Annotated in this window: 48 protein-coding genes and 4 pseudogenes (2 of these 52 cut by a window edge); 27 read left to right on the top strand and 25 right to left on the bottom strand. The window is 65.1% G+C overall.

Translation table 11 applies throughout. The features are described from left to right. Positions 1-833, top strand: the 3' portion of a protein-coding gene (locus AB3L03_RS09105) for a glycosyltransferase family 39 protein (RefSeq protein WP_018454909.1). The gene continues 676 nt to the left of window position 1, outside the view; the window shows 833 of its 1,509 coding nt (coding positions 677-1,509); the start codon falls outside the window, past its left edge; it ends in the stop codon at positions 831-833. Positions 834-896: 63 nt separating this feature from the next. On the opposite strand, the pseudogene AB3L03_RS09100 reads toward AB3L03_RS09105, so the two are convergent. Then, positions 897-1,705 (bottom strand): annotated as a pseudogene (locus AB3L03_RS09100) (uracil-DNA glycosylase family protein). Between the two features lie 135 nt (positions 1,706-1,840). Here AB3L03_RS09100 and AB3L03_RS09095 point away from each other — a divergent pair. The 3 genes from AB3L03_RS09095 (at position 1,841) to AB3L03_RS09085 (ending at position 6,547) form a co-directional block, all read left to right on the top strand. Continuing rightward, on the top strand, positions 1,841-3,502 hold the full coding sequence (locus tag AB3L03_RS09095; protein ID WP_368508449.1) for an electron transfer flavoprotein-ubiquinone oxidoreductase: 1,662 nt from the start codon (positions 1,841-1,843) through the stop codon (positions 3,500-3,502). Positions 3,503-3,831: 329 nt separating this feature from the next. Then, entirely contained in the window at positions 3,832-5,634 is a 1,803-nt protein-coding gene (locus AB3L03_RS09090) for a tetratricopeptide repeat protein (protein ID WP_368508448.1), read from the top strand. Between the two features lie 28 nt (positions 5,635-5,662). After that, positions 5,663-6,547: a 4-(cytidine 5'-diphospho)-2-C-methyl-D-erythritol kinase gene (locus AB3L03_RS09085; RefSeq protein WP_018454905.1), complete on the top strand. Its 885-nt coding sequence runs from the start codon at positions 5,663-5,665 to the stop codon at positions 6,545-6,547. 27 nt (positions 6,548-6,574) lie between these two features. Here AB3L03_RS09085 and AB3L03_RS09080 read toward each other — a convergent pair whose 3' ends face one another. From AB3L03_RS09080 to AB3L03_RS09060, 5 genes are all read right to left on the bottom strand, one after another. Continuing rightward, positions 6,575-7,450 (bottom strand): alpha/beta fold hydrolase, encoded by an 876-nt coding sequence (locus AB3L03_RS09080; protein ID WP_247299542.1) that lies wholly within the window; start codon positions 7,448-7,450, stop codon positions 6,575-6,577. Positions 7,451-7,457: 7 nt separating this feature from the next. Further along, entirely contained in the window at positions 7,458-8,090 is a 633-nt protein-coding gene (locus AB3L03_RS09075; protein WP_018454903.1) for a LysE family translocator, read from the bottom strand. A 58-nt stretch (positions 8,091-8,148) separates the two neighbouring features. After that, positions 8,149-9,405: a beta-ketoacyl-ACP synthase II gene (gene fabF / locus AB3L03_RS09070; RefSeq protein WP_026232839.1), complete on the bottom strand. Its 1,257-nt coding sequence runs from the start codon at positions 9,403-9,405 to the stop codon at positions 8,149-8,151. A gap of 1 nt (position 9,406) precedes the next feature. Further along, entirely contained in the window at positions 9,407-9,922 is a 516-nt protein-coding gene (locus AB3L03_RS09065) for a helix-turn-helix domain-containing protein (protein ID WP_018454901.1), read from the bottom strand. 411 nt (positions 9,923-10,333) lie between these two features. Next, entirely contained in the window at positions 10,334-11,341 is a 1,008-nt protein-coding gene (locus tag AB3L03_RS09060) for a polyprenyl synthetase family protein (protein ID WP_007594965.1), read from the bottom strand. Between the two features lie 131 nt (positions 11,342-11,472). Here AB3L03_RS09060 and AB3L03_RS09055 point away from each other — a divergent pair, with 131 nt between their 5' ends. From AB3L03_RS09055 to glyS, 6 genes are all read left to right on the top strand, one after another. Beyond that, entirely contained in the window at positions 11,473-11,700 is a 228-nt protein-coding gene (locus tag AB3L03_RS09055; protein ID WP_007607161.1) for a DUF2007 domain-containing protein, read from the top strand. Then, entirely contained in the window at positions 11,693-12,463 is a 771-nt protein-coding gene (locus AB3L03_RS09050; protein ID WP_368508447.1) for a tRNA1(Val) (adenine(37)-N6)-methyltransferase, read from the top strand. Before AB3L03_RS09055 ends, AB3L03_RS09050 begins: the two co-directional genes overlap by 8 nt. A gap of 211 nt (positions 12,464-12,674) precedes the next feature. After that, positions 12,675-13,583: a S49 family peptidase gene (locus AB3L03_RS09045; protein ID WP_317244894.1), complete on the top strand. Its 909-nt coding sequence runs from the start codon at positions 12,675-12,677 to the stop codon at positions 13,581-13,583. 118 nt (positions 13,584-13,701) lie between these two features. Then, positions 13,702-13,893, top strand: a complete 192-nt coding sequence (locus tag AB3L03_RS09040) for a hypothetical protein (protein ID WP_085352613.1) — start codon at positions 13,702-13,704, stop codon at positions 13,891-13,893. Positions 13,894-14,086: 193 nt separating this feature from the next. Further along, positions 14,087-15,022 carry a glycine--tRNA ligase subunit alpha gene (locus AB3L03_RS09035; RefSeq protein WP_317244893.1) on the top strand — a complete coding sequence of 312 codons (936 nt, stop codon included), beginning with the start codon at positions 14,087-14,089 and terminating at the stop codon, positions 15,020-15,022. Continuing rightward, positions 15,022-17,133 (top strand): glycine--tRNA ligase subunit beta, encoded by a 2,112-nt coding sequence (glyS, locus tag AB3L03_RS09030; RefSeq protein ID WP_368508446.1) that lies wholly within the window; start codon positions 15,022-15,024, stop codon positions 17,131-17,133. Before AB3L03_RS09035 ends, glyS begins: the two co-directional genes overlap by 1 nt. Before the next feature lie 268 nt (positions 17,134-17,401). On the opposite strand, the gene AB3L03_RS09025 is transcribed toward glyS, so the two are convergent. After that, positions 17,402-17,755, bottom strand: coding sequence for a DUF1236 domain-containing protein (locus AB3L03_RS09025; RefSeq protein ID WP_018454893.1), 354 nt, complete (start codon positions 17,753-17,755; stop codon positions 17,402-17,404). 220 nt (positions 17,756-17,975) lie between these two features. Here AB3L03_RS09025 and AB3L03_RS09020 point away from each other — a divergent pair, with 220 nt between their 5' ends. The 3 genes from AB3L03_RS09020 (at position 17,976) to AB3L03_RS09010 (ending at position 23,115) form a co-directional block, all read left to right on the top strand. Beyond that, positions 17,976-18,131, top strand: coding sequence for a DUF3096 domain-containing protein (locus AB3L03_RS09020; RefSeq protein WP_007594951.1), 156 nt, complete (start codon positions 17,976-17,978; stop codon positions 18,129-18,131). Positions 18,132-18,227: 96 nt separating this feature from the next. Beyond that, positions 18,228-21,182 (top strand): pyruvate, phosphate dikinase, encoded by a 2,955-nt coding sequence (gene ppdK, locus AB3L03_RS09015; protein WP_247372703.1) that lies wholly within the window; start codon positions 18,228-18,230, stop codon positions 21,180-21,182. 478 nt (positions 21,183-21,660) lie between these two features. After that, entirely contained in the window at positions 21,661-23,115 is a 1,455-nt protein-coding gene (locus tag AB3L03_RS09010; RefSeq protein ID WP_368508445.1) for a cell wall hydrolase, read from the top strand. Between the two features lie 4 nt (positions 23,116-23,119). On the opposite strand, the gene nadC is transcribed toward AB3L03_RS09010, so the two are convergent. The 3 genes and pseudogenes from nadC to nadA all read right to left on the bottom strand — a co-directional run bounded on the left by nadC (position 23,120) and on the right by nadA (position 26,726). Continuing rightward, positions 23,120-23,998 carry a carboxylating nicotinate-nucleotide diphosphorylase gene (nadC, locus tag AB3L03_RS09005; RefSeq protein ID WP_247391679.1) on the bottom strand — a complete coding sequence of 293 codons (879 nt, stop codon included), beginning with the start codon at positions 23,996-23,998 and terminating at the stop codon, positions 23,120-23,122. Positions 23,999-24,009: 11 nt separating this feature from the next. Then, positions 24,010-25,610: pseudogene (locus tag AB3L03_RS09000) on the bottom strand (L-aspartate oxidase). A 9-nt stretch (positions 25,611-25,619) separates the two neighbouring features. Then, positions 25,620-26,726, bottom strand: coding sequence for a quinolinate synthase NadA (gene nadA, locus AB3L03_RS08995; RefSeq protein ID WP_204513858.1), 1,107 nt, complete (start codon positions 26,724-26,726; stop codon positions 25,620-25,622). 328 nt (positions 26,727-27,054) lie between these two features. On the opposite strand from nadA, the gene AB3L03_RS08990 reads away from it, so the two are divergent. From AB3L03_RS08990 to AB3L03_RS08955, 8 genes are all read left to right on the top strand, one after another. After that, complete coding sequence (locus AB3L03_RS08990; protein ID WP_085352605.1) at positions 27,055-28,308, top strand: MFS transporter; 1,254 nt, start codon at positions 27,055-27,057, stop codon at positions 28,306-28,308. 40 nt (positions 28,309-28,348) lie between these two features. Beyond that, positions 28,349-29,335 carry an MDR family oxidoreductase gene (locus tag AB3L03_RS08985; RefSeq protein ID WP_085352604.1) on the top strand — a complete coding sequence of 329 codons (987 nt, stop codon included), beginning with the start codon at positions 28,349-28,351 and terminating at the stop codon, positions 29,333-29,335. A gap of 112 nt (positions 29,336-29,447) precedes the next feature. Then, positions 29,448-30,047, top strand: a complete 600-nt coding sequence (locus tag AB3L03_RS08980) for a hypothetical protein (protein ID WP_026233672.1) — start codon at positions 29,448-29,450, stop codon at positions 30,045-30,047. 158 nt (positions 30,048-30,205) lie between these two features. Continuing rightward, the gene (locus tag AB3L03_RS08975; RefSeq protein WP_007594936.1) at positions 30,206-30,457 is read left to right on the top strand and encodes a hypothetical protein; all 252 of its coding nucleotides are present in this window, start codon (positions 30,206-30,208) and stop codon (positions 30,455-30,457) included. A gap of 207 nt (positions 30,458-30,664) precedes the next feature. Further along, positions 30,665-32,398, top strand: a complete 1,734-nt coding sequence (locus AB3L03_RS08970) for a methyl-accepting chemotaxis protein (RefSeq protein WP_368508444.1) — start codon at positions 30,665-30,667, stop codon at positions 32,396-32,398. Between the two features lie 328 nt (positions 32,399-32,726). Beyond that, the gene (locus tag AB3L03_RS08965; RefSeq protein ID WP_231188785.1) at positions 32,727-34,883 is read left to right on the top strand and encodes a methyl-accepting chemotaxis protein; all 2,157 of its coding nucleotides are present in this window, start codon (positions 32,727-32,729) and stop codon (positions 34,881-34,883) included. 206 nt (positions 34,884-35,089) lie between these two features. Beyond that, positions 35,090-37,060, top strand: a complete 1,971-nt coding sequence (locus tag AB3L03_RS08960) for a methyl-accepting chemotaxis protein (RefSeq protein WP_204513859.1) — start codon at positions 35,090-35,092, stop codon at positions 37,058-37,060. Positions 37,061-37,341: 281 nt separating this feature from the next. Beyond that, a complete protein-coding gene (locus AB3L03_RS08955) occupies positions 37,342-39,030 on the top strand; it encodes a methyl-accepting chemotaxis protein (protein WP_085384908.1) in 1,689 nt (562 codons plus the stop codon). 3 nt (positions 39,031-39,033) lie between these two features. Here the strand turns inward: AB3L03_RS08955 and AB3L03_RS08950 are convergent. From AB3L03_RS08950 to AB3L03_RS08925, 6 genes and pseudogenes are all read right to left on the bottom strand, one after another. Beyond that, positions 39,034-41,743, bottom strand: a pseudogene (locus tag AB3L03_RS08950) (DUF2339 domain-containing protein). Between the two features lie 49 nt (positions 41,744-41,792). Continuing rightward, a complete protein-coding gene (locus AB3L03_RS08945) occupies positions 41,793-42,761 on the bottom strand; it encodes an NAD regulator (protein WP_085352597.1) in 969 nt (322 codons plus the stop codon). Between the two features lie 118 nt (positions 42,762-42,879). Further along, a complete protein-coding gene (locus tag AB3L03_RS08940) occupies positions 42,880-43,386 on the bottom strand; it encodes a tyrosine phosphatase family protein (RefSeq protein ID WP_007607206.1) in 507 nt (168 codons plus the stop codon). 144 nt (positions 43,387-43,530) lie between these two features. Next, a complete protein-coding gene (locus AB3L03_RS08935; protein ID WP_085352596.1) occupies positions 43,531-44,145 on the bottom strand; it encodes a YfbR-like 5'-deoxynucleotidase in 615 nt (204 codons plus the stop codon). Next, positions 44,142-44,768 carry a DNA-3-methyladenine glycosylase I gene (locus AB3L03_RS08930; protein ID WP_085361347.1) on the bottom strand — a complete coding sequence of 209 codons (627 nt, stop codon included), beginning with the start codon at positions 44,766-44,768 and terminating at the stop codon, positions 44,142-44,144. Before AB3L03_RS08930 ends, AB3L03_RS08935 begins: the two co-directional genes overlap by 4 nt. Then, positions 44,765-45,646, bottom strand: coding sequence for a folate-binding protein YgfZ (locus AB3L03_RS08925; protein ID WP_368508443.1), 882 nt, complete (start codon positions 45,644-45,646; stop codon positions 44,765-44,767). The genes AB3L03_RS08930 and AB3L03_RS08925 overlap by 4 nt, the downstream gene beginning before the upstream one ends. Positions 45,647-45,747: 101 nt before the next feature. Here AB3L03_RS08925 and AB3L03_RS08920 point away from each other — a divergent pair, with 101 nt between their 5' ends. The 5 genes from AB3L03_RS08920 to AB3L03_RS08900 all read left to right on the top strand — a co-directional run bounded on the left by AB3L03_RS08920 (position 45,748) and on the right by AB3L03_RS08900 (position 49,717). Further along, positions 45,748-47,085 carry a dihydroorotase gene (locus tag AB3L03_RS08920; RefSeq protein WP_018458826.1) on the top strand — a complete coding sequence of 446 codons (1,338 nt, stop codon included), beginning with the start codon at positions 45,748-45,750 and terminating at the stop codon, positions 47,083-47,085. Next, on the top strand, positions 47,086-47,955 hold the full coding sequence (locus AB3L03_RS08915) for a sulfurtransferase (RefSeq protein WP_204513862.1): 870 nt from the start codon (positions 47,086-47,088) through the stop codon (positions 47,953-47,955). 105 nt (positions 47,956-48,060) lie between these two features. Further along, positions 48,061-48,765: an RNA polymerase sigma factor gene (locus AB3L03_RS08910; RefSeq protein ID WP_247490397.1), complete on the top strand. Its 705-nt coding sequence runs from the start codon at positions 48,061-48,063 to the stop codon at positions 48,763-48,765. A 90-nt stretch (positions 48,766-48,855) separates the two neighbouring features. Continuing rightward, positions 48,856-49,389 (top strand): DUF4142 domain-containing protein, encoded by a 534-nt coding sequence (locus AB3L03_RS08905; RefSeq protein WP_085352592.1) that lies wholly within the window; start codon positions 48,856-48,858, stop codon positions 49,387-49,389. 10 nt (positions 49,390-49,399) lie between these two features. Beyond that, positions 49,400-49,717: a cupredoxin domain-containing protein gene (locus AB3L03_RS08900; protein ID WP_204513864.1), complete on the top strand. Its 318-nt coding sequence runs from the start codon at positions 49,400-49,402 to the stop codon at positions 49,715-49,717. Positions 49,718-49,828: 111 nt separating this feature from the next. Here AB3L03_RS08900 and AB3L03_RS08895 read toward each other — a convergent pair whose 3' ends face one another. The 4 genes from AB3L03_RS08895 to AB3L03_RS08880 form a co-directional block, all read right to left on the bottom strand. Further along, positions 49,829-50,095, bottom strand: a complete 267-nt coding sequence (locus AB3L03_RS08895) for a hypothetical protein (RefSeq protein WP_007594892.1) — start codon at positions 50,093-50,095, stop codon at positions 49,829-49,831. Positions 50,096-50,237: 142 nt separating this feature from the next. Continuing rightward, entirely contained in the window at positions 50,238-50,615 is a 378-nt protein-coding gene (locus AB3L03_RS08890; protein WP_007607220.1) for a TIGR02301 family protein, read from the bottom strand. Between the two features lie 47 nt (positions 50,616-50,662). Next, positions 50,663-51,097, bottom strand: coding sequence for an NUDIX hydrolase (locus AB3L03_RS08885; RefSeq protein ID WP_085352591.1), 435 nt, complete (start codon positions 51,095-51,097; stop codon positions 50,663-50,665). 18 nt (positions 51,098-51,115) lie between these two features. Then, a complete protein-coding gene (locus AB3L03_RS08880; protein WP_247473553.1) occupies positions 51,116-51,616 on the bottom strand; it encodes a hypothetical protein in 501 nt (166 codons plus the stop codon). 63 nt (positions 51,617-51,679) lie between these two features. On the opposite strand from AB3L03_RS08880, the gene AB3L03_RS08875 reads away from it, so the two are divergent. Beyond that, positions 51,680-52,435, top strand: coding sequence for an SOS response-associated peptidase (locus AB3L03_RS08875; protein WP_204513865.1), 756 nt, complete (start codon positions 51,680-51,682; stop codon positions 52,433-52,435). An 11-nt stretch (positions 52,436-52,446) separates the two neighbouring features. On the opposite strand, the gene AB3L03_RS08870 is transcribed toward AB3L03_RS08875, so the two are convergent. From AB3L03_RS08870 to AB3L03_RS08850, 5 genes and pseudogenes are all read right to left on the bottom strand, one after another. Then, a complete protein-coding gene (locus AB3L03_RS08870; protein WP_368508442.1) occupies positions 52,447-53,640 on the bottom strand; it encodes a CaiB/BaiF CoA transferase family protein in 1,194 nt (397 codons plus the stop codon). Positions 53,641-53,676: 36 nt separating this feature from the next. Next, the gene (locus AB3L03_RS08865; RefSeq protein WP_085352587.1) at positions 53,677-54,606 is read right to left on the bottom strand and encodes a glycine reductase; all 930 of its coding nucleotides are present in this window, start codon (positions 54,604-54,606) and stop codon (positions 53,677-53,679) included. 276 nt (positions 54,607-54,882) lie between these two features. Next, positions 54,883-55,463 (bottom strand): annotated as a pseudogene (locus AB3L03_RS08860) (NUDIX domain-containing protein). Positions 55,464-55,472: 9 nt separating this feature from the next. After that, entirely contained in the window at positions 55,473-55,916 is a 444-nt protein-coding gene (locus tag AB3L03_RS08855; protein ID WP_354263448.1) for a GNAT family acetyltransferase, read from the bottom strand. Further along, positions 55,913-57,014, bottom strand: the 3' portion of a protein-coding gene (locus AB3L03_RS08850) for an FAD-binding oxidoreductase (RefSeq protein ID WP_368508441.1). The gene runs 326 nt beyond the window's last position; the window shows 1,102 of its 1,428 coding nt (coding positions 327-1,428); the start codon falls outside the window, past its right edge; it ends in the stop codon at positions 55,913-55,915. The genes AB3L03_RS08855 and AB3L03_RS08850 overlap by 4 nt, the downstream gene beginning before the upstream one ends.

Here is a 57,014-nt window from a genome sequence, read left to right as displayed (position 1 = left end):
AGGCGCTCGTCCTGCCGGCCCTGCCTGAGGTCGCCCAGCTCAATGCCCGTGCGCTGCACGCGGCCTGGCTGCTCGGGGGGCTCCTGCTCGGTGCGGCGGCGATCCCGGCGCTGACCGTCCTCAACACCGGCCTGTTCGTGCCCAAGAGCGAGGAGGCGCCGATCATCTACCGCCCGCCGGTCGAGCCGCTCGCACGTAATTTCGTCTATTTCTTCGCGCTGGCGCCGGCGCTCGGCGCGGTGCTGATCTCCGGCCTGCTGGGCCTCGACGCCGTCGTCGGCGGCGCCGGCGTCGTGCTGGTGTTGTCGGGGCTTGCCGTGGTCGTGGGGGCCGGCGATCTCATCGCGATGCGCCGCGCGAGGATGCTGCGGATGGTCTGGGCGGCTGCCGTCGTGGCGCCCGCAATCGGCGTCGTGCTCGCCGTCCTGCTGCTGCCGTGGACCGGTGCCAACGAGATCGCGACCTCGATGCCGGCCCGCGCGATTTCGGACTTCTTCGACGAGAGCTTTGCCCGCCGCACCAATCATCGCCTGCGCGCGGTCGCCGGCGAGACCCAGCTTGCGAGCTTGATCACGCTGCATTCCGGCCGGCCGCATCTCTTCATCGATGCCGAGCCCGCGCGTACACCCTGGATCAATCAGGCCAAATTCAGCGAGACCGGCGGCGTCGTGGTCTGGCGCGCTTCCGATACCGCCGGCACGCCGCCGCCGGACATCCTCGCGCGCTTTCCCGGCATCGTGCCGGAAGTCCCGCGCGCCTTCGAATGGCTGGTGACCGGACGCCAGCAACTCCTGCGCATCGGCTGGGCCATCGTGCGGCCGAAGGGGACTTAGTTGCTCGCTCTTTCGGTGGTCATTGCGAGGAGCCCTTGCGACGAAGCAATCCACAGCCGCCCCTCACGCCTCCGCCAGCACCTTCGCGATCGCGCGCAGATCCTGCCAGGCCAGCCGCTTGTACGACGGCGAGCGCAACAGATAGGCGGGATGGAAGGTCGGCAGCGCGCGAATGGTGCGCCCGCCCGTCTCGTAGTCGAACCAGCGGCCGCGGGTACGCATGATGCCTTCGCGGGTCGACAGCAGCGTCTGCGTCGAGGGATTGCCGAGTGTCACCAGCACCTCCGGATTCACCAGCTCGATCTGGCGCTGGATGAACGGCAGGCAGATTTGCGTCTCCTGCGGCGTCGGCGTGCGGTTGCCGGGCGGCCGCCAGGAATCACGTTGGCGATGTAGGCCGTGGTGCGGTTGAGGCCTATGGCTCCTATCATCAAATCGAGCAGCTTGCCGCTGCGCCCGACGAAGGGCAGCCCCTCGATGTCCTCGTCGCGGCCCGGTGCCTCGCCGACGAACATGATGCGTGCCTGCGGATTGCCGTCGGCGAAAACCAAACGTGTCGCCGTGTGCTTCAGCGCGCAGCCGTCAAAGCTCTGCATCAGCTCGCGCAGCGCCTCCAAGCTTGGCGCGGTGCGTGCGGCCTCGCGCGCCGAGGCGATCGCGATGTCGGGCGCAGGTGCCGCCTCGCCGCGCATCACCGCGGGCGCGGCGACCGGCCGTGGGGCCTCGACTGGAGGTGGCGCGCGCGGGGCCGGAGGTGGAACATCCAATTCCGCCAGGCGGTCGATCGGTTCCTCCGCGAGCGTGCAATCGACTCCGGCCTCCAGATAGAAGGCGAGCAGCTCTCGGACCGTGGGTGCGGGTTCTGGGATCATCGGAAAGTCTGACTATTAGTCCAGTTTGGGGCGCCTTGCACCCCGGCGAAACGCATTTCCGAGGTTGTCCTACCCGGAAAAATCGGAAACAAGAGGGCGCAATCGACCAAGGACCGTCTCAAGGGCTGAGATCAGATGAGCACCGAAGAACTTCCCCCGCGCGAATCCATGGAATTCGACGTCGTCATCGTCGGCGCCGGTCCCTCGGGCCTGGCTGCGGCGATCCGGCTGAAGCAGATCAATGCCGATCTCAATGTCGTGGTGGTGGAGAAGGGCTCCGAGGTCGGTGCGCATATTCTCTCCGGCGCCGTGATCGATCCGGCCGGGCTCGACAAGCTGATCCCGGACTGGCGCGAGGATCCTGATTGTCCGCTCAAGACGCAGGTCAAGGACGACCGCTTCTTCTGGTTCACCGAGACCAGCGCGATCAAGCTGCCGAACTTCATCATGCCGCCGCTGATGGACAATCATCACTGCTATATCGGCTCGCTCGGCAATGTCTGCCGCTGGCTGGCGCGCAAAGCGGAAGCGCTAGGCGTCGAGATCTATCCCGGTTTTGCCGCGGCCGAAGTGCTCTATGACGACAATGGCGCGGTGCGCGGCATCGCCACCGGCGACATGGGGATCGGCCGGGACGGCAAGCCGAAGGACTCCTTTACCCGTGGCATGGAATTGCTCGGCAAGTACACGCTGTTCGCCGAAGGTGCGCGCGGCAGCCTGACCAAGCAGCTGATCTCGAAATACGCGCTCGACACCAAAAGTGAGCCGCCGAAATTTGGCATCGGGCTCAAGGAAGTCTGGCAGATCGATCCGGCCAAGCATCAGAAGGGCCTCGTGCAGCACGCGGTTGGCTGGCCCTTGAACAACAACACCGGCGGCGGCCTGTTCTTCTACCATTATGACGAGAACCTGGTGTCGATCGGTTTCGTCGTTCATCTCAACTACAACGACCCCTATTTGTCGCCATTCGACGAATTCCAGCGCGTCAAGAACCATCCGGCCGTCCGCGCGACGCTTGAAGGCGGCAAGCGGCTGGCTTACGGCGCGCGCGCCATCACCGAAGGCGGGTACCAGTCGGTGCCGCGGCTGAGCTTCCCGGGCGGTGCGCTAATCGGCTGCGCGGCCGGCTTCGTCAACGTGCCCCGGATCAAGGGCGTGCACAATGCCATGGGCACCGGCATGCTCGCGGCCGAACATGTTAACGTGGCTCTCGCTGCGGGCCGCGCCAATGATGAGCTGGTCGAATACGAGAACGGTTGGCGCGATTCCGTCGTCGGTAAGGACCTCTATCCTGTCCGCAATGCCAAGCCGTTGTTGTCGAAGTTCGGCACCTTCATCGGCGCCGGGCTCGGCATCTTCGACATGTGGTGCAACACGCTGTTCGGCGGCTCGCTATTTGGCACCCAGTCGCACGCGAAGCCCGATCGCGCGACGCTCGATCCGGCCAAGACCCACGCGCCGAGAACCTACCCGAAGCCGGACGGCAAGATTTCCTTCGACAAGCTCTCGTCGGTGTTCCTGTCCAATACCAATCATGAGGAGGACCAGCCGGTCCATCTCAAGGTCACGGACATGAACCTCCAGAAGACCTCCGAGCACGACGTGTTTGCCGGTCCCTCGAATCGCTATTGCCCGGCCGGCGTCTATGAGTGGATCGAGGAAGGTTCGGGCCCGCGCTTCCAGATCAATGCCCAGAACTGCGTTCACTGCAAAACCTGCGACGTGAAGGACCCCAACGGCAACATCACCTGGGTTCCCCCGGAGGGCGGCGGCGGTCCGAACTACGAGGCCATGTAGGCTGGGGTCAGCAAGTCACGATCCATGTGACCGAGGCCAATGTGACCAGAGTTGCGTGATCTTCGCCCTGTGACGCACGTTCGCGTGAGAACCCGGCCGCGGTCCCCGTGGTCACGATAAGGCCATACTGGCGGCGTCTTGGGGCGCTCTTGACGGGTCACTTGGCCGATTTGTGCCGTGCGGAGGGGATCGCCCGGCCCGATCCTTGCGGTGAAGCGCCAAAAGCGGCATTGTCGGCCTGACGGTTCCGGGTCCCATGCCACCGGCCGCGTTCGCTTGCGATACGGCCTTCTGCAAACCCAGGCACTACCAACTCAAGGCGAGCCCCGATGCTTTCAAATCGTTTCAACCGTTGGACTGTTGCCGCCATTGCCCTCATGGGCTCAGCGATGGCGACGGTCCCCGGCGCGGTCCGGGCGCAGACGCCGGACCATCCGTCCGACACGGCGGCGCAGTTTCCGACCCGAAACGATCTGAAGGCGCTGACCACCTCCGGCAGCTATCTCGCCGCCCGCCACGCCAGCGTCGAGCGCGACGCGGCCTCCGCCGCTGCATTCTATCGCTCGGCCCTGCGCACCGACCCCAAGAACAACGAGCTGCTCGACCGCGCCTTCATCTCCTCGGTCGCCGACGGTGACATCGACGAGGCTGTCAAGCTCGCCGAGCGCATCCTGACCATCGACAAGACCAACCGCGTTGCACGGCTCGTCGTTGGCGTGCACGATCTCAAGTTCAAGAAGTACGCGACCGCGCAGACCAACATCAACCAGTCGATCCGCGGTCCGATCACCGATCTCGTCGCCACGCTGCTGTCGGGCTGGGCCGCCTATGGTGCGGGGGATGCCAAGGGCGGCGTCGCCACCATCGACAAGCTGGCCGGTCCTGAATGGTATCCGCTGTTCAAGGATCTCCATGCCGGCATGATCCTCGAACTCGCCGGCAAGGAGAAAGACGCTGGCACCCGGTTCGAGCGTGCCTACAAGCTCGACGATTCCATGTTGCGTGTCACCGAGGCCTATGCGCGCTGGCTATCTCGCAACAAGGACTCGGCCGCCGCGACCACGGTCTACCAGGCTTTCGACAAGAAGCTCGCCCGCCATCCGCTGATCGTGGAAGGGTTGCGCGACACCAAGGCCGGCAAGAAGATGCCGCCGCTGGTCGATAGCGCGCAAGCCGGCGCCGCAGAAGCACTCTACGGCATCGGCGCCACACTGACCCGCCGCGGCGGCGAGGATCTGGCGCTGGTCTACCTCCAGCTCTCGCTCTACCTGCAGCCCACCCATCCCCTGGCGCTGCTCTCGCTCGCCGATCTCTATGAATCGGTGAAGCGGCCGCAGATGGCGATCAAGGTCTACGAGCGGGTGCCGTCGTCCTCTCCACTCAAGCGCAACGCCCAAATCCAGCTCGCCATCGATCTGGATTCCGCCGACCGCACCGACGAGGCGATCAAGATCCTCAAGGGCGTCACCACTGAGGATCCCAAGGATCTCGAAGCCATCATGGCGCTCGGCAACATCGAGCGCGGCCGCAAGAAGTTCGGCGAATGCGGCGCGACCTATTCGCAAGGCGTCGACGTGCTGCCGGCCGGCAACGATAAGGCCAACAGCGTCTGGTATTATTATCGCGGCATCTGCGAGGAGCGCTCCAAGCAGTGGGGCAAGGCCGAAGCCGACATGAAGAAGGCGCTCGAGCTGCAACCCGACCAGCCGCACGTCCTCAACTATCTCGGCTATTCCTGGATTGACCAGGGCATCAATCTCGACGAAGGCATGAAGATGATCAAGCGGGCAGTCGAGCAGCGCCCGGATGACGGCTACATCGTCGACCCCCTTGGCTGGGCCTATTACCGCATCGGCAATTACGAGGACGCGGTGAAGAACCTCGAGCGCGCCATTGATCTCAAGCCCGAGGATCCCACTATCAACGATCACCTTGGCGACGCCTATTGGCGCGTCGGCCGCACGCTGGAAGCCAAGTTCCAGTGGGCCCACGCCCGCGATCTCAAGCCCGAAGCGGATGAGCTTCCGAAGATCGAGGCCAAGATTGCAAACGGTATGACCGACGACAATTCGAACTCCTCGGCTGCGCAGGCGGAGAAGGAGAAGAAGAAGGACGACGGCAAGGGCGGCTGAGTGAGTTGAAGTTGGGGGCGTGTCGTCAATGCCGGCGTTGATTGAAGAAGGGCGCGCGAAGGTCAATCTGAGCCTTCGCGTGGTCGGCCGTCGTGCCGACGGCTATCATGATCTCGAAAGCGTGGTCGCCTTTGCCGACTGCGCCGACCGGCTCACGCTGGAGCCCGGCGGCGAGCTGAAGCTCACCACGACGGGGCCGCTCGCCGCGGCCTGCGGCAATATGGCCGACAACCTCGTGTTCAAGGCGGCCAAGCTCCTGGCCGAAGCCGTCCCGAACCTGAAGCTGGGCGCCTTCGCGCTCGACAAGGTGCTCCCGGTCGCCGCCGGCATCGGCGGCGGCTCGGCCGACGCCGCGGCGGCGCTGCGGTTGCTGGCGCGCCTCAACGATCTGTCGCTCGACGACGCCCGCCTCCAGAAGGTTGCGCTTGCGACCGGCGCCGACGTGCCGGTGTGTCTGTTCTCGCGCGCCTGCGACATGACCGGTGTCGGCGAGCAGCTGCTGCCCTTGATGCTGCCGAGCATGCCCTGCGTGATGGTCAATCCACGCGTGCCGGTCGCGACAAAGGACGTGTTCCAGGAGCTGGGCCTGCGCAACGGCGAACTCCTGGTCGGCGCCACGTCCGTCTTCGACGGCCCGGCCTGGCCAGGCGAGGGCGCCTCCATCGCCGACTGGATCGATACTCTCGAGACCGTCGCCAATGATCTCGAAGCGCCTGCGATGCGCATCAAGCCGGTGATTGGCGACGTGCTGGAAGCCTTGCGTGGCTCCGCCGGCGTCAAGCTCGCCCGCATGTCCGGCTCGGGGGCGACGTGCTTTGCGATCTATGGCGCATCTGCCGAGGCGCATGCCGCCGCCGAGAATATCCGCAGGGATCATTCCGGCTGGTGGGTGCACTCGGGAACGCTGAGCTAGATCTGCAATGACGCGGATGTTGCGGAGCTAGCCCGCAGCGTCCTCGCCAAGCCCGAGAAACCGCCGGATCTCACCCAACACCTCCTGCGGCTTGTCATGCTGCAGCCAGTGTCCGGCCCCTGCAATGGTCTCGACGCGCGCCTGCGGAAAGTAGCGCTCCAGCCCCGCGGCCCTCGCGCCAGCCAGAAAGCTTTCGCCGGCATTCAAGAGCAGCGTCGGACAGGTGATGCGCGACCACAGCGCGATGTGATCGTCCGGCCAGAGCCGGTGCGGCGCAGAGGCGCGCTGGTAGGGATCGAACTTCCAGCTATAGGTGCCGTCCTCGTTCTGCCGCGCGCCGTGGGTGGCGAGGTGCAGCGCGAGCTCGCGAGACAGCCGCTTGTTGTGAAGGACCATCTGCGCCGCCGCGTCTTCGAGGGTCGAATAGCGGCGCGGTGCGCGGTCGTGCAACTTGTCGAGCTGACCGATCCACTTGCCGATCCGCTCATGCACCGGCGGTTTTGGTGTATCCGGCAACATCGTCACGCCGTCGAGCACGACCAGCTTCGAGACCTGTTCGGGGAATGCCCCTGTAAAGATCAGGCTGACCATGCCGCCCATAGAATGGCCGATGAGAGTGACTTGAGGCGCCGCGATGGCACGGACGAGCTGGGCCAGATCGTACACATACTCCGTCAGCGCGTAGCTGCCGCCCCTGGTCCAGTCGGAATCGCCGTGACCGCGCAGGTCCGGTGCGAGCACGTGAAAATGCGGCTGCAGCGACCGGGCGATGACGTCCCAGCTCCGGCAGTGATCGCGGCCGCCGTGAACCAGGATGGCGACCGGCGCGCCGTCGTTGCCCCAGTCGGCATAGTGCAGCCGCAGGCCGTGAGACTCGTAAATGCGGCTTTGCGGGGCGGGCATGGTGGCGCTATCCATTCACGGGCCGCCGCGCCAGTGCGAGCGACAGGCCGAGCCCTGCGATGAAGACGCCGGAGCCCTGGGTGAGACGTCGCATCAAATGCGGGCGTCCGATCAACTGCGTACGTGTCGCGGAGGCCATCAGCACCACCACGATATCGGCGAGCGTGTTCAGCGTCACCGAGAGCGCGCCCAACGTGATGAATTGCAGTGTCGGGTTCGATCCCGCCGGGTCAAGGAACTGCGGAATGAAGGCGAGGAAGAAGGCGGCGGTCTTCGGGTTCAGCGCCTCGACCAGCACGCCGTCGCGAAAGGCGCGCTTGTCGCCGACGGGCTTGCTGTCGAATGACGGCGCGCGGCTGGCGCTGCGAAAAGTCCTGATGCCGAGCCAGACGAGATAAAGTGCGCCGACGAATTTCACGGCGGCAAACAGCTCGGCGCTGGCAAGAATGATCGCGGAGATGCCGAAGCTGCCCGCGACCACATGAACCAGCCCGCCGAGCGCGGTGCCCGCGGTCGATGCAAAACCGCTGCCGCGCCCTTCCGATAGGGTCCGTGCCGCGACGTAGAAAATGCCGGGGCCGGGAACGGCGGCGATGAGACAAGCGGCGGCCAGGAACAGCCAGAAATTCGTGTTGATCATCCTGCTTTGGTAGCGATGCTTGCCGCGATTGCAAGGCCCGTCGACTAAGGCCCGTCGTTCAGCCCATCCGGCGGAAGATCACGCTGGCATTCACCCCGCCGAAGCCGAACCCGTTCGAGATCGCGTGCTGCATCGGCATCGGTCGCGCCACACCGGCGACGATGTCGATGCCGTCAGCGGCGGGATCAGGGTTTTCGAGATTGAGCGTCGGCGGCGCGATCTGGTCGCGCAGGGCGAGCACGGTGAAGACCGCTTCGAGGCCACCGGCGGCGCCGAGCAGATGCCCGGTGGCCGATTTGGTCGCGCTCACCGCGATGCCGCGGTGGCGGCCGAACAGCGCCGCGATCGCGCCAAGCTCGCTCTCGTCGCCGGCCGGCGTCGAGGTCGCATGCGCATTCAGGTGCTGTAAATCCGCGGGCGCAAGCTTGGCCTGCCGGAGCGCGATCTCCATGGCGCGCCGGGCGCCGTCGCCGTCAGGCGGACCCGATGTCATGTGATAGGCGTCCGCGGTCGTACCGTATCCGACGATCTCCGCGATCGGCCTCGCGCCGCGCGCCAATGCATGCTCCAGCTCCTCGATCACCAGGATGCCGGCGCCTTCGCCCATGACAAAACCGTCGCGGTCGCGATCGAACGGGCGCGAGGCGCGGGCGTCATTGAATCCGCTCGACAGTGCGCGGGCCGCGGCAAAGCCGCCGAGGCTGACGATGTCGATGCAGGCTTCCGCGCCGCCGCAGATCGCCACATCAGTCTCGCCCGCGCGGATCATGCGCGCGGCATCGCCGATCGCCTGAACGCCGGCAGCGCAGGCCGTGACCGGTGTGCCCAGCGCTCCCTTGTAGCCGTATTTGATCGAGACGTGGCCGGCGGCGAGATTGGCGAGGAAGGAGGGGATCGTGAACGGCGACAGCCGGCGCGGGCCGCGCTGTTCGGTGATGCGCACCGCCTCCGCCATTGCCGGAAAACCGCCGACGCCGGAGGCGATGATCGTCGCAGTTCGTTCCTGCGCCGCCGCGTCCTGCGGCGTCCAACCGGCCTGCGCAACCGCTTCCGCGGTGGCGAGCAGCGCGAACAGGATGAAGCGGTCCATCTTGCGCTGGTCTTTCGGCGCGGCGGCCTGCGCGGGATCGAAGCCGCCCTCCGCGTCATCGGCCTTGTCGGGCACGAGGCCGGCAATACGTGCGGGCAGCGCCTGCGACCATTCCGGCAGCGGGCGCAGCCCGCTTTGGCCGGCCAGCAGCCGGCGCCACGAAAGTTCGACACCGCAGCCAAGCGGCGACACCGCGCCCATTCCCGTCACGACGATACGACGCATGTCAGTCTCCAGCCGGCGCGACGGCCGGGTTCATGGCTTTGAGCGAGGTCAGCCGTTTACGCATGACACGGCTGGCGCGGGGGCCTGCGACGACGACCGCATTGGTGAGCGTGATCGGCTGCATGTCGGCGGCATCGACCACGACCGGATTGAACGGACGACAATCGTGCCGGTTCGCGAGCAGGATCGCTTCGCCCATCGGTGCGAGATGCTTGTTGCCCCAAGCGAGCAGGGTTGCGACCACGGGGAAGAAGTCCCGGGCCTTGTCCGTCAGCACATATTCGTAGCGCGGCGGTCGTTCATTGTAGCGGCGGCGGACGAACATGCCGCTTTCGGTGAGATGGGCCAACCGCCGCGACAGGATGTTCGGCGCGATCCCGAGGCTTTGCGAAAATTCGTCGAACCTCGTTGCGCCCTGGAATGCATCCCGCAGGATCAAAATGCTCCACCATTCGCCGACCGTCTCCACGGCGCGGCCGACCGGACATTCCTGAATGGAGGGGGATTTGGGCTGCATGAGGGGAAGGTAGGTGAGTAGCTTGCAAAATGCAAGTTAGTAGGCGAACCGTTAGAACACTCCGACGGAGGTGTGCCGCAAGATGGCGCACAGGATTTGAATGCAAGTTGGAAGGCGGCCCTCGCACACCTAGCTCGTCATTGCGAGCGAAGCGAAACAATCTAGAGTCCCTTTGCGGGAAGATTCTGGATTGCTTCGCTGCGCTCGCAATGACGCTGTTAATGCGGTGGTGGCGCGTATCTCAACGATGTCGTCCCGGCGAAGGCCGGGACCCAATAGCCACGACTGTCGTTGTGGTGCACGATGGTTGCTACAGGCGCTAAGACAACGCTGACCGAGGTAATGGGTCCCGGCCTTCGCCGGGACGACACTGAGGGTGTGGCTACCAGCAAGCGCTAAGGATGCAGGTAGCTAATGCGACCGAGCCAGGCAGAACGCCACGACCTGCTCCAGCGCGCTCTTCATCGGCGAGGACGGGAACAGCGCCAGCGCGTCCACGGCCATGGCGCCGTAGTGCTGGGCGCGGCTGCGCGTGTCTTCGAGCGCGCGATGCTTGTTCATCAACCCGATGGCGTGGTCGAGGTCGGTGTCGCCGATCTCACCGCGCTCCAGCGCGCGGATCCAGAAGGCGCGCTCGGTGTCGTTGCCGCGGCGGAAGGCGAGCACGACGGGCAGCGTGATCTTGCCCTCGCGGAAATCGTCGCCGGTGTTCTTGCCGAGCTTGGCGCTCTTGCCGCCATAGTCGAGCACGTCGTCGACGAGCTGGAAGGCGATGCCGAGATTCATGCCGACCGAGCGGCAGGCGGTCTGCTCCGCCTTCGGGCGGTTGGCGATCACGGGCCCGACCTCGCAGGCGGCCGCGAACAGCTCGGCGGTCTTGCCGCGGATTACGGCGAGATATTCGTCTTCGGTGGTCGCGGTGTTCTTGGCGGCGGCAAGCTGCATCACCTCGCCCTCGGCGATGGTGGCGGCGGCCGCGGAGAGAATGTCGAGCGCGCGGAGCGAGCCGACCTCGACCATCATGCGGAAGGCCTGGCCGAGCAGGAAGTCGCCGACCAGCACGCTCGCCTCATTGCCCCAGAGCATGCGCGCCGACAGCTTGCCGCGGCGCATCTCGCTCTCGTCGACGACGTCGTCATGGAGCAGCGTGGCGGTATGCATGAACTCGACGCTGGCGGCGAGTTTGATATGGCCGTCGCCGGTGTAGCCGGCGAGGTTGGCCATGGCCAACGTCAGCATCGGCCGCAGGCGCTTGCCCCCGGAGGAGATCAAATGGTTGGCGACCTCCGGGATCATGGTCACGTCCGAACCGGTCCGCGACAGGATCGTGGCGTTGACGCGCTCCATGTCACCGGCGACAAGGGCAACCAGCTCTTCGATCGACGCGCCGGGAGTTTCGAAAGGTACGATGACGGCCACGCCGGTCTCCAATATTTGCCCCGGAAGGGCTATTCTGATGGAAAGACAATAGAAACTGGACGGGGATGCGGCAAGGGCCGTGGAACCATTGACATTTGGCGCTTAGTCCCCGTCAGGCAGGAGGCTGTGTTTTGCGAGAACTGGTTCGGACCAACGATATGGTGCTGGTGTCGGCGATCGGCGCGCTGCTCGACGGCGCCAACATCCATCATCTGGTGCTGGACCAGAACATGAGCATCATTGAGGGCTCGCTCGGCATTTTGCCGCGGCGGATCCTGGTCCACGAGGACGACGCCATCGAGGCCCGGCAGCTTCTGACCGAGGCCGGCCTCAGCCACGAACTGCGCGGCGATGAGTGAAGCACTGACAGACCTCACCGAGGACGCCTTTCTCGGCGGGCAATTGCGGCTGAAGCAGAAGCGGTCTGGCCATCGCGCCGGGCACGACGCCATTCTGCTCGCGGCGGCGACGGAGGCGAGGGCGGGCGACCATGTCGTCGATCTCGGCGCCGGCATCGGCACGGCGGGCCTTGCGTTGGCTCGGCGCGTCGCCGGGATCAGGCTCGGCCTGCTCGAGATCGATCCGGAGCTGGCGGAGCTTGCGCGCGCCAATGCGGCCGCGAATGCGATTGCCGCCGAGACGATCGTGCTCGACGTCACCGCGGACGCGCAGGCCTTCGCAGCCAGCGGGCTCGCGCCCGACAGCGTCGACGTCGTGCTGATGAACCCGCCCTTCAACGATCCCGCTCGCCATCGCGGTTCGCCCGATCAGGCGCGCCAGATCGCGCATGTGGCGACGGATCAGACGCTGAATGCCTGGGTGCATGCGGCGCGGCGCATCCTCCGATCGCATGGCGCGCTGACATTGATCTGGCGCGCAGATGGGATCGCGGAGGTTTTGGCGGCGCTGTCTCGCGGCTTCGGCAGTCTCGCGATTCTGCCGGTTCACGGTGAAGCCGGGCGGCCCGCGATCCGCGTGCTGGTGCGCGCAATCAAGGGCGGGAGGGCACCGGTACGATTGTTGCCGGGCCTCATGCTCAACGAGGAGTCACGCGTGCCCAAAATAGAGGTGATGGATATTCTGGAGGGAAGGGCGGTTCTACCCCTGGTGGAACCGTGCTGAGCTATTGCGGAAGCGATTCCGACTGCTGCTCTTGCGGAGTCGTCAGGCGGATCGCCATGAACAGCGCACCGATCAGCAGCATCAGCAGATAGATTTTCATGGTGTTCTCCGCTGGCCCATTGCAGCCTCTCAACGGGGTTTCTGCAAAACACGTTCCGGGCCCTTCCAATGACAGTCGCGTGATAAGAAACGGTTAATCAGAGGTAACGGCATGGCCGAAAAATTGAACGATCGTGAGAGTTCCGGCCTGGCCGACAAGCTCATGCAATATCTGCCGGCGCGCTTCCGTCCCGGCACGGCCGTGGTGCCGGTGGTGCGGCTGTCCGGTGTGATCGGCGCAGTGACGCCGCTGCGCCCGGGCATGACGCTCGCGACGGTTTCGCGGGTTCTGGAGCGGGCGTTTTCGACGCGCAACGCCAAGGCGGTGGCGCTGGTGATCAATTCGCCCGGCGGCTCGCCGGTGCAGTCGCGGCAGATCTACCTGCGCATCAAGCAGCTCGCGGCGGAGAAGAAGCTGCCGGTGCTGGTGTTCGTCGAGGACGTCGCGGCCTCCGGCGGCTACATGATCGCGTGCGCCGGCGACGAGATCATCTGCGATCCGTCCTCGATCCTCGGCTCGATCGGCGTGGTCGGCGGCAGTTTTGGTTTCCAGGAGGCGATCAAGCGGCTCGGCATCGAGCGGCGCCTCTACACCGCCGGCGCGCACAAGGCGATGCTCGATCCGTTTCTCCCTGAAAACCCCGACGACGTCGCCAAGCTCAAGGCGCTCCAGCGCGAGATCCACCAGATCTTCATCGCGCTGGTGAAGGAGAGCCGCGGCGCGCGGTTGAAGGGCTCCGACGACACCCTGTTCACGGGCGAATACTGGGCCGGCGAGAGTTCGATCGCGCTGGGGCTCGCCGACAGCATCGGCGATCTCCGCTCAACACTTCGTGCCCGCTATGGCGAGAAGGTTCTCACCCCCGTGATTGCCCAGCCGACCGGTCTGCTCTCCGGCCTTTTGGGCCGGAAATCGCCCGGCGCGGGGCAGCTTTCCGCCATGGAATCAATGGCCAGCCTGCCGGACGACCTGATCTCGGCGGTCGAGACGCGCGCGATCTGGGCGAAATTCGGGTTTTAGACGGAGCCCCTCCGCGCCATTTGGCCCCAAGGAGACTTGAAGCCGTGCCAATTGCGGCGCGGCCCGGTCTGCGCAAGAATGCGCGTGGGGGCTGAGCATTGTGAACAAGGAACGACCGATGCCGCCGTTCGTCGCATTCGCGGGCGTCCTGGGCGGGCTTGCCGTGGTCCGCTGGGCCTACAAGACCGCCGTCAGGATCAACCAGGAGCTGGAGGAGATGCGCCTCTCGCGCGTCGCCGAAGCCGCCCATATGGGGGCCGTCCAGACGCTGAAGCAGGATCCCGTCACCGGAGCCTATCGGCCGGGTTAGTTGCTGCAGACGTCATGGCCGGGCTTGTCCCGGCCATCCACGCCTTGTCTCACCGCACGAAGAACGTGGATGCCCGGGACAAGCCCGGCCATGACGGAGAACTAGGCCCGAATCACCCCTTCACCTTGATTCCCACCCCTGCCGTCGATACGGTCCCGCGCGATTCAACCCCCCGCGAGAGCCCGATCTGACGATGGACGCCTCCTTGCCCGCCCATATGCGCCCGGAACGCTCGTTCCAGGGCTTTATCCTCGCGCTCCAGCGGTTCTGGGCCGAGCAGGGCTGCGTGATCCTGCAGCCCTACGACATGGAGATGGGTGCGGGTACCTTCCATCCGGCGACCACGCTGCGCGCGCTCGGGCCAAAGCCCTGGAATGCGGCCTACGTGCAGCCCTCGCGGCGGCCCAAGGACGGCCGCTACGGCGAGAATCCGAACCGGCTGCAGCACTACTACCAATTCCAGGTGATCATGAAGCCGTCGCCGGCGAACCTTCAGGAGCTGTACCTGAAGTCGCTCGCCGCGATCGGCATCGATTCCGCCGTGCACGACATTCGCTTCGTCGAGGACGATTGGGAGAGCCCGACGCTGGGCGCCTGGGGCCTCGGCTGGGAGTGCTGGTGCGACGGCATGGAAGTCAGCCAGTTCACCTATTTCCAGCAGGTCGCGGGTGTCGAATGCGCGCCGGTCGCGGGCGAGCTCACCTACGGGCTCGAGCGCCTCGCGATGTACGTGCAGGGCGTCGACCGGGTCTACGACCTCAACTTCAACGGCCGCGACGGTGACGCGAAGGTCACCTATGGCGACGTCTTCCTGCAGGCCGAGCAGGAATATTCGAAGCACAATTTTGAGGTCGCCGACACCGCGATGCTGTTCGAGCAGTTCAAGATGGCGGAAGCCGCCTGCCGGAAATACCTCGATGCGGGTTGGAAAGATGGCAAGCGCGAGGCGCATCTGATGTCGCTTCCGGCCTATGACCAGTGCATCAAGGCAAGCCATGTGTTCAACCTGCTCGACGCGCGCGGCGTGATCTCGGTGACGGAGCGGCAGAGCTACATTCTTCGCGTGCGCGAACTGGCAAAAGCTTGCGGCGAGGCCTGGATACATACTGAAGCGGGCGGAGCGACCTGATGCCCGATCTTTTGCTTGAACTTTTCTCGGAAGAAATCCCCGCGCGCATGCAGGCCAAGGCGGCGGACGATCTGCGCCGCATGGTCACCGACAAGCTCGTCGCCGAGGGTCTCGTCTACGAAGGCGCGAAGGCGTTCGCGACGCCGCGCCGCCTTGCGCTTACCGTGCACGGCATCCCTGCGCGCCAGCCTGACCTGAAGACCGAACGCCGCGGACCGAAGATCGGTGCGGCCGACGCGGCCGTGCAGGGTTTTCTGAAAGCGACGGGTTTGACGTCGCTGGACGAGGCCAAGATCCAGCGCGATCCGAAGGGCGACTTCTACATCGCGCTGATCGAGAAGCCCGGCCGCGACGCCATCGACGTGCTCGCGGAAATCCTCCCCGTGATCATCCGCACTTTCCCTTGGCCGAAATCGATGCGCTGGGGCGCGCGCTCCGGCAAGCCGGGCTCGCTGAGCTGGGTGCGTCCGCTGCACGCGATCACCGCGACGTTCGGGCTCGAGACCGAAGAGCCCGATGTCGTCAAATTCTCGGTGGACGGCATCGAGGCCGGCCAGACCACTTACGGTCACCGCTTCATGGCTCCTAGCGCGATTTCCGTGCGCCGCTTCGAGGACTACGAAGCGAAGCTGAAGGCCGCAAAAGTCATCCTCGATCCGCAGGCGCGCAAGGACATCATCTTTGCCGACGCCAAGGAGCTGACCTTTGCGCAAGGGTTCGAACTGGTCGAGGACCAGGTGCTGCTCGATGAGGTTTCGGGTCTCGTCGAATGGCCCGTCGTCATGATGGGATCGTTCGAAGCGGAGTATCTCGCGATCCCCGACGAGGTGATCCGCGCCACCATCCGCAACAACCAGAAGTGCTTCGTCGTCAAAGATCCCGAGACGGGCAAGCTGACCAACAAGTTCGTGCTCACCGCCAACATCGAGGCGCCTGACGGCGGCAAGACCATCGTCGCCGGCAACGAGCGTGTGATCCGTCCGCGCTTGTCGGATGCGAAATTCTTCTACGAGACGGACCTGAAGACGAAGCTGGAAGACCGGCTGCCGAAGTTCGAGCAGATCGTGTTCCACGAGAAGCTCGGCACCCAGGCTGCGCGCATCAAGCGCATCGAGCGTCTCGCCGCAGAGATCGCGCCGCTCGTCGGCGCCGATGTCGCCAAGGCGACGCGCGCCGCGCATCTGGCGAAGGCGGATTTGCTGACCGAAGTCGTCGGCGAATTCCCCGAGGTGCAGGGCCTGATGGGCAAGTACTACGCGCTGGCCCAGGGCGAGGACGCCTCCGTCGCTGCCGCCTGCGAGGAGCACTATAAGCCGCAAGGGCCTGCCGATCGCGTGCCGACCGATCCGGTCAGCGTCGCAGTCGCGCTCGCGGACAAGCTCGACACGCTTGTCGGCTTCTGGGCGATCGACGAAAAGCCGACGGGATCGAAGGATCCGTATGCGCTGCGCCGCGCGGCGCTGGGCGTGATCAGGATTGTGCTCGAAAATCAGACTAAGATTAGTTTGCGAGAACTCGCTTGGGGGCACTTAGAGCGCTCGTACGACAAACAATACTTGGAAGTTGCAGAAAAGCTTGATGATCTGATGGTCTTTTTCGAAGACCGGCTTAAGGTCCAATTGCGAGATCAGAAGGCGCGTTACGATCTCGTCGATGCGGTTCTCAACGCTGGTTCGTTGGTGCAAGGGCATCCAATAGTGGCGGTCGTCCGCCGCGTCGAAGCACTCGGAAAATTCCTCGATACCGACGACGGCAAGAATCTGCTGGCAGGCACCAAGCGCGCCAGCAACATTCTCTCGATCGAGGAGAAGAAGGATAAGCGCTTATTCGACGGCGCACCCGATGCCTCGCTCTACGCTCTCAGCGAGGAGAAGGCGCTGGCCCGCGCGATCGATGAAGTGACGGCCGAAGCCCGTGCCGCCGTCGCCGGGGAAGACTTCGCTGCCGCGATGAGTGCGATGGCCAAGCTGCGTCCGCCGGTCGATGCGTTCTTCGAGAAAGTTCGCGTCAACGACGAGGATGCGAAGGTGCGTGAGAACCGGCTAAAACTGCTTAACGAGATCCGCAGCGCCACGCGTGCGGTGGCGGATTTCTCGAAGATCCAGGATTGAGCGCGTCTTGGCGCAACTGGACACCGTCATGCCCGGGCTTGTCCCGGGCATCCACGTCCTTCTTCGCTCGCGGAGAGGCATGGATGGCCGGGACAAGCCCGGGCCATGACGACGGAGTTGGTGGCCGCAATTGCTGTGCGCGAAGAGTGCCCACACAAAAAGCCCCGCCCGGCGGGGGGAGGACCGGGCGGGGCCTGATGTCCGACTATACTGCTCGCGTCAGCCTGATTGATGTGACGCGCCGGACACCTAGTTGATACCGGAAACGTTAGTCCATCACCTCGACGATGCGCCGCGAGCGCGGCTCAACCAGCACGGTCTCGCCGTTTACGACGGTGTAGCGATAGGTGGTGGCGCCGAAACGTTGCGGCACGTCATAATAGGTGACGCCGCTTTCAGGTAAGGTGGCACCGACCACCACGCGATCCGGGATGCGGAAAGCCGGCACACGTTGTTCGACGACATAGTCGCGGAAAGCCGGCCGCTGCTCGACCGCAATGGTCGGGCCGCTCTCGACGACGACGGGCGCGCGTCCCACGGTGACGCTGCTTTGCGCCTGCGCCGCAAGGGGCGAGCCGATCGAGGCCGCGAGCGCTGCAAGAGCAAGAATCCTGTTCCGCATGGGCAACTCCTTCGAGAAGGTTTTCGGGAAGCGCCACTGGCGCGACCGGTTGCCAATGCATGCGTCTCCGCGATGTTCCGGAAAACGCCCGCCGCATTCGCGGCATTTTCGGGCAGTTTTCGCGAAGCCGGGAACTCGCGCGCCCCCGGTGCGTCTCTACCCGCGGAACCCAGTCCGCTATGATCCCGCCGCGATCTGCCCCACCCACGGAAGAAAATTCATGCACATCACCGTCGCCCACATCTCGCCGATCCTGTCGCTGCTTGCGGGTGTGCTCATCCTGATCATGCCGCGCCTCCTGAACCTGATCGTCGCGATTTTTCTCATCATAAATGGTGCGATCGGGCTCGGATTGTTGAAGTGGCTCCATCTCTAGGCCTTCATTCTAGGGAACTCTTCGACTTGCGCGGACCTGCCCAAAGTGGTGTAAGGCGCGCAATTACCCATTCCTCTCGCAGGTTGTGTGCAAGCTATGGCCAAAGCCGCCTCGAAAACTCCAGCGAAAATTCCAGCGAAATCAAAGTCCTCCGCCAAGGCGAAAGCCGCGCCGGCGGCCCGCAAGGCACTTGCCAAGCGCGCCCCGAAGCCCGTGGCCAAGGCCGCTGCCAAGCCGGCTGTGAAGCCTGCCGCCAAGTCGGTTTCCAAGGCTGTTGCAAAGGCAGCGACGAAGCCGGTTGCGCCGAAGGTCGCCGCGAAGCCGGTACCGAGCAAGACTGCTTCAACCAAGGCTGCGCCTGTTGCGGCCAAGGCCGGCAAGTGGGTGTTCACCTTTGGGGACGGCAAGGCCGAGGGCAAAGCGGAGATGCGCGATTTGCTCGGCGGCAAGGGCGCCAACCTCGCCGAGATGGCCAATCTCGGCCTGCCGGTGCCTCCGGGCTTCACCATCCCGACCTCGGTCTGCACCTATTTCTACGCGCATGACAAATCCTACCCGAAGGAATTGAAGTCGCAGGTTGAGAAGGCGCTCGACCATGTCGGCAAGTTGACCGGCAAGATCTTCGGCGATTCCAGGAATCCGCTGCTCGTTTCCGTGCGCTCCGGCGGCCGCGCCTCGATGCCGGGCATGATGGATACCGTGCTCAATCTCGGCCTCAATGACGAGACCGTGGAAGCGCTGTCGGAACTGTCAGGCGATCGCCGCTTCGCTTATGACAGCTATCGCCGCTTCATCACCATGTATTCGGACGTGGTGCTCGGGTTCGAGCATCATCATTTCGAGGAAATCCTCGACACCTTCAAGGACAGCCAGGGCTACACGCTCGACACGGATCTCACCGCCGACGACTGGGTCGATCTGGTCGGCAAGTACAAGGACGCGGTCGCGCGCGAAACCGGCAAGGATTTTCCGCAGGATCCGCACGACCAGCTCTGGGGCGCGATTGGCGCGGTGTTTTCATCCTGGATGAACGCCCGCGCGGTGACCTACCGCAGGCTGCACGACATTCCGGAATCCTGGGGCACCGCGGTCAACGTGCAGGCCATGGTGTTCGGCAACATGGGCGAGACCTCGGCGACCGGCGTTGCCTTCACGCGCAATCCCTCGACCGGCGAGAGCAAGCTCTACGGCGAGTTCCTGATCAACGCGCAAGGGGAGGACGTGGTGGCGGGCATCCGCACACCGCAGGACATCACCGAGGAAGCGCGCAAGGACTCGGGCTCCGACAAGGCATCGATGGAATCGGCGATGCCGGAAGCCTTCAGGGAGCTGACGCGGATCTACACGCTGCTCGAGAAGCACTACCGCGACATGCAGGACATGGAGTTCACGGTCGAGCAGGGCAAGCTCTGGATGCTGCAGACCCGCGGCGGCAAGCGTACTGCCAAGGCGGCGCTGCGCATCGCGGTCGAGCTCGCCAATGAAGGCCTGATCACCAAGAAGGAAGCAGTGACGCGGATCGACCCCGCCTCGCTCGACCAGCTGCTGCATCCGACCATCGACCCCAACGCCAAGCGCGACGTGATTGCGACCGGCCTGCCGGCCTCGCCGGGTGCGGCCTCCGGCGAGATCGTGTTCTCCTCGGACGAAGCGGCCAAGCTTCAGGCCGACGGACGCAAGGTGATTCTGGTCCGGATCGAGACCAGCCCCGAAGACATCCACGGCATGCACGCCGCCGAAGGCATCTTGACCACCCGCGGCGGCATGACCTCGCATGCTGCGGTCGTCGCGCGCGGCATGGGCAAGCCCTGCGTCTCCGGCTGCGGCACCATCCGCGTCGATTACGGCCGCGGCACCATGAGCATCGGCTCACGCACCTTCAAGACCGGCGACGTCATCACCATCGACGGCTCGCTCGGCCAGGTGCTCGCCGGCCGCATGCCGATGATCGAGCCCGAGCTGTCCGGCGAGTTCGGCACGCTGATGAAATGGGCCGACCAGGTCCGCAAGATCGGCGTGCGCGTCAACGCCGACACGCCGGAGGACGCGCACACTGCGATCAAGTTCGGCGCGGAAGGCATCGGCCTCTGCCGTACCGAGCACATGTTCTTCGAGGAGACGCGCATCCGCACGGTGCGCGAGATGATCCTCTCCGAGGACGAGCAGTCGCGCCGCGCTGCGCTGGCAAAACTGCTGCCGATGCAGCGCGCCGACTTCGTCGAGTTGTTCGAGATCATGAAGGGCCTGCCCGTCACGATCCGCTTGCTTGATCCGCCGCTGCACGAGTTCCTGCCGCACACCCATGCCGAGGTCGAGGAAGTGGCGCGCGCCATGAACACCGACCCGCGGCGCCTGGCCGACCGCGCGCGGGAGCTGTCGGAGTTCAATCCGATGCTCGGCTTCCGCGGCTGCCGTATCGCGATAGCCTATCCCGAGATCGCCGAGATGCAGGCACGTGCGATCTTCGAAGCGGCGGTCGAGGCCGAGAAGCGCACCGGCAAGGCCGTCGGCCTCGAGGTGATGGTGCCGCTGATCGCCACCAAGATGGAGCTCGACCTCGTCAAGGCGCGCATCGATTCCACCGCGAAGGCGGTGATGCGCGACACCAACACCAAGCTGACCTATCAGGTCGGCACAATGATCGAGCTGCCGCGCGCCTGCCTGCTCGCGGCCGAGATCGCGGAGAGCGCCGAGTTCTTCTCATTCGGTACCAACGACCTCACGCAGACGACGTACGGCATCAGCCGTGACGATGCCGCAAGCTTCCTCGGCACCTACGTGTCCAAGGGCATCCTGCCGATCGATCCCTTTGTCGCGCTCGACCAGGAAGGCGTCGGCGAGCTCGTCAAGATCGGCGTCGCACGCGGTCGCAAGACGCGCCCCTCGCTCAAGGTCGGCATCTGCGGCGAGCACGGCGGCGATCCCGCCTCCGTCGCCTTCTGTCACGCGATCGGCCTCGACTACGTCTCCTGCTCGCCCTACCGCGTCCCGATCGCCCGCCTCGCCGCCGCGCAAGCCGCGCTCGGCAAGGCGATCGCGAGCCAAGCGTAAGGTAAGCGGCGAGTTGAATGTTGAGAGCGAAAGAGGCGGGGCCAAAACCCCGCCTCTTTCTTTTGAGGCGACGTTCTTGCCACACATTCAGTGTCATCGCCCGCGTAAGCGGGCGATCCAGTATTCCAGAGGCGGTGACGTGATAGGGAAGGAGCCGCGGCGTACTATGCCCCGCCTTCGCGGGGCATGGCGGCTATGGTCGAAGTGGCGATGGAACCGCGCGCATCCCGTAATGACACGTGCGCGCAAGAGTTCCTTCACCATTCGCGTTGACCAGTTGTTTACCCCTTCGCGTGAGGGCGCATTTACCAAGGCGCATCATCGCCCCGTGAGAACACCTGCGATTGCTTGCGTGTGCCGCATGCGCAACGCCGATTAACGCCCCAGCAACCTAAATTAGATACTCACGATAAAGATCGAATTGCACGGATGTACTGCGGCTCGATTTTTCTAGCGTAAGCGTAGCGTGAGCGTATCGATGTTTTTGTTGCGTACCCATCCGAAGGGCGCGCGGTTCGCGTCCTTCGGCATCTGTCTCTGCATCTTCGCATTGATGCCGAGAGAGACCGGCTATCAGGACATTGCCTCGCTGCTGGCGCGCCAACCCGGGGTCGCGGAGCGTTGGCAGAAGCAGGTATTCTCTGCTGCGTCCTCCATACAACTGGCCACTTACAGTTTTTCCCGGCCGATCGGCACTTCGGCTCCGCAGAGCGCGATGGTTCGTCTCGCGAGCCTCGACAGCCGCGACGTCACCGGCGCGATCAGCCGCAATCCGGCGCTGCAGGCGCCGCCCCGCTACCAGGCCGCCGATTTTCCCAAGGTCGATCGCTCGATGAAGGGTGATCGCCTCGCAACGGTCACGCCGACGCAGGCTCCCGAAGCGGGCGCGCCGACGGCAGCGCCGACGCAGGAGGATCCCGCGACGTCGAACAGCTCGGTGTTCGGCGCCAAGACCGTCGCGCTGCCGCAGGCGATGTCGCCGGAATCCGCGGCCGCGCTGGATCCCGAACTCGCGGAGGCGCTGCGTGCGCCGCCGCTGCCGCAATACACCAATGCGCCACAAGCCAGCGACGCTGCGCGCTCGCTCGCGCTCCAGCCGCTCGAAGCGCTGAAGCAGGCCACCATTCCGGCTGCACCGCCGCGCGATCCGTTCCGGGTCAAGACCTCGAGCCTGTTCTTCGGCAGTTCCTCGCTCGGAGGCAACGTCGAGAGCATCGAGAGCTGGCAACCCGGTGCGGAGCCGCTGATCGTGATGCCCGACCCCGACATGAAGGTGACGGCGTCGCTATCGCCGCCGTCGGAGGATATTGCGAAGGATATCGAAAGCGGCGAGAGCGTCGCGCCGAAGGGTGAGGTCAACGTCGACAATCAGCGCGCCAGATCGCCGGCGGAACGGCTCGCGCTCGACGACAAGTCGCGCGCGAAGTCCGAAAAATGCCTCGCGGAGGCCGTCTATTTCGAGTCCCGCGGCGAGGCCGTGCGCGGTCAGATGGCGGTTGCGCAGGTGGTGATGAACCGCGTGTTCTCCGGCAAATACCCGGACACCGTGTGCGGCGCCGTCTATCAGAACAAGCACCGCCATCTCGCTTGCCAGTTCACCTTTGCCTGCGACAACAATGCCGACGTGATCCGCGAGCCCGAGATGTGGGACCGTGCGAAAAAGATCTCGAAGGCCATGCTCGACGGCCAGATCTGGCTGCCCGAGGTCGGCAAGTCCACGCACTACCACGCCTATTGGGTGCGCCCGTCCTGGGTCGCCGAGATGAAGAAGATGTACAAGACCGGCGTCCACACCTTCTATCGCCCACGCGCCTGGGGCGATGGCAGCGAAGAGCCGAGCTGGGGCACCCCGGCGCAGACCGCCGCGCTCTCCGCCGAGCTCACTCAGCAAGCCAAGAGCTCCGCCGAGATGGGCGCGACCGAGCGGCGGTAGCGCCTCACGCCTCGATATCCAGCGCGCAGTCGAAATTTGGCGCCGAATGCGTCAGCGCGCCGGATGAGGCGTAGTCGACGCCGGTCGCAGCGATGGCTGGGATCGAGTCCAGGGTGACACCGCCGGATGCCTCCAGCTTGAGGCGTCCCTCGTTGAGCCTGACGGCTTCGCGCAGCGTCGCAATATCCATGTTGTCGAGCAGCACGGCGTCGGCAAGGCCGGTGTCGAGCACCTCGCGCAACTGCGGAAGCGTGTCGACCTCGATCTCGATCTTGACGAGATGGCCGGCCTGGGCGCGGGCGCGCTCCAGCACGGGACGGATGCCGCCGGCGACCGCGATGTGGTTGTCCTTGATCAGGATCGCGTCGTCGAGCCCGAAGCGGTGATTGAAGCCGCCGCCGCAGCGTACCGCGTATTTCTCCAAGGCGCGCAGCCCGGGCGTGGTCTTTCGCGTGCAGCAGATTCTCATCCGGGTGCCCTCGGTGCGCGCGACATAGTCCGCCGTGAGCGTCGCAACGCCCGACAGGCGGCCGACGAAATTCAGCGCGGTCCGCTCCGCCGTGAGGATGGCGCGTGCCGGCCCCGAGATCGTCAGCACCTGCTGCCCGCGGGCGACGCGCGCGGCGTCGCGAACATGTGCGCGTATCTCGATGTCGGGCGAAAGCTTTTGCAAGGTGGCGAGCGCCAGTGGCAAGCCGGCGATCACGCCGGACTGCCGCGCGACCAGGATTGCTTGCGCCTTCGTTGCTTCGGGGATCGTCGCAAGTGAGGTGATGTCGCCGGCGCGGCCGAGATCCTCATCGAGCGCGCGCAGCACGGCCTCGTCGATCGCGAGCGGGGAGAGGAAGGCGTCGGGATAAAGCAGAGAATTCGGGGTGATCATGGCAGACTCCGTCAGGCGGTCATCGGTTGCGCCGTGCGCGGTGTCGGGCGTTCGCTCAGGCTGTCCGCGATCTCGCGCACTGCTGCGAGCGTCGTCATCGTGCGTTGCGCGAGGGGGGCACGTCCGCGGCATGGTCGGAGCGGAAGTGCGCGCCGCGGCTCTCGCGCCGGTTCCAGGCTGACGCCACCACGAGCAGGGCTGCCGTTGCCATGTTGCGGACCGCGATGCTCGTGGCCTCGCGTTCGAGCGCGGAGAAGCTGCGAACCGCGTCCGCAAGCCCGTCACCATTGCGGATCACGCCGACATGCGTGCTCATCAGCATCCGCAGCCGCTTCACGGCCGCAGCATCCGGCGCGCCGTCCCCCGGCGTCGGCACGTCCGCAAGACGTGCGGGCGAGGGAGTGGTGCGGCCGGCGATGTCGTCGGCGATGCGCGCGGCGTAGACCACGGCCTCCAACAGCGAATTCGACGCAAGCCGGTTCGCGCCATGCGCGCCGGTGGACGACGCTTCGCCGCCGGCCCAGAGCCCGTCGATCGAGCTGCGGCCGCGATCGTCCACCGCGATGCCGCCCATGTGATAGTGCGCCGCCGGTGCGATCGGGATGGCCTGCGTGGCGGGGTCGATCCCAGCGGCGATGCAGCTTGCATGGACGGACGGGAATCTGTCGGCAAAACGTGCGCCCAGCGCCTGCCGCGCATCGAGGAAGGCGCCGCGTCCGGCCGAGATCTCCGCGAACACGCCGCGGGCCACGATGTCGCGCGGTGCGAGCTCGGCGAGCGGATGGCGCGCCGCCATGAAACGCTCGCCACGGCCGTTGATCAGTGTCGCGCCTTCGCCGCGCAAGGCTTCCGTGGCGAGCGGCGCGGGATCGCGGCCGACCATGATGGCGGTCGGGTGAAATTGCACGAACTCGGGATCTGCAATCACCGCGCCGGCGCGTGCGGCGATCGCAAGGCCGGATCCGCTGGCCTCGCGCGGATTGGTGGTGACGGCATAGAGATGGCCGATGCCGCCCGTCGCGAGCACCACCATCCGCGCGGCGAGCAGGATCGGCTGTGCTGCCGCGTCGCCAGCTTCGCGCAATCGTAGGCCGGCGACCGCGCCGTCCTCGGTCAACAGCGCTTCGGCGACGAAACCTTCGATCAGCCGGATCGACGGCGTGCGCCGCACGGCTTCGCTCAGCGCCGCGATGATGGCGGCGCCCGCGCCATCGCCACGCACATGTACGATACGCCGCGCCGAGTGTGCGGCCTCGCGCCCGACTGCGAGCCTGCCTTCGAGATCGCGGTCGAACGGCACGCCATAGGCGAGAAGGTCGTGAATCCGCGGTGCGGCCTCGCGCGCGATCCCGAGTGCGACAGCTTCGTCGACGATGCCGCCGCCAACTGCAACCGTGTCCGCGGCGTGCGCTTCCGGCGTATCGCCTTCAGCCATTGCCGCGGCGATGCCGCCTTGCGCCCATGCGGACGACGCGCCCTGTCCGAGCGGCGCCGCCGAGATCAATATTACCGGCCGCGGCGCGAGCTTGAGCGCGCAGAACAATCCGGCAAGGCCGCCGCCGACGATGACGACGTCGTCGGAGCGGGGGAGGGTGTTGATGTTGTTTGTCATGGCTTTATCTCAGTTCTTCAAATTGATCATCCGCTCGACCGAGCGCCTTGCGCGGTCCGCGAGCGCGGGATCGATCGTCACTTCTTCGCGAAGCGTCAGCAGGCTCTCCAGAATGTTGGCGAGCGTGATGCGCTTCATGTGCGGGCAGATGTTGCAGGGGCGCAGCATCTCCACATCGGGCAGCTCGGCGCGGACATTGTCGGCCATCGAGCATTCCGTGATCATCACCAGCCGCCGCGGCCGCCGCTCGCGCACCCAGTTGATCATGTGCGCGGTCGAGCCCGTGAAATCGGCCTCGGCCAGCACGTCCGGCGGGCATTCGGGATGAGCGATGATCTGCACGGAGGGATCGGCCTCGCGGTAGCTGCGCAGCTCGGCGCCAGTGAAACGCTCGTGCACCTCGCAGGCGCCCTTCCAGGCAATGATCTTCACGTCGGTCTTCGAGGCCACGTAAGTGGCGAGATAGCGGTCGGGCAGGAAGATCACGGTTGGTGCGCCGAGGCTTTCGACCACCTGCACCGCGTTCGACGAGGTGCAGCAGATATCGACCTCGGCCTTCACCTCCGCGGAGGTGTTGACATAGGCAACGACAGGCACGCCGGGGAATTTTTCGCGGAGCAGGCGGACGTCGGCGCCGGTGATGCTGGCAGCGAGCGAGCAGCCGGCGCGCGTATCAGGAATAAGCACCGTCTTGTCCGGATTGAGCAGTTTCGACGTCTCCGCCATGAAGTGCACGCCGCACTGGACGATGATGCCGGCCTTCACCCTGGTGGCTTCGACCGCGAGCTGGAGCGAATCACCGCCGATGTCGGCGACGCAGTGGAAGATCTCCGGCGTCTGGTAATTGTGCGCGAGGATCACCGCGCCCCGGGCCTGCTTCAGCTCGTTGATCGCCTTGATCGTCGGGGCCATCAGCGGCCATTCGATCGGCGGGATGACACGTTTCACGCGCTCGTAAAGCGGTGCGGTGGCTCGCTCGACCTCCGGCGTCCATTCCAGTGAAGGCATCGGCAGCGAAGGTCCGGTTCGCGACTGCTTGGCCTGTGCCGGGGTGATCACGTGGCCCTGCGGCCGGTTGGCAAAGTCGTCGGGGCCGTAAATTCCAGTTAGCGGCATCCAAGCCTCCCGTGCATGTCATTTGTACTCATTTTGAGCATATATAAAGCCTGAGAAATCCGGCCGACAGGCCGGGGGATCATTCGATATGCTCGATATGAGCAAATATAAAATAACACGTCGTGTTGGGAGCCGCCAGATCTTGCCGCACACGTTTCCGTTAAGTCGCGCCCGGCGCGTCGGCTGAGGCCGCGAGGAAATGCAATGCTCCCGCGCCAGCTCTTCGCGGAATGCAATCGTTTTTGACTTGGGGTTTCCATGCAGATGCATTAAACGAGCTGGCTCGCGGCCGCCATTTGCGAATCCGCGACCACGCACGAGGAACAGCATGTCGATACAGATGGGTGAGCTCGGTTCGGTCTCCCGTTCCTCCTCCTGGCGCACGCCGGCGATCATCATTCTCTGCGGCTGCGCGATCGGGATGCTCGGGTTCGGCCCGCGCTCGGCGCTGGGCTTCTTCGTACAGCCGATGAGCCATGAATATGCCTGGGGCCGCGACGTGTTCGGCCTCGCGATCGCGTTTCAGAATTTGCTGTGGGGACTGGGCCAGCCCGTCGCCGGCGCGGTCGCCGATCGCTTCGGCCTGTTCCGGGTGATGTGCGTCGGCGCTCTGCTCTATGCCGGGGGCTTGCTCCTGATGCGCTACTCATCGACGCCGCTGTCGCTCAACATCGGCGCTGGTGTCATGGTCGGCTTCGGTCTCGCCGGCTGCTCGTTCAATCTGGTGCTCTCGGCCTTCACCAAGCTCTTGCCGGCCGAGAAGCGCGGCCTTGCGCTCGGCGCCGGCACTGCGGCGGGATCGTTCGGGCAATTCCTGTTCGCGCCGATCGGTGTGGCCCTAATCGACAATTTCGGCTGGCAGCAGGCGCTCACCGTGTTCGGCTTCCTGATGCTGCTGATCATCCCGTTGTCGCTGGCGCTCTCGACGCCGCCGGTCGCAAGCGCGGCAAATGCGGCGCCTGCGGACCAGCAGACCTTCACCAAAGCGCTCGCGGAAGCCTTCGGCCATCGCTCCTACGTGCTGCTTGTCCTCGGCTTCTTCACCTGCGGCTTCCAGCTTGCCTTCATCACGGTGCATCTGCCGGCCTTCCTGGTCGATAGCGGCATCTCCACGCAGATCGGCGGCTGGGTGATCGCGGCGATCGGCCTGTTCAACATCATGGGATCGCTCAGCGTCGGCTATCTCCAGAACAGCCTGCCCAAGCGCTACATCCTCTCGACCATCTATTTCACCCGCGCGCTTGCGACGCTTGCCTTCATCTCGTTTCCGATCACGCCGTTCTCGGCGATTGCGTTCGGCGCGGTCTCCGGCCTGACCTGGCTGTCGACCGTGCCACCGACCTCGGCACTGGTCGCGATCATGTTCGGCACGCGCTGGTTCGCCACGCTCTATGGCTTCGCCTTCGTCAGCCATCAGGTCGGCGGCTTCCTCGGCGTCTGGCTCGGCGGCATCGTGTTCGAGCGGTTCGGTTCCTACACGCCGATCTGGTGGCTCTCGATCCTGTTCGGCGTGCTCTCGGCGCTGATCAATCTTCCGATCGTGGAGAAACCGGTCCAGCGGACGGTTGCGCAGCCTGCCTGATCGGCTAAACATCCCCTGAAACAAGTCAGGGAGTTTTGCTGTGGCGACGTTCAAGGCGATCCGGATCGACAAGGCGGACAAGGGCACCACCGCGCAGCTCACGCAGTTCGACGAAGCCGAACTGATGGAGGGCGACGTCACCGTCCGCGTGGAATGGTCGACGTTGAACTACAAGGACGGCCTTGCGCTCACCGGCAAGGCGCCGGTGGTGCGCCGCTTCCCGATGATTGCCGGCATCGACTTCGCCGGCACCGTCGAGCAGTCCTCGCATCCGCAATGGAAGGCGGGCGATAAGGTTGTCTGCACCGGCTGGGGCATGGGCGAGACCCATCTTGGCGCCTATGCCGAGAAGGCGCGGGTGAAAGGCGACTGGCTGGTCGCTCTTCCGCAGGGCCTATCGGCGCGCGACGCCATGGCGATCGGCACTGCCGGCTTCACCGCGATGCTGTCCGTGCTGGCGCTGGAGAAGCACGGAGTGTCGCCGAACAGCGGTCCGGTCGTGGTGACGGGGGCTGCAGGCGGCGTCGGCTCGGTTGCGACCGCCGTGCTCTCGAAGCTCGGCTATCACGTCATCGCCTCCACCGGACGTGCGTCCGAAGCGGACTATCTGAAAGAGATCGGCGCGGCTGAGGTGATCGACCGCAACGAATTGTCGGCGGCCGCCAAGCCCATCGCCAAGGAGCGCTGGGCGGGTGGCGTCGACAGCGTCGGCTCGACCACGCTCGCAAACCTGCTGTCGATGACGAAGTACGGCGGCGCGATCGCGGCCTGCGGCTTGGCTGCCGGCATGGACCTGCCGTCTTCCGTCGCACCCTTCATTTTGCGCGGGGTGTGCCTTCTCGGCATCGATTCCGTGATGTGCCCGATCGAGCCGCGGAAAGCTGCCTGGCAACGCCTGGCGTCCGATCTGGACCGGTCAAAACTAGCTGAAATTACTCACGAAATTCCGCTTTCTGAAGTTCCGGAGTGGGGCGCGAAAATCCTCGCCGGCCAGGTCCGCGGTCGCACCGTTGTAAAAATTGTCTAACGGCGTTCAGACTTTACCAACCATGCTGCTTCAATGTCGCCATGGTTAGTATGGTAAGCAGCAGGTAAAGAGATAAGGCATAGCCCGCTGCGGGGTTGGTTCGGAGTTGAGCATGCTTGCGCGTATTGTGTTGGGGGCGGTCACGGCGGTAGCGACGCTTACGCCGGCCATTGCTGGAAGCATGAACGCCGATGAGGCGCGCCGCTTCGTCGCCGGGAAGGTGTTTGCTTTCACCTGCTTTGACGGCACCCGGGGCGCGGGCCGCATCATGGACGACCTCGGCGCCGCCGGCGCCGTGCAGTTCTCGGGTGCAGGTCCGGTGAAACATCTCCGCCTGCCCGGCAACACGCTGCAGATCCGCGGCCAGAACGTCTGCGCCTCGATCAAGGGCATTCCGTTCGAGCCCTGTTTCAACCTTGAAAAGACCGACGATCGCAGTTTCCGCGGCTCGGTATCGGGGATGGGCTTCGCCTATTGCGACTTCCATCACCAGGGCGGCAACCAGATGCTGATGGCGCGGGCCGTCGCGCGGCCGCGCTCGCTGCGCACCTCGGAACACACGGGTTCGGTCGGCACGCCCAACACCGAAGTCGCCGCGCGTGTCGAGACCCCGCGCGTCGAGAGTAGCCGGCTCGAGCCGGTGAAGCCGCAAGTTAAATCGGAGCCCGCCAGGGACGACGCCCCGCTGGAGCTGCGCCGCTCGACCCAGTGAGTTGGCTGCGCGCGTCCGCGCACTTGCTCGTTGAGAGCTGCCATCAAACACGAAGCCGCCGCGCCGTAGTCATACGGACGGCGGCTTTCATGCGTTGGTAGCTGTTCGCGCCCAGTTTGCGTACGGCCGGGGGCGCGGCCCGATAAAAGGGTTCAACGATGTCGCTGTACTTCTTCCGTATCAGCACGGGCCGCTATTCCGGTGCTGCCGACCAGCCATATGAGTTCGAGGACCGCGCCGCGGCCTGGACCGAGATGACCGAAGTCTGTGCCAATTTGCTCGGCGGCATCTCGCGCGGCCTGAAACAGGACGCCGAATGGCGCATGGAGCTGCTCGACGAGAACAAGGAGCCGGTGTTCCGGATCAGCTTGATTGGCGAGAGCCAAAAGGCCCTTGGTCGCACGGGCTAGAAATCGGGCATCCTACCGCCGCGTGTGGTTAACCTGTTAAGCGCGCGGACCGTGCTGTTTTTCAAGGGATTTTCCGGTAAGTCCGGTATTTGTCCGGGGGCGATCGTTAACCAGATCACCACACCTGAAGCTCAGTTTTTAGGCAAGGGCGATCAACGCCGAGGGCGACCGACAATGACTTGGCCGCGCAACCCGGGAAACGCCCTCATGTCGAGACTCATCCAGAATCTGCAAATCGGTACCAAGCTCGCGCTCGCTTCGGCGTTCGGCGTTGTTCTCGTCGGCGCCATGATCGCGAGCCAGGTCATCGGCAACAACAACGTGCGGCATTCCAACCAGGCCGCGCTTGCGCAGCAGGAATTGGTGCGCGAGGCTACCGAAGCCAAGCTTGGGATACGCGGCTTGCAACTCGCCGTACGGGACATGCGTCTCGCCAACAATCAGGGTGACTTGCAAAAGGCGAGCGAGCTTCTGCTGGAGCGGTCGAAAGCACTGAACGGCGTTGTCGATTCCATGCTCAGGTTGTCGCACGTCCCGGAAAACCGCGCGCGGATGGAGAAGCTCAAGTCTACGTCGGCCGATTACCTGAAGGGCGCGCAGCAGAACGCCTCTGTTCGCAGCGAGGCCATTGCGGTTGCGGCCACGGACCCCGTCCTCGCCGCCAAGATTTCCGAGGAAGGCGCGCGCCAGATCCGCGAGGTGACGCTGCCGCTTGCCACACAGCTGGACAATTTGACCAGCGAGATTGCCGATTTCGCCAAGCACAAGAGCGATGAAGAAATCGCTGCCGCGAGCCAGGAGATGGCCGTGAGCGAGCGTCTCGGCATGGTGGTCGGTGCGTGCGCCGTGCTCGTCCTCATCGGTTCGTGGCTGATGTCCTTCCTGACCATCGCGCGGCCGATCCGCGCGCTCACGGTTGCCATGGACAAGCTCGCTGGTGGTGACTTCTCTGTTGTCCTGCCGGGTCTCGGCCGCAAGGACGAGGTCGGCGGTGTCGCCGCGGCCGTCGAGAAATTCAAGGTCGTGTCGGAGCAGAAGGCGCGCCAGGAAGCGGAAGCCAAGATGCGGCAGGACCAGGTGGCGGCCGAGCAGCGCAAGGCCGATATGCGCAAGCTTGCTGATAGTTTCGAAGGCGCCGTCGGCGAGATCGTCGATACGGTGTCGTCGGCCGCGACGGAGCTCGAGGCTTCGGCCTCGACGTTGACCTCGACGGCGGAGCGGGCACAGGAACTGACGATAGTTGTGGCTGCGGCCTCCGAGGAGGCGTCGACCAACGTGCAATCGGTGGCGTCGGCCACGGAAGAGCTGTCGTCTTCAATTACGGAGATTAGCCGCCAAGTGCAGGAATCGGCGCGGGTCGCGAGCGAGGCGGTTACCCAAGCCCGAACCACGACCGACCGTGTCGGAGAATTGTCCAAGGCGGCGGCTCGCATTGGCGACGTGGTCGAGCTGATCAACACCATCGCCGGCCAGACCAACCTGCTGGCGCTTAATGCCACCATCGAGGCGGCACGCGCCGGCGAGGCCGGTCGCGGTTTTGCGGTGGTGGCTTCCGAAGTGAAGGCGCTTGCCGAGCAGACCGCGAAGGCGACCGGCGAGATCGGCCAGCAGATTTCCGGCATTCAGGCCGCGACGCAGGACTCCGTCGCCGCCATCAGCGCCATCAGCAACACCATTGAAAAGCTGTCCGAGATATCGTCCACGATCGCGGCGGCCGTCGAGGAGCAGGGCGCGGCGACGCAGGAGATCTCGCGCAACGTGCAGCAGGCGGCCGAAGGCACCCATCAGGTCTCGTCCAACATCACCGACGTGCAGCGCGGTGCAGGCGAAACCGGCTCGGCATCGTCGCAGGTGCTGGCAGCCGCGCGGTCATTGTCCGGCGACAGCAACCGCCTCAAGCTCGAGGTCGGCAAGTTCCTCGACACCGTGCGCGCCGCCTAAGAACCTCGTTCCAGACAGTTCGGAAGACGCCCTGCCTCCTCAGGCGGGCGTTTTTGCATCCTGATCTTCGCCGCGAACGTCTCGCGCATGACTTCGGCGAACGTCGGCTGCAAAAGCAAACAGCGGCGACCTCAAGCTGAAATTTACAACTTTCTGGCGAGATTATCTCTTCCATTTCAACTGTTTGGGTTGAAATCTCAGTATTTCTCCGAGCCCTCCCGTTAACCAGAATGAGTAACCCCAAGGAATAGATTCTCCGGCAAGGGCGATCAACGTCCATGCAGCCGGCAAGGACTTGGCTGCGTGTTTCCTTTGGGGGAAACGTACCATGTTGAGCCCTGCTCATCATCAGCAGGTCCGAACTCAGTCCGCCAGCGCGTGGAGTCGGCTCGGACATGTTCGGATCGGCACGATCTTGCCGATCATCATCTCTGCCCTGGTCTTGCTTGGGTTGGCCTCGGCCGGATTCATCGCCTATGAGGCCGTCCTCAAGAGGCGAGAGTCCGAGGCATTCCTGAAGGTCAATGCAGTTGCCCAACTGCTGCTGCGCAGCGCAGGACATTGGGCGATTGAACGCGGGCTGACCAACGCCGTGCTGAAGTCTCCTGATGTCGTCAGTGCCGAGCGCCGTGCGGAAATCGCAAAGGCGCGCGCGACGGCGGACGAGGCCTTTCGCCAAGCCGTCCTCGATATCAGCGCGATTCCCGAAATGACCGCGGGGCAAAGACAGATTGCGGACGCAGCGACGAAATTCGAGGCGCTGCGTCTCCTGCGTGAGAAAGCCGACGCGGGAATGTCGCGCTCGCGCGTTGAACGCGAGCCTGACCTCGTAGATGGCTTCGCGCCAACGATTACGGAGGTGATCGACGTCGCGAGCAACCGCTTGCGGCTGACGCTCGAAACACTCACCAGCCCGCCCGTGGCAAGGCTGGCCCAGCTCATCGGCTTGCGACATCTGACAGCTCAGATGGCCGAGAATGCCGGAAGGGAGCGGGCCCTGCTGGCTGGGGTCGTCGGTGCGCGCGCGAAGCTCGGGATGGAGGGCTATGAGCGCCTTTCGGCGCTGCGGGCCAAGGTCGAACTCGCATGGGACACGGTATTGCCGGTGCGGCTGCGTTCGGACCTCGCCCTGCAGATCGGCGAGGCGATGACGGAGGTCGAGAAATCCTATTTTGGTGCCTACGGTGAAACGCGGGTGACTGTGCTCGCCGGTGGCGAAGGCGGGGACTACAGAATCACGGGACCCGAGTACTTCACGCGGGCCACCGCCGGCATCAATGCAGTGCTGAAGCTCGGTGAAGCCATTGGCGCGGCCGCTGACCGCGAAGCCACGATGCAGGCAGAGGTCAGCACTCGTAATGTTGTTTTCACGGTCGTGTTGCTCTGCGCCTCGGTGATGCTCGCTGGCCTCAGTTTCTGGATCACCTTTGGCCGGATCCTCAAGCCGCTTTCAGCCATTTCGGTTGCGATGGGTGGGCTCGCCAATGGCGACTTCACGACGGTCGTGCCTGGCACCTGCCGAGGTGACGAGGTCGGCGAGATGGCGCGGACCGTTGAAGTCTTCAAGCAAAACGGGCTCGAAGTCGAACGCATGCGGGGCGATCACGCTGCGGCCGAGAGCCGGGCAGCCGAGCAGCGCAAGGCGGAGATGCGGAAGCTGGCCGACGGCTTCGAAGCCGCGATCGGGGAGATCGTCGACACCGTCTCCTCGGCAGCGACCGAGCTCGAAGCCTCGGCGTCGACCCTCACATCGACCGCGGAGCGTGGGCAGCAGCTCACGACCATGGTTGCTGCGGCCTCCGAGGAGGCGTCCACCAACGTGCAAGCGGTGGCGTCGGCCACCGAGGAGCTGTCGTCTTCTATCACCGAGATCAGCAGGCAGGTGCAGGAATCGGCCCGCGTGGCCAACGAAGCTGTCGGCCAGGCGCGTGTCACCACTGAGCGCGTCAGCGAATTGTCCAGGGCGGCGACGCGGATCGGCGACGTGGTCGAGCTGATCAACACCATCGCGGGTCAGACCAATCTCCTGGCGCTCAACGCGACCATCGAGGCCGCGCGCGCCGGCGAAGCCGGTCGCGGCTTTGCGGTTGTGGCCTCCGAGGTCAAGGCACTCGCCGAACAGACCGCGAAGGCCACTGGCGAGATCGGGCAGCAGATCGCCAGCATCCAGACCGCGACCGAGCATTCGGTCGGCGCAATCAAGGACATCAGCGGCACTATCGAGAAGCTCTCGGAGATTTCCTCTACCATCGCGGCTGCCGTGGAAGAGCAGGGCGCGGCGACACAGGAAATCTCCCGCAACGTGCAGCAGGCGGCGGAAGGCACCCATCAGGTCTCGGCCAACATCACCGATGTGCAGCGCGGCGCGAACGAGACCGGCTCGGCGTCGTCGCAGGTGCTGGCGGCGGCCCAGTCGCTCTCTGGCGACAGCAACCGCCTCAAGCTCGAGGTCGGCAACTTCCTCGATACCGTGCGCGCAGCATGACGCGGTCGCCGTCACCAATCATCGATCGACTACAACCGACGCGCGAAGACGCGCGGTGGTTCGCATGCGTTCGCAGTTGGATGTCGCGGCGCGATGAGCCGCACGGTTAACCTTCCGGAAAACCGATGCAGTCATGATCTCCGTAATATTCCGGGTGCCGAGTCGCCCTCCTCGTATTGCGTATCAATCGTATTGGAGCACATTCCATGAGTGGCCCTTCCATTCGTCTCACCCATAAGGTCATGACGATCGGACTGTTCGGATTGTTGGGTCTCGTCGCCTTCGGCGCGATCTACGAGATCGGCAGTCTCTCCCAGGACGCCTCCCGCGAGATTGCTAACCGCGCTCGTGCGATCGCTGACCTCGACAAACAGCTCTCGATCGAGATGCTGGAGGCCCGCCGCAACGAGAAGAACTTTCAGCAGCGCCGCAACGAGAGCTACGCCAAGGCACATGCCGAATTGATCGGGCCGATCAATCGCGACTTCGACGAGGTGGAGCGGCTGATGTCGGCCGGCGGCTTGGGCGCGCTGTCCGACCGGATGAAGCAGGCCCAGGACGGCTTCAAGCGATACGCGTCGGACTTCGGCGCATTGGTGGCCGCGGAGACCCGGCTCGGCCTAAACGAGACTCTGGGCCTCTCCGGCTCGCTCCGCGCCGCCGTGCACGACATTGAGGCCAAGCTCAAGGAGATCGACGATCCCAGGTCCACGAGCTGGATGCTGATGATGCGCCGGCACGAGAAGGACTTCATGCTGCGGCGCGACCCAAAATACATCGCCGAGATGAAGAAGGCCGCGGTCGAATTCTCCAAGGCGATAGAGGTCGTCGCAATCCCTACGGCAGTGATGAACGACATCACAGCCAAGCTGCAGAAATATCAATCCGAGTTCACGGCGTGGGTGGAGACGGCGCAGCAAACTGCGGCCCTCGACGCCAGCATGATGAAAACGTTCCGTGGGTTGGAATCGAGCATGATCGAGGTGCGCAACACAGTCGAAGACCTCTACAGGAAGGCCGACGTTGCGGAAGCTGCGACCCGCGATGCCGTGCGCATGTGGATGATGGTCGCCTTCGCCATTGCCGTCGTCGTGCTCGCCGCGGTGGGCTTCCTTCTGGGACGTTCGATCTCGAAGGCGCTTGCCGGCATGGTCGGCGCGATGACGCGGCTTGCGCGCGGCGAGCTTTCGATATCCGTTCCGGGCATCGGGCGCAAAGACGAGATCGGCGAGATGGCCGGTGCCGTCGAGGTGTTCAGGACCAATATGGCGGAGGCCGAGCGGCTGCGCACCGAGCAGGTCGAAGCTGAGGCGCGCGGGCGCCAGCAGCGCAAGGCCGACATGCACCGGCTCGCCGATACTTTCGAAGGCGCGGTCGGCGAGATCATCGATACTGTTTCGTCGGCGGCAACCGAGCTGGAGGCCTCGTCAAATACGCTGACGCAGGCTGCCGAGCGCGGCAACGGGCTTGCCACGGTCGTGGCGGCCGCCTCCGAAGAGGCCTCCGCGAACGTGCAGTCGGTGTCTGCAGCGAGCGAGGAAATGACCTCCTCGATCTCCGAGATCAGCCGTCAGGTGCAGGAATCGGCCCGTGTCGCCGACGTGGCGGTCGGGCAGGCCCAGCGCACCAATGCACGCGTCGCCGAACTGTCGAAGGCCGCCGCCCGCATCGGCGACGTGGTCGAACTGATCAACACCATCGCCGCCCAGACCAACCTGCTGGCGCTCAACGCGACGATCGAGGCGGCGCGTGCCGGCGAGGCCGGCCGCGGCTTTGCCGTGGTCGCTTCCGAAGTGAAGGCGCTCGCCGAGCAGACTGCGAAGGCCACGGGCGAGATCGGCCAGCACATCGGCGCGATCCAGACCGCGACGGAAGACTCCGCCGGTGCGATCAAGGAGATCGGCGACACCATCGCGCGGATGTCGGAGATCTCGTCAACCATCGCCGCCGCGGTCGAGGAACAGGGTGCCGCCACGCAAGAGATCTCCCGCAACATCCAGCACGCCGCGAATGGCACCTCCGAAGTCTCGGCGAACATCGGCGATGTCCAGCGTGGCGCAGGCGAAACCGGGGCGGCCTCGGCGCAGGTGCATTCGGCTGCGCAATCGCTGTCGCAGGAGAGCCACCGGCTGAAGAGCGAGGTCGCGCGCTTCCTGGATTCGGTACGGGCGGCGTGACAGCCGTCGCCTTCCGCACATTGCGTCGCAAGTGGACAGGTCGCGTCGCAGCATCAGTTGGCTGTGCAGCTGCACAGTTGGTTGCGGGAGAAATAACGACCGTCAGCGCTGTCCCGTAATTTTACGTAGGGCCCTGTTAACGCCTGCTTGCGACTATGTGTGCAATCTTACGGGACAAGAACCAGCCAGCATTGTTGAACTGACCTCCGTCTCGCCATCTTCGTGGCGGTTTGCGGCGCGGACAATTTGCGCGTTGCCAGGTAACATCGGGATTTGTCGTGATGTCGAAATTGTCGATCGTCTTCAAGCTTCTGGCCGTGTTGTCGGTCCTGGTCCTTTCGCTCGCCGGCGTTGGCGTGACGGCGATCGGCACCATGCAGAACATCAATTCCCATACGGTCGAGATCGCGGAGAGTTGGCTGCCCAGCGTGCGCGCGCTCGGCTCGCTTCGCGCCGACATCAACGAGCTGCGCGTCGCGCTCCGTCTGCATCTGATGCAGGACAGCGTTGAGGGCAAGGACGCCGCCGAGAAGCGCTTGGCCTCGCTGCGCGCGCGCATCGACCAGACCCGCAAGGTCTACGAGCCGCTGATCACTTCCGCCGAGGAGCGCTCGCTCTATGGGCAATGGAGCACGGCGTGGGCCGAGTATCTGAACGGCGTGCAGGACGTGATGGCACTGTCGCGCAAGGGCGTTGGCCGTTTCCCGGTCGACGCCAACGAGCTGCTGCAGACCAAGGTTGCGAAGATGGCCCAGGCCGCCGATCCCCTGCTCCAAAAGGGCATCGAGCTCAACAACCGCGGTGCCGAGCTTGAGACGAAGCAGGCCGCCGACAGCTACGCCATGATCTTCCGCGTGCTGGTCGGCATCATCGTGCTCTCGGTCGTAATCGCGATCGGCGCCGCCTATTATCTCGTGCGCGACGTTTCTCGCGGCATTGCCTCAATCATCCGCCCGATGCAGTCGCTCGGCGAGGGCGACCTCTCGGCCGACGTTCCGCATCGCGGCGAGAAGACCGAAATCGGTTCGATGGCAGATGCGCTGCAGATCTTCAAGGAGGCGCTGATCGCCAAGAAGGCCGCCGACGAGGCCGCTGCGCGCGACGCCGAAGTCAAGATCGAACGCGGTCGCCGCGTCGATGCCATCACCCGCAAGTTCGAAGCCATGATCGGCGAGGTGGTCGGGACCGTCTCCTCGGCCTCGACCGAGCTCGAGGCCTCCGCCTCGACGCTGACCAACACCGCGCAGCGCGGACAGGAACTCGCGACCGTCGTCGCAGCCGCCTCCGAGGAAGCCTCGACCAACGTCCAGGCGGTGGCATCCGCTTCGGAGGAGCTGTCGTCCTCCATCACCGAGATCAGCCGCCGCGTGCAGGATTCGGCGCGGATGGCGGCGGAGGCCGTCGAGCAAGCGGCGCGGACCAACGACCGTGTCAATGCGCTGTCGCACGCGGCGTCCCGCATCGGCGACGTCGTCGAGCTCATCAACACCATCGCGGGCCAGACCAATCTGCTGGCGCTGAACGCGACCATCGAGGCCGCGCGTGCCGGCGATGCGGGCCGCGGATTCGCGGTCGTCGCCTCCGAGGTCAAGGCGCTGGCCGAGCAGACCGCGAAAGCGACCGGTGAGATCGGGGCGCAGGTCTCGGGTATCCAGGCGGCGACGCAGGAATCGGTCAGTGCCATCCAGGAGATCGGCGGCACCATCGAGCGGCTCTCCGAGGTGGCTGCGGCCATTGCCGCCGCCGTCGAGGAGCAGGGCGCGGCCACGCAGGAAATCTCGCGTAACGTGCAGCAGGCCTCGGTCGGCACGCAGGAGGTCTCGTCGAACATCACCAACGTGCAGCGCGGTGCGATCGAGACCGGCGAGGCTTCGACCGAGGTATTGTCGGCGGCGAAATCGCTGGCGACCGACAGCACCCGTCTCAAGGTCGAGGTCGCGCAGTTCCTGGAATCGGTTCGCGCGGCCTGACGCTCACGTGCTCGTCTGCGGAGCCGGCGGCGGTGCGATCTGCCGCCGGAACAGGATACGCTGGTAGAGCCAGCCGATCGCGACCAGCACGATGCCGAGGCACATGAACGATAGCGCGCGGTAGACGCCCGTCAGCGTCGACATGTCGATGACGAATGCTTTCAGGATCGTCAACGCGATCACGACGGCCGATGCCAGCCGCGCCCGCTCCGAATTGACGAGAATGCCGACGCCGAGCAGCACCACGCCGAAGCCGAGCCAGCCGATCGAATAGGTATATTGCTCGGCGCCCGTCGTCGCCCCGGAGGAGAGGATCGGGCCGTGATAGAAGCGGCGGATCTCCAGCGTGACATAGGTCAGCGCGAACAGCAGCGCGCCGCCTGCAATCGTGTTGGCGTAGGCCTTGCCGCGTTCGCCGGCCACGGCATAGGACAAGAGCAGCATCAGCACCGCCGGCAGCGCGTAGCCGAGCAGCAGCAGGTTGAACACGGCGCCACCGACGTCGGTGCGCCATAGCAGCGGGTTCTCCAGGAGCAGGAGGCCGAACACGCCGACGAGCCCGCCGATCACCGTGAGCACGACCGCGCCGACATTGTGCACGACGCTGCGGCTGCGCAGTCGCAGGCGCTCCAGCCCGATCGCCAGGGCGAGCGTGATGCAGACCTGGAGGGCGAATTCGAGCAGAGAGGGTGCTGACGTCATGTTGCCGCCGGTCGCAAAATGGCGGATCTCCATGAAGGCGAGCAGCGCGGTGAACAGGATCGCGGCGCTCTCGAGCATGCGCAGCGGGGCGTCGTCGGCGCGGCGGCGCAGGAACAGGCTCGCCGCCCAGAACGATGCCGCCGGCAGGCCGTAACCCCACAACAGCCAGTTGAAGATCGGCGTGGTTCCGACGGCGTCGCCGACGATGCGCGGATCATAGCCGATCCGAGCGGTGACGAGGCCGGCGAAGATCGCGGCGAGCCAGCGCAGGAACGGGATCGGCCGCTGCATCGAGATCCAGGCGGTGCCGAGCGACATCAGCGCCAGTGCGATCGTGAGCCAGCCCTTCTCCAGCGCAAACGTCAGCGCCAGCGCCAGTGCACCGAGCGTGCCGGTCGCAAACAAGGCCGTGGAGATCATGGCGCCCGGCCGGGTCTCGCGGCGTGCAAGCGCTTCGGTGGCCGCGCCGAAGGCGGCGGCGAGCAGCACCGCGAGGATGGCGAACGGGATCGAGCGATCGAGATGCGCGATGCGTGCGTAGAGCGCGACCAGGATCGCGATCGGCGTCGCGACCCCCGCGACCGACCACACCACCGGAATGATCGCCGAGTTCGAACGTCCCTGCGCGAGGAAGCCCGCGATGCCGAAGCCGGCGGCGAAGATCGCCGCCATCACCAGATGCAGCGTCACCGCGCTATCGATCGCCGTCGGTGCGATGTCGGCCATGGGACCGCCCGGCAGCACGAGCATGTCAGGATTGGCGCGCACCGCCCATTCGGCGAACACGACGAAGACGGTCGCGGCGGCTGCGCCGAGCGCGCCGGTGGCCGCCGGCGCGCGCCAGGCGACAAGCAGCGTCGCGCCGACCAGCAGCGTGAAGGCCATCAGCGCCAGGTCCGCATGGGCGCTCGACAGCACGATCAGCATCGCGCCGAACAGATAGGCACCGAGTGAGCCCGACGAGACCGGCTCGATCTCACCGTCCTCGATCGTCGGGCCGAACATGAAGCCGCAGACCACGAGAAGAGCGGCAAGAACAGAATCCTGCGATCACATGGAAAGCGTGCGGCGCGACCTGCAGGTCGCTGGTATCGAGCCCCGGAAAGATCCAGAGCACGGCGAAGGCGATTGTCGTGACCGCAAGCCAACGCCACAGCCGGATACGGGCAAGGCCGAAGCTCGCGGCGGTGACGACGGCGAGATAGATGTAGAGGGCCCAATAGTCCGGCTTGCCGCTGGAGACGAGGATCGGCGTCACGAAGGCGCCGACCACGCCGAGGCCGGCGAGCGCGGGCCCGTGCAGGAGCGCGGCAGCCAGCGTGCCGAGCGCGACGAGGCCGAGCAGCACGAAGGCGGTCGCGGGCACGAGGAAGCCATAGAGCGCGTACGCCGCGTAGATGGTCGCAAATGCCACCGCCGTACCGGCTGCGGTGAGGATAGCGGGAATGTTGGCGATCGGCAGCGCGGCGATGTTGGAGATGCTCTCCTTGCGCCGTGACCATTCGCCGGCGCCCAGCAGCGCCAGCGCGAACACGCCGCCAAGGAACACGCGCACGCCGGGGCCAAGGAGGCCAGCCTCGATCGAATAGCGCACCATGAAGAAGCCGCCGAGCGCGAGCGCCAGGCCGCCGATCCAGACTACCCAGCGCGTGCCGAGCCGTTCCTCGAACCCGGGCGCGGGTGCGGGCAGCGGCGGCGTCGCGTCGGCCTCGGTGCTCGCTTCGAGCGGAGGCGGTGAAATATCTTCGGTGACGAGCGGGGGCGGCGCCTCGGCTCTGGCTTCGGCTTGGGGCACAAGCGGCGGTGGCGCTGCGGAAGTTGTGGGGGGCGCGTCAGCCCACACATCTGCGGGGATCAGCGGCGGCTGCACGGGCCGTTGCGCGCGGAACATCTCTTCGAGCGAGCTTAGCCGTCGTCGCAGTTCAGCCGCCTGGCTGGAAGCCTTGATCGCGATGATGAAGGCGATGATCGCAATGATCAGCGCGAAGACGTCAAACGGGCCGTCAGACATAAAGCCTCCAGGCAACCGGCGGGCAGGGGCCGATCACGCATATCTCGGGTTAGCGCCGGGAGCGTACGCGCAAGCCCGGCGCGGGTCGCTCCTGAAGCACGTCGCGACGGAAGCGGTAGAGCGCCGCCGGACGTCCGCCCGTCTGTGTCGACATCACCCCGGTCGGTTCGACCAGGGCTTCCATTTCGACCAGGCGGCGGAAATTTTGTTTGTGCAGGTGTCGGCCGGAGATCGCCTCCACCGTATACTGCAATTCGGTAAGTGTGAATTCGGCGGGCAAAAGTTCAAAGACCACAGGACGATACTTCAGTTTTGCACGCAGTCGCGCGACCGCTGTCGCAAGAATCCGGCGGTGGTCGAAGCGCATGGATGTGCCGAGCGCGGACAGCGCCTTGCGCGCTAATGCCGCAGGGCGACCGTCGCGCCGCGCTTCCTCGACCAGCCCTGCCTCGTACAGGAGCTCGTAGCGGTCGAGCACGCGCTCCTCGTCCCAGGACGCGCCGTCGAGACCGAAATAGAACCGCACCCGATCCTTGCGCGGCAATGCGCGCGTCGTCTCCGGCGTCTCCTCTTCGGCCCAGCCGGTCAATGCCGGGATGATGTCGTCCGCGATGATCGCGGGCGGCCCCTCGCGCCAGTCCTCCCAAGGCAGGAAGCGATACCACGGCGCGAAGCTCGCACTCGTGGCTGCCAGTTCGCCGCCGAAGGCGCGCGTCAGTGCGAGATAGCCGATCGACACCATGTGCGCGCCGGTGTCGCCAGCCTCGGCATGCCGGCCGCGATCGCCGAACGTGTAGAGCTGCTCGACATAGCCGAGCCGCAGGCCCGTCTGTTCCTCGACCCACGCCCGCAGCCCGATCTCGAAAGTGCGATGGCTCGGCGCATCGAACGGGCCGAACGGCAGGCCGGCCAGGCCGTCACTGTCGCGCGCGGTGAGGATCAGCGGTTCGTGATCCTCGATCGCGACGATCGCGGCGGTCAGGCCGATCTCGATCGGCGTCAGCAGCTTTTCGCTCATGCGATGGCGATCGCCGGTGCGGCCATGACGATGTGGAGGCGTCTGCGTAAAGGCTCGCATGCGATTGCTCTGCTCGCAAGCGGGCGAGGGGGCACACCTGTGCTGTGGTGCGCAACTGTCATTCGAGCTCGATCACGAAGGGGCGGCCCTCGACCATCATCGCGCCCGGGCCCATCTCGTCGAGTGCGCGCAGCATGCGGCCGTTGCGCCCCAGCGCACGGTCGGCAAGGCCGACGATGCGGCGGTTCGGTGAGGCGATCGGGGACGCCGCCCGGATCTTCTTCGCGATCTCGGTCTCGTCGCGATTCGGATTGAGTGCGCACACGGCGGCAAAGGCGCTCGCGGTGGAGCGGCTGATGCCGGCATAGCAATGCACCACCAGCGGCGCGTCGCGGTCCCAGCCGCGCACGAAGTTCAGCACCTGCTCGATATGCGTTTCCGACGGCGCGACGAAGCCGTCCATCTCCTCGGTGATGTCGTCCATCGACACCTTGAGATGGTTGGCCGGCAGCACCGACACCGGCCGCGCCACCTGTTCGACATTGGCCATCACGGTCAGCACGTGGCTGGCCTTGGTGAGGCGGACGGTTTCGGGAAGGGCGGCGAGGGAGCAGACGTGGATCATGGCGGACCTTTTTCCGCAGATTATAGCGAGCGTTGGCGGGGTGGGCAAAGCGAAGCGTACCCACCACTTTCGTCTCATTGCGCAAAACAGTGGGCGGCAAGGGCCCCTTTGCCCGCCCTGCAGGACTCTAACCCACGACAACGATCACGCAAACACGGCGCCAAACCGCTCCAGAAACTGCTTCTCGGCCCGGGCAGCCGTCCAGGGGGTGAGATAGTCGCGCCGGACGCTGTCGGACAGGCCGGGATCCTTGCCGAACAGGCGCTTGGCCTCGCTCTCGCTGAAGCCGGCAAGCGTCGTTGCCTCCAGATAGGCCGCGCCGCGATCGGCGGCCTTGATCGCCAGCGTGATCTCGTCCGGCAGTACCGGCGGCAGGCCAAAGCGGATGTGAATCGCGCCGAGCAGACGTTTCTCGACCGCCTTGTAATGACCGTCGAGCACGGCCTTGAACGGCGAGATCATGTCGCCGATCACATATTCGGGCGCGTCATGCAGCAGCGCGGCAAGCCGCATGCGCTGATCCACGCGGGGATTCTCGTGCCGCATCACGGTTTCGACCAGCAGCGTATGCTGCGCGACAGAGAAGATGTGTGCGCCGATGGTCTGGCCGTTCCAGCGGGCAACACGCGCCAGCCCATGCGCGACGTCGGCGATCTCGATATCGAGCGGGGAGGGATCGAGCAAATCGAGCCGCCGGCCCGACAGCATGCGTTGCCAGGCGCGGGTGTCGGCGCCGCGGTCCGTCTTCTTCGCGCTCATTTGGCTTTGAGGCGCGGCTTGCGCTGCGACTTGCCGCAGCTCGCGTGACAATGGCAGTCGACGAGATGATCGTTGACCATGCCGGTCGCCTCCATGAAGGCATAGACGATGGTCGGGCCGACGAATTTGAAGCCGCGCGAGGCCAGCTCCTTGGAGATCTGCATGGAGAGCGGCGTCGAGGCAGGCACGCTCGCGGTGGTCTTGAAATGATTGACCTTGGGCCTTCCGTCCATGAAGTCCCACAGGAATTTCGAGAAGCCGGGGCCCTTCTCCATGATGGCGAGATAGGATTTCGCGCTTGATATCGCGCCGTCGATCTTGGCCTTGTTGCGCACGATGCCGGCATCGTTCATCAGCGCGTGAACCTTCTTCTCGTTGTAGCGTGCGATCTTTTCCGGCTGGAAATCGTCGAAGGCTTTGCGAAAATTGTCGCGCTTGCGCAGGATCGTGATCCAGGACAAGCCGGCCTGGAAACCGTCGAGGATCAGCTTCTCATAGAGCGCGCGGTCGTCATATTCCGGCACGCCCCATTCAGTATCGTGATAGGCGACGTAAAGCGGATCTTCGCCGGGCCAGGGGCAACGCGTCTTTCCGTCGGGATGCAGGCGAGGGGCACGGCTCATGCGATGGGTTGCTTCGTTGGAATGCGCACGACGTCTGGTTCCGCAAGCCTCACAGCGAGCCCACCGGCAGTCAGCGCCTGTCCCGCATCGAGCGCATCGGCGACGCGGTCGATGCGCACCAGCGCGATACCCTGTCCTTTCGCCGACGAGCCCATCGTGCCGACCGGCTTGTCGCCGGCCATGACGCTGACGCCGGGCTCAGGCGAGAAATCCTCGAGCAGCACCTTGACGCTGCGGGTGCGCGCGGTGCCGCGATGCTGCATGCGCGAGACGACCTCCTGGCCGACATAGCAGCCCTTGTCGAAATCGACGCCGGAAAGGCGGTCCATGTTGGTCTCGTGCGGGAACGCATCGCTGTACGTGAAATCGAGCCCGCCGCGCGGCACGCCGAGCGCGATGCGGTGGGCCTCGTATGCGGCGGCGTCGACGAGCTCGGCGCCGATCAGATCGGACAGCTTCTGTTTGAGATCTTCGAGGATGAGGATGCGGTAGCCGAGGTCCCCATTGCGCGGATCGGCGAAGGCGAGGTCGGGCTGGGCCGCGGGCTTGCCGTCCCAGGCCGCGAGCACGCCGAGATCGTCGGACAGGTTTTCCACCGTGACCTTGGCGCGCAGCTTGTAGAATTTCAGCTTGGTGGCGAGGCCGTCGGCAAGCGGCTTCGGGCAATCGATCAGGAACCCGCCGCCATGGCCGGCAGGCGCTTCCGTGATCAGGAAGTCCACGATGATCTTGCCCTGCGGCGTCAGCAACGCGCCGAATCGGCCCAGGCCCGGCTTCAGCTTGTCGACATCGGTCGTGACGAGGCCATTGAGGAAGTTGCGCGCATCCTCGCCCGCGACCTTGATCACGCCCCGGTCCGGAAGAAACGCTGATTTCATACGAAAATCTCTTGCGACATGTTGCTCCGGAACGTAAGCCCGCAAGGCAAAAACGACAAGACCTCAAGCCCTGCGCTTGGGGACGAGAGAGGCCTTCAGCCATGACCCAGCGTTTCGACGTGATCCTCAAGGGCGGCACTGTCGTCAACCAGGACGGCGAGGGGACCCGCGATGTCGGCGTCGTCAACGGTCGCATTGCCGAGATCGGCGCGCTGTCGCAGGCTTCCGCCGCGGAAGTGATCGACTGCAAGGGCCTGCACATCCTGCCCGGCGTGATGGATACGCAGGTGCATTTCCGCGAGCCCGGGCTGGAGCAGAAGGAAGACCTCGAGACCGGCTCGCGCAGCGCCGTAATGGGCGGCGTCACCGCCGTGTTCGAGATGCCAAACACCGCGCCGTTGACCGTGACGGAGGCCACCTTCACCGACAAGGTGAAGCGCGCCCATCACCGCATGCATTGCGACTTCGCCTTCTTCATCGGCGGCACCCGCGAGAATGTGCAGGACCTGCCGGTGCTGGAGCGTGCGCCCGGCTGCGCCGGCGTCAAGGTGTTCATCGGCTCCTCGACCGGCGCGCTCTTGGTGGAGGATGACGAAAGCCTGCGCCGCATCTTCCAGGTGATCCGGCGCCGCGCGGCGTTCCACGCCGAGGACGAATACCGCCTCAACGACCGCAAATCGCTGCGTATCGAGGGCGACACGCGCTCGCACCCGGTGTGGCGCGACGAGACCGCCGCGCTGATGGCGACGCAGCGGCTGGTGAAGCTCGCACACGAGACCGGCAAGCGCATCCACGTGCTGCATATCTCGACCAAGGAAGAGATCGAATTTTTGCGCGACCACAAGGACGTCGCCTCCTGCGAGGCGACGCCGCATCATCTCACGCTGGTTGCGCCCGAATGCTACGAGCGGCTCGGCACGCTGGCCCAGATGAACCCGCCGGTGCGCGGCGCCGATCACCGCGCCGGGATCTGGCGCGGCATCGAGCAGGGCATCATCGACGTGCTCGGCTCGGACCACGCCCCGCATACGCTGGAAGAGAAACAGAAGACCTATCCGGCCTCGCCCTCCGGCATGACCGGCGTGCAGACGCTGGTGCCGCTCATGCTCGACCACGTCAATGCGGGTCGGCTGTCGCTGGCGCGTTTCGTCGATCTCACCAGCGCCGGCCCCGCGCGCCTCTACAACATGGCCTGCAAGGGGCGGATCGCCGCCGGCTATGACGCCGACTTCACCGTCGTCGATCTCAAGCGCAGCGAGACCATCACCAACAAATGGGTCGCGTCCAAGGCCGGCTGGACCCCCTATGACGGGTTGCGCGTCACCGGCTGGCCCGTAGGCACCTTCATCCGCGGCCGCCGCGTGATGTGGCAGGGCGAGCTCGTGACGGCCGCGCAAGGTGAGCCGGTGCGGTTTCTGGAGACGCTGAGGGAGGAGTGAATGACCGAACCGACACCCCTCATCACCACCGAGCAACTTGCAGCCCAGCTCGGCGATCCCAACCTGCGCCTCTACGACTGCACGACCTACAACGAGCCGGTGCCGCCAGGCAGCGATGTGCCCTATCGCGCCGTGCCGGGCGATAAGACGTTCGAGGCCGGCCATATTCCGGGGGCCGATTTTCTCGACCTGCAAGGCGAGTTCTCCGACGCCTCTGCGCAGCAATTCTTCATGATGCCTGATGTGGCCCAGCTGGAGGCCGCCTTCGGCGGCCACGGCCTCGATGCATCCAAATCCGTCGTGCTCTACAGCATCGGCACCATGATGTGGTCGACGCGGTTCTGGTGGATGCTGCGCTCGCTCGGCGTTGAGGCGCGGGTGCTCGACGGTGGCCTCGACAAATGGAAGGACGAGGGACGGCCGGTCTTAACAGGCGCCCCGAAGGGCTATCCGGCCACGACCTTCAAGGCCACACCGCGCGCAGGCCTCTTCGTCGACAAGAATGCGGTCAAGGCACGGCTCGGAGATCCCGCGACTGTTATCGTCAACGCGCTCGGTCCCCAGTTTCATCGCGGCCTCGAGCCGAGCCGCTACGGGCGGCCCGGCCGCGTTCCCGGCAGCGTCAACGTATCAGCGGCAGCGCTCGTCAATGCGGACAAGACGCTGACGACGCTCGCCGATGCCGAGGCCAAATTCGACGCGGCAGGCGTCACCCGCGACAAGAATGTGATCCTGTATTGCGGCGGCGGCATCTCGGCGACGATCGACCTGCTGCTGCTGACGCAACTCGGCTACGACAAGCTGACGCTGTACGATGCCTCGATGGGGGAGTGGGCGAAGGATCCGGCGCTGCCGATCGAGACGGATTAGGACATTCCTTGGCCCCTCCCCCAGGGGAGGGACAGAAAGTTGGGAACCTTTCCCTTGGGGCGGCATCCAATGTCCGGAACGAAGCCAAACGAGCAGGTGACCGCCATGCCACGGATCGCAGCCGGCCTGTCCGCCGGCGCCAAGACTTCAGAAATCAGGACATTGGAAGCCGAACTGGTCGAGCGGGCGCGGGGCCGTGACGAGGCCGCGCTGCGCGAGATCATGCAGGCCAACAACCGCAGGCTCTATCGTCTGGCGCGCGGAATTCTGCGCAGCGACAGCGAAGCCGAGGATGTCGTTCAGGAAACCTATGTCCGCGCTTTCACCCATCTCGACGGATTCCGCGGCGAGTCCGGACTGTCGACGTGGCTGTCGCGCATCGCCATCAACGAGGCACTTGGCCGGGCGCGAAGCGCCAGGCCGCAGGTCGAGCTCGGCTCGGTGCCCGAAGCGACGCTCGAGGCGCAGATCATCAAATTTCCCGCTTCTCCCCCAGGCGATCCGGAAAGGACCATGGCCCAACGTGAAATCCAGCGCGTCGTCGAGCGCGCCATCGATGAATTACCGGATGTCTTCCGCATGGTCTTCGTCGCCCGCGTCATGGAAGGGATGAACATCGAGGAGACCGCCGAGCTGCTCGGCGTCAAGCCCGAGACCGTGAAGACGCGGCTGCACCGTGCGCGGACCATGCTGCGCGACAACGTCGAAAAGGAGATCGGTCCGGTGGTGATGGATGCGTTCCCGTTCGCCGGGTGGCGCTGCGAGCGGCTGACCGTGTCAGTGCTGAAGCGGCTTGGCATCGGCGGCTGAATTTTTCGGGAACGTTTGCGCGAGAATTCCATCCAACGCCTGTGAAGCAACGCGCCGGCAAAACGTCCGGCACCACAGGAGTGTCAAACCATGTTCGTTCGTTGGACCACGGCGATCGCCGCTGCAATTTTGTTGTCGAGCCCCGCGCTGCTGCAAGGCGCCAGAGCAGCCGACAAGCTGACCGATCCGCAGATCGCCCATATCGCCTACACCGCGGGCGTGATCGACATCAACGCAGCCAAGCAGGCGCAGAAGAAAGCCAAGAATAAGGACGTGAAGGCGTTTGCCGAGGACATGCTGCGCGACCACGAGGCCGTCAACAAGCAGGCGCTCGCGCTGGTCAAGAAGCTGAACGTCACGCCTGAAGACAACGACACCAGCAAAGCGCTGTCAAAGCAGGCGAGCGAGAAGCTCGCCGAACTGGACAAGCTGAGCGGTGCGGCCTTCGACAAGGCCTATGTCGCGAACGAGGTCGCCTACCACAAGACGGTCAACGGCGCGCTGGAAACCCAGCTCATTCCGTCCGCCAGCAATGCTGAACTGAAGAGCCTGCTGCAGACCGGCCTGAAAATCTTCCAGGGCCATCAGCAGCACGCCGAGCACGTCGCGGCGGAGCTGAAATAGGGAGGCGATGATGCTGGGACGATTGTCCGCGATCGCGACAGCGGTCCTGCTCGTGGCGGTGGCCGTCCCGGCGCACGCTGCGACCGTAGAGATCACGATGGAGAATCTCGAAGTGTCGCCGAAAGACGCTTCGGCCAAGGTCGGCGACACCATTGAATGGATCAACAAGGACGTCTTCGTCCACACCGCGACAGCCAGGAACGGCGATTTCGACGTCAACCTGCCGGCGAAAAAATCAGGGACGTTGGTTCTGAAGAAGGCGGGCACGATCGATTATTACTGTCGCTTTCATCCCAACATGAAAGCGACGCTCAAGATCGAGCCGTAACGGGCTGGGAGCGTATTCCCGACCGTAGCGGAAGCTGGCCCCGCCTACGTGGCGGGGTCATTTTCGGCAAGGCTTACTGCCTGGAGAAAGACTTACTGCCTGGAGAAAGACTTACTGTCTGGAAATGTCGACCGAGAATTCGCCGTTGCGGATGCGGCCGGGAAAGCCTTCGACGAACTTCGCCACCGCGTCCTCGCCATAGGTGCCGACGAGCTCGGCAAGGGCCGCAAACAGGCTCGCCTGCGCCAGGCAGTCGCCGTCGACGCCATCATGGCGCGCTTCGGCCCAGGCCTCGTTGAGATAACTCAGTGCGGCCTGCTTCTGCTCGTGATCGGGCAGCGGCGCGCGTGCGGGAGCGTAGGACACTGGATGGCTCATGAAACTCGTCGGGGCTGGGGCGCAATCCACGGCGATGCGCTGTGCGAGAGGTGTAGCACGCACGTTAACGCCCGCTAGGCCACATCTTTAGGAACGGTTAACGGCTGTGTACAAAGTCGATGACAGGGTTCCCGCCGCTGTCTCAGTTCGCGTAACGCGCCGTGAGATCGCGCGAGATCTTGGCGCCTTCCTCGATATAGCGGCGGATCGCCACCGTCGCGGCCGGCGTGCAGCTCCGGTAGGTCTGCTGAAAACCGTTATAGCCGCGGTTGAAGCCGGCGATCATGCGGGTGCGGCGTTCGCCGGCGGGGGTTTCGGCATCGATCAGCGCCTGCATCTCGCTGCGCCATTTGTTGCCCTCGTTGGACCCGCAGATGCCGCGCAGATAGTGCAGCCCGCCGAGGATCTCCGCCAGTCGCTGCAAATCGCCGTCAAACGGCGCTGCCCCGTCCTGAGCCCTCGTGGGCACCGAGGCGCAGGCGAGAATCAGGGCAAAAATGGCCAGAAATCGCGTCGACATCGGCCGGGTGTATGCCTCCTCGGGGCGATAGACGCAAGGCGGGGCCGTCAGGGGCCCATCAGCCGGTGAGCGGACTGGATGACCTCTTCCAGCCCGCCGGTCAGCTTGAGGTCGCCAAGGCTCGCCAGGGCCTTTGGGGCGATCCAGCGGTAGTCGTCGAGCTCGTCGTTGAGAACCGGCTCCCGGGCCACCCAGCGGGCGGCAAAGGACATGATCAGGTAGTGGCCGGCGCCGGCCGCGGCCGGCAGCACTTCGCGCCAGCCCGCGAGGCCAATGATTTCGATATCTAGCCCGGTCTCCTCGTCGATCTCGCGCGCCAGCGCTTGGTGCAGCGATTCGCCGAACTCGACCCGGCCGCCCGGCAGCGAATAGAACCCCTTTGCCGGCGAACGTGCGCGACGGGTCAGAAGCACCTTGCCGTCACGAAAAATCGCGGCACTGACCGCGATCTGGGGACGGGTGGGCTGAACGATCGCAGCCATGACTTCACCTGCTCGGGCTCAGTTCGCCATGATGATGTCGATGTCGGCTTCCGCGCCGCCATTGATGATGCCGCCGCAGGCCGCGATCAGCGGCTTGACCCAGTGGGCGGCCTGCTCAGCGAGGCGAACGCGGGTCGTGTCCTTCTCGACCTCGCGCATGGCCGAGCCGACCGCCGTCAGGATCGAGGTCATGGTGTCGGTGAGGTGGTCGAACTGGGCGCGCACGTTCGGGTCGGCCTTTTCATAGGCCTCGATCGCCAGATCCCGGGCCTTGAAGTTCGAGGCGGTGAAATGCTCGGCATAGGACAGCGGCGACCAGGTCAGAAAATCTTCCGCGCATTCCGGCATGTCGGGGACCATTTCCAGCAGCATCACGGCTTCATTGAAATGGTTGAGATAGTCGGTGGCAAGCCCGGTCCGCGGGTTGATGTTGGCCACGCGCAGCCGCTCGGCCCAGGCTGCAGCCTCGGGCCCCGTCTGTCCATGCATTCGCGCCGGCTGGGAGACCGTTGAGCTCATCTGCCGCAGTGTTAACGTTCGGGGTTAAAAGGACCTGAACGGACCCTATATAGGCCCTCAAGGATGTGTGGACGCTTCGTCATAACTTCGGCCCCCGCGGCTTTGCGGCAACTGTTCGGCTACATTGAGCAGCCGAACTTCCCGCCCCGGTTCAATGTGGCCCCGACACAACCGATTCCGGTCGTGCTGGGCGAGAACGGCGCGCGCCATTTTCGCCTGATGCGCTGGGGTTTGCTGCCGGGTTGGGTCAAGGATCCCAAGGGATTTTCGCTCCTGATCAATGCCCGTTCCGAGACGGTGCTGGAGAAGCCCGCTTTCAAGAACGCGATTCGCCGGCGCCGCGGCCTGATTCCGGCCGACGGCTATTACGAATGGAAGGCGGAGGGTGGCCGCAAGCAGCCCTTCTTCATCCATCGCGCCGACGGCGCGCCGCTCGGCTTTGCAGCGGTGTTCGAGACCTGGGTCGGGCCGAACGGCGAGGAGCTCGACACGGTCGCGATCGTCACGGCGGCGGCGAGCGAGGATCTCGTCACGCTGCATGATCGCGTGCCCGTCACCATCAGCCCGCGCGATTTCGAGCGCTGGCTCGACAGCCGCAGCGATGACCTCGATGCGGTGTTGCCGCTGATGACCGCCCCGCGCATCGGCGAATTCGCCTGGCACCCGGTCTCCACCCGCGTCAACCGCGTCGCCAATGACGACGACCAGTTACTCCTGCCGATCAGCGCGGAGGACATGGAGGCGGAGGCGCCGAAGAAGAAGGTGGCGCGGAAAGCGGCGGCCGGGCCGGCCGATGACGGGCAGGGGTCGTTGTTTTAGGCGCTTCGCCCTTACACGATCTCCCGCGCCCGTAGTGCTGCGATCTCCGCTGCGTCAAATCCCAGCTCGCCCAGCACCGCATCCGTATCCGCGCCGAGCTCCGGCGCCATCCGGTCGAGCCTGCCGCCGCCATGCGCGAGCTTGAATCCGCTGCCGGCGAAACGAAGCCGGCCGTAGGGCGTATCGAGTTGCTGGATCGCGCCGCGCGCCTTGATCTGCGGATGGTCGATGACTTCCTCGACTTTCCAGATGCTGGCGCAGGGCGCGCCGGCGTCTTCCAGAATGGTCTCCCATTCGCGCGCAGGCCTTGCCGCGAGCGCCTCTTCGATGATGGCGCGCAGCGCCGGCTCGTTCTCGTTGCGCGCAAACCAGTCGGCAAAGCGCGGATCGCTGAGCGTGTCCTCGCGGCCGAGCGCAGACATCAGTGCGCGATATTGCTTCTCGTTGTTGACGGCGAGCAGGATGTGACCGTCGCCGCATCTAAACAAATTCGCCGTGGTCCTGCGGCTGACGGCCTGATTCCCCGACAGCTGCTGGCGATGGCCCGCGACCGACCAGTCCGCGATCTGCCCCGACAGGAACGCCATCGTCGCCTCCAGCATGGAGACGTCAATGAGCTGGCCCTTGCCGGTGCGGTCGCGCTGGTAAAGCGCGCTCGACACGCCGAACGCAGCGGTGGCGCCGGACAGCACGTCGCACACCGCAAAGCCGGCGCGGGTCGGCCCAGTCTCGGGATGACCCGTGATCGCCATGATGCCGGACAGCGCCTGCATCTTGCCGTCATAGCCGGGGCGCAGCCGGTCCGGACCGGTCTGGCCGAAGCCGGACACCGCGCAGTAGATCAGCTTCGGATTGATCGCGGACAGCGCCTCGTGGCCGATGCCGAGCTTGTCCATCACGCCGGGGCGGAAATTCTCCATGACGACGTCGACCTGCGCGGCGAGCTTCTTCACGATCGCGATCGCATCGGGCTTTTGCAGATCGAGCGTCAGGCTGCGCTTGTTGCCGTTGATGGCCTGGAACGACGGCGCCAGCCCGCGCTCCGCCCATTCGCGCGACAGCGGCGTGCGGCGCATGTCCTCGCCCTCGCGCCGCTCGACCTTGATGACGTCGGCGCCCAGCAGCGCGAGCTGGTAGCTCGCATATGGGCCGGCCAGCACTTGCGTGAAGTCCAGGATCTTCACGCCCTCGAACGGTCGCGTCACGTCGCTCTCCCTGTTTGCTTTGGTTGTCGGAGGACGTCAGGCGGCGCGATTGCCGCGCGCGATCTCCTTCTGCTTGTCGAATTCGGCACGGCGGCGCGCCAGCTCTTCGGCTGAGAGCTGCGCGACGTTGTTGTAGTCGAGCTTCCAGGAAGCGTCCTCGCTCCAGCGCAGCGGCGACTGCATCGTGGTCTGCGGGCCGCTCGCGGTCTCCAGCAGTCTGAGCGCCAGCTCGAGCGTCTGCGCCTGCGAGGCGATGTCGTGCGGCTTGCCGGCGGAATTGCCGAGCGGGAAATCCGAGAACAGAAAGCGCGGCACGGCGGCGTGCTCGATGATGTCCTTGGCGCAGCCCATGATCACGGTCGGAATGCCGTTCGCCTCGAGATGCCGGGCCACCAGCGCCGTGGTCTGGTGGCAGACCGGACAGTTCGGCACCAGCACGGCGACATCGACCTTGTCGGCAAGGCAGCGCGCCAGAATTTCCGGCGCGTCGGTGTCGAGGGTGACGCGATGACTGCGGTTGGTCGGCGCGCCGAAGAAGCGCGGGGCCACCTCGCCGATGCGCTCCGCCGCGCTCGCCTTCAAGAGTTGCGGCAGCGGAAACCAGGTGCCGTTGTCGGTGGCCGTGGTGTGCTTGCGGTCGTAGCCGATATGCGAGATGCGAAGGTCGTGGGGCTTCGCCGTGTCGCCCTCATAGACCTGGTAGAATTTCGCGCCGCCATTATACGCCGCGCTCGGTCCCTGGTCGCCCTTGGTGGGGTCGTATGGCGCGGCGGTCGTGATGATGGTGACGCTTGATTGCGACAACGGCTTCTTTAGCGGCTGGAACGGCGCCTCGGTGTAGTGAGCCCAGCGATACGCCGTGGTGTAGCCAATCGCGGCGTAATAGTCCCGCGTGCGCTGCATATAGGGAACGGGGGCGTCATAGTCGGGCGCAAAGCCGAATTCGTCGTCGCGCGAAGCGGACATGGGGCGCGTCTCCTGGTTCTTGTTGGCGACAGACTAGAGATAGTCGGGGGTGAGCTCAACGGGGGGCGGGGCAATGCAGGTCAGAATTGCACTGATAGAGCCAGGTCCGCTTTTTCCCCTCTCCCCTTGCGGGCGAGGGTGGCTCGCCGCGAAGCGGCGAGACGGGTGAGGGGTCTCTCGCGTGCTCAACTGCATGAGATGCGCGCGCGGACAGAAACCCCTCATCCGCCGCTTCGCGCCACCTTCTCCTGCAAGGGGAGAAGGAAGGAAGACAACCTACCGAAACACATGCAGCGCCACATGCTGCAGCAGCATGATCGCCTTGGCGTCGATGATACGCCCGTCCGCGATCATCGCCAGCGCCTCGTCAATGCCGAGCTCCAGCACCTCGATGTCCTCGCCTTCGTGTTCGAGGCCGCCGCCGTCGCTGACCCGCATCTCCGGCTCGTACTCGGCGACGAAGAAATGCAGCTTCTCGGTGATGGCGCCGGGGCTCATAAACGCTTCGAACACCTTGTGGACGTGGTGCAGGCGATAGCCGGTTTCCTCCTCGGCCTCGGCGCGGATGCGCACCTCGGGCGAGGCGTCGTCGAGCACCCCGGCGGCGGCTTCGATCAGGAGATCGTCGTAACCGCGGATGAAGGCCGGCAAGCGGAATTGCTTCACCAGGATCACCGTGCGCCGCGCTCGGTTGTAGGGCAGCACGGCGGCGGCGTTGTCGCGCTCATAGGTCTCGCGGTGCTGCGTCTGCCATTCGCCATTGGCGCGCCGGTACTCGAACGTGGTGGTCTTGAGGGGGTCCAGCCGTCCGAGAGCACGCGGACGTCCTTGATGCGAACGCGGTCGGATATGGTCATGCTTCGATCTCAGTTGCTTGGCGTTGTGGTGCGGCCGTCGATCCACTTCTGGAACATCACCGAGGTCGATTCCTCGAAACCCAGCGACTGGTAGAACGCATTGGCCTGCTCATTGCCGCGCCGGACCAGCAGCTGGAGCTTCAAAATTCCAGCCGCGCGCAGCCAGTCTTCGGCCGCGGCCATGATCACTCGGCCGTAGCCACGCTTCTGGCTATCCGGATCGACCGCAACGTAATAGACCCAGCCGCGATGGCCGTCATGGCCCACCATGACGGTGGCGACGATGGCGCCGTTGTCGCGGCCGAGCAGGATGGTGGAATTGTCGCGCCGTCGCGCCAGCGCGATGTCGGCATGCGGATCGTTCCACGGCCGCGTCAGCCCGCAGCGCTGCCACAGCGCGACCACGGGCTCGACATCGGCCTCGGTGATCGCGTCGATCTTGAGCGCACTCACAGCACTTTTCCCGGGTTCATGATTCCAAGCGGATCGAGCATCGCCTTGAGCTGTCGCATCAACTCAATTGCGGTCTTGTCCTTCACGTCGGGCAACTCGTCGCGCTTGAGCACGCCGATGCCGTGCTCCGCCGAGATCGAGCCGCCCATACGCAGCACGATGGCGAACACGACCGCGTTCATCTCGTGCCAGCGCGCCAGATAGTCCGCGGTGTTGGCGCCGATGGGCTGGCTGACATTGTAGTGCAGATTGCCGTCGCCGAGATGGCCGAACGGCACCGGCCGCGCGCCGGGAATCAGCTTCACCACGGCTTCATTGGCCTCGGCGATGAAGGCCGGCACGGTGGCCACCGGCACGGAGATGTCGTGCTTGATCGAGCCGCCCTCCGGCTTTTGTGCTGACGACATTTCGTCGCGCAGCTTCCAGAAGCCGGCGCGCTGGGTGAGATTGGCCGCGATCACCGCGTCGTCGACGATCTCGTCCTCCATGGCGAGGCCGAGGATCGTTTCCAGCGGCGTCCGGGCGTCGTCGCCGGGCGACGACAACTCCATCAGCAGGTACCAGGCATGCTTTTGTGCGAGCGGATCGCGCACGTCGATGCCGTGGCGGATCGAGAAATCGACCGCCATCTCCGAGAGCAGCTCGAAGCTCGTCAGCGCATTGGCGGCCTCGCTTTGCGCGATCGCCAGCAGCTTCAGCGCGGCCTCCGGCGACTTCAGCCCAACGAAGGCGGTCTCGATCGAGCGCGGCTTCGGAAACAGCTTCAGCGTCGCCGCCGTGATGATGCCGAGCGTGCCTTCGGCGCCGATGAAAAGGTTGTGCAGATTGTAGCCGGTGTTGTCCTTCTTCAGCTTCGACAGCACGTTGAGCACGCGCCCGTCCGCCAAAACCACCTCGAGCCCCAGCGCCATCTCGCGCGCCACGCCATAGGCCAGCGCGGCCGTGCCGCCGGCATTGGTCGAGAGATTGCCGCCAATGGTGCAGCTCCCTTCCGCGCCGAGCGAGAGCGGGAACAGCCGGTTCATTTCGGCGGCCTTCTGCTGTGCGATCTGCAGCACCACGCCGGCCTCGCAGGTCATGGTGTTGGAGGCGGTGTCG

The organism is Bradyrhizobium lupini (genome assembly GCF_040939785.1).
GTDB classification, from domain to species: domain Bacteria; phylum Pseudomonadota; class Alphaproteobacteria; order Rhizobiales; family Xanthobacteraceae; genus Bradyrhizobium; species Bradyrhizobium canariense_D.
The sequence above is the reverse complement of the archived record's forward strand: the minus strand, read 5'-3'. Positions and strand labels throughout refer to the sequence as shown.

Bases quoted from the DNA above. Each gene is read 5' to 3' on its own strand.
- AB3L03_RS08935 (WP_085352596.1), bottom strand. From the start codon at position 44,145: ATGAGCGCGAAGAAGACGGACCGCGGCGCCGACACCCGCGCCTGGCAA.
- AB3L03_RS08885 (WP_085352591.1), bottom strand. From the start codon at position 51,097: ATGGCTGCGATCGTTCAGCCCACCCGTCCCCAGATCGCGGTCAGTGCC.
- AB3L03_RS09085 (WP_018454905.1), top strand. From the start codon at position 5,663: ATGCCGGCGTTGATTGAAGAAGGGCGCGCGAAGGTCAATCTGAGCCTT.
- AB3L03_RS09065 (WP_018454901.1), bottom strand. From the start codon at position 9,922: ATGCAGCCCAAATCCCCCTCCATTCAGGAATGTCCGGTCGGCCGCGCC.
- AB3L03_RS08940 (WP_007607206.1), bottom strand. From the start codon at position 43,386: ATGATCCACGTCTGCTCCCTCGCCGCCCTTCCCGAAACCGTCCGCCTC.
- AB3L03_RS08895 (WP_007594892.1), bottom strand. From the start codon at position 50,095: ATGAGCCATCCAGTGTCCTACGCTCCCGCACGCGCGCCGCTGCCCGAT.
- AB3L03_RS08920 (WP_018458826.1), top strand. From the start codon at position 45,748: ATGACCCAGCGTTTCGACGTGATCCTCAAGGGCGGCACTGTCGTCAAC.
- AB3L03_RS08900 (WP_204513864.1), top strand. From the start codon at position 49,400: ATGCTGGGACGATTGTCCGCGATCGCGACAGCGGTCCTGCTCGTGGCG.
- AB3L03_RS09020 (WP_007594951.1), top strand. From the start codon at position 17,976: ATGCACATCACCGTCGCCCACATCTCGCCGATCCTGTCGCTGCTTGCG.
- AB3L03_RS08970 (WP_368508444.1), top strand. From the start codon at position 30,665: ATGTCGAGACTCATCCAGAATCTGCAAATCGGTACCAAGCTCGCGCTC.
- AB3L03_RS08880 (WP_247473553.1), bottom strand. From the start codon at position 51,616: ATGAGCTCAACGGTCTCCCAGCCGGCGCGAATGCATGGACAGACGGGG.
- AB3L03_RS08910 (WP_247490397.1), top strand. From the start codon at position 48,061: ATGCCACGGATCGCAGCCGGCCTGTCCGCCGGCGCCAAGACTTCAGAA.
- AB3L03_RS08925 (WP_368508443.1), bottom strand. From the start codon at position 45,646: ATGAAATCAGCGTTTCTTCCGGACCGGGGCGTGATCAAGGTCGCGGGC.
- AB3L03_RS09090 (WP_368508448.1), top strand. From the start codon at position 3,832: ATGCTTTCAAATCGTTTCAACCGTTGGACTGTTGCCGCCATTGCCCTC.
- AB3L03_RS08890 (WP_007607220.1), bottom strand. From the start codon at position 50,615: ATGTCGACGCGATTTCTGGCCATTTTTGCCCTGATTCTCGCCTGCGCC.
- AB3L03_RS08945 (WP_085352597.1), bottom strand. From the start codon at position 42,761: ATGAGCGAAAAGCTGCTGACGCCGATCGAGATCGGCCTGACCGCCGCG.
- AB3L03_RS08865 (WP_085352587.1), bottom strand. From the start codon at position 54,606: ATGTCCGCTTCGCGCGACGACGAATTCGGCTTTGCGCCCGACTATGAC.
- AB3L03_RS09050 (WP_368508447.1), top strand. From the start codon at position 11,693: ATGAGTGAAGCACTGACAGACCTCACCGAGGACGCCTTTCTCGGCGGG.
- AB3L03_RS09025 (WP_018454893.1), bottom strand. From the start codon at position 17,755: ATGCGGAACAGGATTCTTGCTCTTGCAGCGCTCGCGGCCTCGATCGGC.
- AB3L03_RS08875 (WP_204513865.1), top strand. From the start codon at position 51,680: ATGTGTGGACGCTTCGTCATAACTTCGGCCCCCGCGGCTTTGCGGCAA.
- AB3L03_RS09075 (WP_018454903.1), bottom strand. From the start codon at position 8,090: ATGATCAACACGAATTTCTGGCTGTTCCTGGCCGCCGCTTGTCTCATC.
- glyS (WP_368508446.1), top strand. From the start codon at position 15,022: ATGCCCGATCTTTTGCTTGAACTTTTCTCGGAAGAAATCCCCGCGCGC.
- AB3L03_RS09040 (WP_085352613.1), top strand. From the start codon at position 13,702: ATGCCGCCGTTCGTCGCATTCGCGGGCGTCCTGGGCGGGCTTGCCGTG.
- AB3L03_RS08980 (WP_026233672.1), top strand. From the start codon at position 29,448: ATGCTTGCGCGTATTGTGTTGGGGGCGGTCACGGCGGTAGCGACGCTT.
- AB3L03_RS09095 (WP_368508449.1), top strand. From the start codon at position 1,841: ATGAGCACCGAAGAACTTCCCCCGCGCGAATCCATGGAATTCGACGTC.
- AB3L03_RS08955 (WP_085384908.1), top strand. From the start codon at position 37,342: ATGTCGAAATTGTCGATCGTCTTCAAGCTTCTGGCCGTGTTGTCGGTC.
- fabF (WP_026232839.1), bottom strand. From the start codon at position 9,405: ATGCGTCGTATCGTCGTGACGGGAATGGGCGCGGTGTCGCCGCTTGGC.
- nadC (WP_247391679.1), bottom strand. From the start codon at position 23,998: ATGATCACCCCGAATTCTCTGCTTTATCCCGACGCCTTCCTCTCCCCG.
- ppdK (WP_247372703.1), top strand. From the start codon at position 18,228: ATGGCCAAAGCCGCCTCGAAAACTCCAGCGAAAATTCCAGCGAAATCA.
- AB3L03_RS08930 (WP_085361347.1), bottom strand. From the start codon at position 44,768: ATGAGCCGTGCCCCTCGCCTGCATCCCGACGGAAAGACGCGTTGCCCC.
- AB3L03_RS09010 (WP_368508445.1), top strand. From the start codon at position 21,661: ATGTTTTTGTTGCGTACCCATCCGAAGGGCGCGCGGTTCGCGTCCTTC.
- AB3L03_RS09035 (WP_317244893.1), top strand. From the start codon at position 14,087: ATGGACGCCTCCTTGCCCGCCCATATGCGCCCGGAACGCTCGTTCCAG.
- AB3L03_RS08915 (WP_204513862.1), top strand. From the start codon at position 47,086: ATGACCGAACCGACACCCCTCATCACCACCGAGCAACTTGCAGCCCAG.
- AB3L03_RS08975 (WP_007594936.1), top strand. From the start codon at position 30,206: ATGTCGCTGTACTTCTTCCGTATCAGCACGGGCCGCTATTCCGGTGCT.
- AB3L03_RS09045 (WP_317244894.1), top strand. From the start codon at position 12,675: ATGGCCGAAAAATTGAACGATCGTGAGAGTTCCGGCCTGGCCGACAAG.
- AB3L03_RS08965 (WP_231188785.1), top strand. From the start codon at position 32,727: ATGTTGAGCCCTGCTCATCATCAGCAGGTCCGAACTCAGTCCGCCAGC.
- AB3L03_RS08960 (WP_204513859.1), top strand. From the start codon at position 35,090: ATGAGTGGCCCTTCCATTCGTCTCACCCATAAGGTCATGACGATCGGA.
- AB3L03_RS08990 (WP_085352605.1), top strand. From the start codon at position 27,055: ATGTCGATACAGATGGGTGAGCTCGGTTCGGTCTCCCGTTCCTCCTCC.
- AB3L03_RS09080 (WP_247299542.1), bottom strand. From the start codon at position 7,450: ATGCCCGCCCCGCAAAGCCGCATTTACGAGTCTCACGGCCTGCGGCTG.
- AB3L03_RS08905 (WP_085352592.1), top strand. From the start codon at position 48,856: ATGTTCGTTCGTTGGACCACGGCGATCGCCGCTGCAATTTTGTTGTCG.
- nadA (WP_204513858.1), bottom strand. From the start codon at position 26,726: ATGCCGCTAACTGGAATTTACGGCCCCGACGACTTTGCCAACCGGCCG.